Here is a 56468-nt window from a genome sequence, read left to right as displayed (position 1 = left end):
GGGTCACGGTCTCGAGCGGATCTCGCTCGAGCCGACCCCGGACTACTCGGCCGCGTTCCGGGTGATCTGGCAGGCGGGGGCGTCGCTGATCCCCGCCGCGACCGACGAGGAGCTCGATCTCCTCGAGCCGCTCACGCGCTGGCTGGTGCTCCGCGGTCGCGAGCTCCCGGCGAGCTCGCTGGTGTGGGCGATCGCGAGCCTGTCCGACTTCGAGGCCGCCCTCATCCGCCAGTTCTCCGCCTTCGACGCCGTGCTCACGCCGACGCTCGCCATGACCCCGAGGCCGATCGGCTGGTACGACCAGGAGGACGGCGAGCGCAACTTCGCCCAGCAGGTGCAGTACACGCCGTTCACCTCGTTCGTGAACGCGAGCGGCCTGCCCGCGCTCACCCTGCCGGTGCACTGGACGGACGACGGGCTGCCGATGGGAGCGCAGCTCATCGGGCGGCCCGGGGGAGAGGCCACGCTGCTGGCGCTGGGGCGTCAGCTGGAGCGACGGCTGGACTGGACGGCGCGTCGGCCTCCGGTCTGGTGATCCGCCGATCCTCCGCCCTGAGGTGTGGCAACCCTAAGTTAGGTATGCCTATACTGATCGGGCCATGTACGTGATCTCCACCGACGCCTTCGAGCTCGCCACCCTCGGCGGCCGCGTCCTCCTCGCCGGCACCGAGGCCACCCTCGACGAGCTGCGCGGCACGCTGGCGCTCCTGCCGGAGAAGGCCCGCGGGCAGGTGTTCGTCGAGGTGCCGAGCGCCGCCGACATCCTCCCTCTCGCCGCGCCGAGCCGCATGGTCGTGACCTGGCTCACCCGCGACACCCGTAGCGGCGAGCCCGGGACGTGCCTGCCCTGCGAGCGCGGGCAGGCCCTCCGCCGCGCGGTCCGGGCGTGGGTCGGCGAGATGAGCACCGACTCCGAGCACGACGACGGCGACGCCGTCCGCGTCTGGTTCGCCGGTGACACCTACCGCGAGGTCAGCGCCGTCTGACGTAGCCGCCGTCCTCGAGACCGGCCTCGATCTCGAAGTGGTTGTGCAGCGGATCCTGCCCGGCGAGGGCGTACATCAGCGGGAACATCATCCCGTACGCCTGCCACTGCCTGCGGTGCACCCCCTCGTGCCTCAGCACGGCGACGGAGTCGTTGTGGTCGGTGAGGTACACGCCGCCCACGCACGTCCCGCCGCGACGGAACGCCCACGACGGCAGTCCGGTGCACACGAAGAGCCCGTCGACGCGTCGCACCCTGCCGGTGCTGAGGAGTGCGCCCCAGGTCAGGGCGACCGCCGTGGCGTAGAGGTACCCGGCCCGCACCACGAGGGGAGCGAAGAGGATCGTGCGAACCCGATCCATCAGGCCGAGTCCCGGCCGTAGGTCTCGAGCAGCCTCAGCCACACCTCGCTGATCGTCGGGTAGGAGGGGACGGCGTGCCAGAGCCGCTTGACGGGTACCTCGCCGACGACGGCGATCGTGGCCGAGTGAAGCAGGTCGGCGACGTCCGCGCCGACGAACGTGGCGCCCACGATCACGCCGCGATCCTCGTCGACGACCATCCGGGCGGTGCCCTTGTAGCCGTCGAGGTGGACCGAGGCGCCCGCCACGTTCCCGATCTCGTAGTCGACGACGCGGACACGGAGGCCGGCCTTCTCCGCCGCCGCGGCGGTGAGGCCGACCGAGGCCACCTCCGGATCGCTGAAGGTGACCTGCGGGACGCTCGCGTGGTCCGCGGTCGCCACGTGGCGACCCCACGGGGCGTCGTCGACGGGGAGGCCCTTGGCGCGAGCGGCGATCGCGTCGCCGGCCGCGCGTGCCTGGTACTTGCCCTGGTGCGTCAGCAGGGCGCGGTGGTTGACGTCGCCGGTGGCGTAGAGCCACTCGCCCTCGAGCGCGTGCCCGTCCGGCCCCTGCACCAGCATGGTGTCGTCCACGTCCAACCAGGCGCCCGGTTCGAGGCCGAGGGTCTCGAGCCCGAGGTCGCCCGTGCGCGGGGTGCGGCCGATGGCGACGAGCACCTCGTCCGCCTCCACGATCTCGCCGCCGGGGAGCGTCGCGCGCACCACTCCGTCGTCGCCTCGCTCGATGCGCTCGGCGGAGACCCCGAGGCGCACGTCGACACCCAGCTCGCGGAGCGACTCCGTGACGAGGTCGCCCGCGAAGGGCTCCTGGTTCGCCAGCAACGGGCCCCGGGAGAGCAGGGTGACGGCGGTGCCGAAGCCGGCGTACGCGGTGGCCATCTCGACCCCGACGGTCCCGCCCCCCACGACGAGCAGCCGCTTCGGGGCCTGCTTCGCGCTGGTCGCGTCGCGGCTGGTCCAGGGACGGGCCGCGGACAGACCGGGGATGTCGGGCAGCAGCGCCGCCGACCCGGTCGAGACCGCGATCGCGTGACGCGCTCGCACCGGCGTCCGCGTGCCGTCAGGGGCCGTGACGAGGAGCTCCTTCACGCCGGTGAACACCGCGTGCCCGCGGATCAGGTCGATGCCCGCACCCACGACCCACTCCACCTGCCCCGCGTCGTCCCAGTCGCTGGTGAAGGAGTTGCGGCGGGCGAAGACCGCCGGCACGTCGAGCTCGCCGGTCACGGCCTGAGCCGCTCCCGGGAGCCGCTGCGCCTCGCGGAGGACCGTCGCGCTCCGAAGGAGCGCCTTCGAGGGCATGCACGCCCAGTAGGAGCACTCACCGCCCACCAGCTCGGCCTCGACCAGGGCGACGGAGAGCCCGCCCTGCGCGGCGCGATCGGCGACGTTCTCGCCCACCGCGCCGGCGCCGATCACCACGACGTCGAACTCCTGCACCCTGTCCTCCTGTCACGCCGTCGACCCCGCGGCCCACGGCATCCTCAGCGTATTCCTCAGCGCACCAGTGCCGACACGATCCGGAGGATGGCGGGCAGATCCTCGACGGCCTCCGACGGGTCGGCCGGTGCGAACTCCGTGATCCCCGCACCGACCAGCTGCGCGGCGTCGCGGACGCCCCTGATCGCCTCGGTCAGCTCGGCGACGCTCACACCGAACGGCTCCGGGAACTGCACACCGTGGATCTGGGCGGGATCGAGCACGTCGAGGTCGACGTGGACGTACACCCGCGTCGCACCCGTGGCCCGCACCGCGTCGACGACCGCGTCGGCGAAGCCCTGCTGCGGGGCGACCACGCGGATGCCGGCGGCGTCGACGTAGTCGGCCTCCGCATCGTCGAGCGCTCTGGTCCCCGCCAGGACGAGCAGGTCGGGTGTCAGCGCGGGTCCGGTGACGAGCCGGTCGGGTCCGTCACCGAGGAGCGCCCGCACGACCATGCCGTGGAAGGCGCCGCTCGGGCTCGACTCGGGGGTGTTCGCGTCGGCATGGGCGTCGAACCAGACGAGCGCGGTCGGCTCGTCGGACGCGGCGGCCGCCCGTCGCACGGCGGCGAGCTCGATGCCGCAGTCCCCGCCGATCACGATCGGCACGCCCGGGGCGCCGGCGAGCGCCTCATCCAGGCGCTCCGCGACCGTCGCGATGCTCGTCAGGCGATGCACCCCCGACTCGAGGCTCTCGCCCGCGCCGGGGGGTACGTTCACGTCGATCGTCGCCGAGGAGGGCAGGTCGCCCCGGATCGCCTGCGCGCCGTCGATGAGACGCATGGCGCGCGCCGATCCGGAGCCCTGCCACTGGGGGACGATGACGAACGAGGCGGCCACGGCCTACTCGCCGCTCGTCACCGCTCTGGACGCGCTCTTGGCCTTGAGCTCGGCGAGCCGGGCGTCGACCTCGGTGAGCTCGCCGAGGTCCTCGAGGCTCTCGAACTGGGCGTCGAGGCTGGAGGCGTTCAGCTCCTCCTGGCCGCGCACGCGAGCCTCCTCGCGGCGGATGCGGTCCTCGAAGCGGGAGAGGTCGCTCGTCGGGTCGAGCACGTTGATGTTCTTCAGTGCGTCCTGGACCTTGCCCTGGGCCTCGGCGGTCTTGGCGCGGGCCACGAGGCTGTCGCGCTTGGCGACGAGCTGGTTCAGCTTCTCCTTCATCGCGTTCAGGCCCGACTTGAGCTTCTCGACCGACTCGGTCTGCTGCGCGATGCTCGGCTCGGCGGACTTCGCCTCGTTCTCGCTCTGCAGCTGGCGCTGGAGCGCGACCTTGGCGAGGGCGTCGAACTTGTCGGCGTCGACGGTGTTGCCCGCGGCGCGGAACTCGTCGGCCTTGTTGCTCGCGGCCAGGGCCTTCCTGCCCCAGTCCTCGGCAGCGGCGACGTCCTCGCGGTGGTCCTCCTCGAGCAGTCGCAGGTTGCCGATGGTCTGGGCGATGGCGCTCTCCGCGTCCGCGATGTTCGACGTGTAGTCGCGCACCAGCTGGTCGAGCATGAGCTGAGGATCCTCGGCCTGATCGATGAGCGCGTTGATGTTCGCCTTCGCGAGCTGGGCGATCCGCCCGAAGATGGACTGCTTGGCCATGGTGTGTGTTCCCTTCACTCAGGTCTGGACGTCTGGTCCGGTGGTCTGATGGTCGATCCCGCGGCGGTCGTCCTGCGCCTCATGGTGGCACGGATGCCCGGTCTCCGGCAGAGCATGTCAGAAGCGCCCGCCGCCGCCACGGCGTCCGCCCCGCGAGCCCCCGCCGGAGCGACCGCCGAAGCTCCCGCCGCCGCCACGGCGCCCGCCGCCGAACGAGCTGCGTCCGCTCGAGCCACCGAATCCGCCGAAGCTCCCGCCGAACCCGCCGAACCCGCCGCGCGAGCGTCCGGAGGACCAGCCGGTGCGGTAGGAGGACCCGCCGCCACCCCCGAACATGCTCCCGAGGAGTCCGCCCAGGAAGGCGCCGCCGAAGTCGTCGCCGCCGCCGGAGACGGGTGCGTTCTGGTAGTAGGCCTGCTGCGCGGCCGCCAGGTCCTGCTGCGCCGAGCGCGTCGCGAGGTTCGCCAGCTGCGACGCCGTGGTGGCCTCTCGGAGTGACTCCGCAGGATCGGTCGAGGACAGCGCGATCGCCTGGTCGAGGTGGCGCTGGGCCTCGGAGAGCCGGGTTCGGGCATCCGTGCCGACGGCGCCACGCCTGGTCTGCAGGAAGCTCGACGCGGACGCGACGTCGCTCTGGGCCGAGGCGATCGCCCGATCGCGCTGCGCGAGCGTGCGCGCCACCTGCTCCTCGGCATCGCGGGCGGACGCGAGCGCCGCATCGAGAGCGGCGCCGGCGAGGCCGAGCGCCTGGCGCGCGGCGACCGGGTTGCGGGGACCGAGGCCGCGTGCGCGCTCGATCTCGACGCTGAGGGCGGAGGCCAGCGACCGCAGCTGGTCGGGCGAGGTCGTCGTGGGCGCGGTGGCCAGCCTCTCTGCCTCGCGGACGTCGCCCTCGGCCTCGGCGATGGTGCCGGTGAGCTCCGCCCCCGCCCGATCGAGCTCGGCCCGGAGGCCCTCGACGCCCTGGGCGAGCTGCCCGATCTGCGTGATCGCCTGCTGGGCGGACCGGATGGCCAGAGCCTTTCCCGCGGCCCCGGACGAGATCGCGGCCCGGGCGACGGCGAGCTGCTTCTCGGCGTAGTCCCGCAGGCTCTGCGCCTGCTGCACGCTCCCCGCGACCGTGGTGAGCGCGGCGGCGTCGTACCGACCGCTCAGCTCGGCGACGGAGGCCGCCACGGAGGCGGTGCCGGCGGACAGGGCGGTGAGCTGCGTCTCGGCAGCCTGGATGGCGGGCTCCGGATCGTTCTCCAGATCGCGCAGGGCGTCGAAGCTCTCCTCCTGCGCGTCGAGCGTCTCCGACGCCTCGCGGCAGATCGCGAGGATCTGCTCGCTCCACGACCGGCGCTCCTCGTCGGTGTCGGGGACGGCGTCATCCAGACGCTGCTTGATCTCGAACGCCTGACGGAGCTGGTCCTTGACCTGGGCGAGGGCCGCCGAGAAGGGGGCGGCCGCCTGCTCGCCGAACTGGGCGACGGCGAATCCGAGCTCCTCGTCGCTCGAGGAGACCGCGTCGTCGAGGTCGATGAGCGCCGCTCCGACGGCGGACTCGAGCTCGGCGAGGGTGGGGCCCGAGGGCGCCTGGGCGGCGACGCGCCGGTCCAGACCCCGTCGGCGCAGCACGAGCACCACGACGAGCACGGCGATCCCGACGAGGATGATCACGATCGCGATCGTCCAGGCGAGCCAGGCGGGGAACCCGGTGCCGGGGGAGGAGTCGCTCGGCTGGACGGGCTGCGGATCCACCGATCCGCCGGCGAGCACCTGTCCGATGCCGGTCGCGGCGCCGATGGCGGCGCCCGCCCAGTCCTCGTCGCGGAGGAACGGCTCGATCGCCTCCGTCTCCACCTCCTCGAGCTGGGAGTCGGTGAGCTCGAAGTCGGGATCGACGGAGAGCTGGTACAGGCGGTCCTTCGTGGCGACCGCCAGGACGACGTCGTCGACGCCGAGCTGGTTCTGCACCGCGACCTCGTCGGCCCAGGCCTCCCGGTCGGCAGCGCCCGTGAAGCGGTCGGTGTAGACGACGATGAGGTCGACCCCGTGCTGCGAGGCGAGGTCGTCGAGGGCGGACTGCACCTCGGGCTCGCGCGATCCGAGGGCGTCGACGTCGTCGACGATGGACCGACCCGCCAGCTCGGGAGGGTCGGACGCCCAGGCCGCCGACGGCAGCGCTGCGGTGGCGAGTCCGGCGAGGGCGGCGAGGCTCAGGGCGGCGAGGGCCAGGGCGAGGCCGCGAGGCCCTCGGCGGCCCCGACGGCGCGGTCGGGCGGGGGCGATCGTGACGGTCGCTGAGTGTCGCATCGCCTTCGATACTAGGGAGGGTGGCTCCGGGGCGTCCATGCTGACGCTCCGAATCCGCCCATCGGGGCGCCGGGTCGGCACGCCCATGTTGCGGACTGTGACGGCCCGGCTTCGGTCGCGGCCCCCGGTGCCGGACGATGGAGGCATGCTCGCAGGTCGTCGCATCGCCGTGGTGTCGGTGACCTCTGCCCGTCCGCACGCCCGTCGCTACCACGAGTACAGCGAGCTCCTCGCGGGACGCGTGATCGAGGCGATCACCCGGGGTGGCGGATCCGCGGAGCGCGTCTTCGCGGCCGAGGGTGCCGCCGCCGCTCGCGGAGCGCTCTCTCGCGCCTCCGGGGTGGTGCTGCTCGGCGGTGAGGACATCGCGCCCGAGTTCTACGGCGGCGAGCGCGGCTACGAACGCGAGGGCCGTCATGTGGAGCTCGCCGACGAGGTGCAGCTGGGCGTCGCCGCGCGTGCGGTCCGCGACGGCCTGCCCCTTCTCGGCATCTGCCGGGGGCTCCAGATCCTGGACGTCGCGCTCGGGGGGAGCCTCGTGCAGCACCTGCCCGACGGCGGGGGGCACCGGACCGAGTCGGCCGAGCCGGAGCGGATGTTCTCCGGTCACGACGTCGAGGTCGTCGCGGGGTCGCGGCTCCACTCGCTGCTGGGTGCGACGACCGCGTCGACCGCGAGCGCTCACCACCAGGCGGTCGATCGTCTCGGCGAGGGGCTCGTCGTGTCGGCGCGGGCCGACGACGGCACGATCGAGGCGGTCGAGCACGTCTCCGCGCCCGCCCTCGGCGTGCAGTGGCACCCGGAGGCGCCTGTCGCCGCGCAGGGTCAGCTCGATCGTCTCCTCGGATCGTTCGGATCCGTCCTCCTCGCCGCCTGATCCGGCGCTGAGGGCCGGCTCGTCGCGGCCCTTCCTGCCTGCGCCCACGAGCGCGCGTCGCTGCGCGAGCCCCACGGGTGCGCGGATGATACGCGCAGATCCGCTGCGGGCTGGTGAAGGACACGCCGTGTTGCTACTGTGAATTCCGTTGTCATTGTTAGCGGTGTGACTGGAGTGACTCTCCGGTCGCCGACCCGGACCGGAGATCATGACCGACCTGCGCTCGCGCGACCCGCGCCTCGGCCGTCGCGGACCCCGTGTCCTCGCCCTCACCGCCGCGCTCGGTGTCGGCATCCTCTCGACCTCCTTCCTCTTGACCGCGCCCGCTGCGGCGACCGACTACCCCTCGTGGTCGGACGTCCAGGCCGCACGGGCGAGCGCCGACGGCAAGGCCGCGGAGGTGGCGAGCATCCAGTCGCTCATCGCGGGCCTGCAGGGTCAGGTGGCCGCGGCGCAGGCGGCGGCGGACGCGGCGTGGACCGCCGATCAGGCCGCCCAGGCGGCCCTGTCCGAGGGACAGCGGAAGGCCGACGCCCTGGCGGCCCAGGCGACGCAGGCATCGGCGACCGCCGACCAGTCCGCCAAGCGCGCCGCAGCGCTGGCCGCCGACTTCGCGCGCAGCGCGGGCAACGACCTCACCAGCCGCCTCGTCGTCTCCGGCGAGGGGAGCGGTGATCTGCTCTACCAGCTCAGCGCGATGAGCAAGCTCGGCGAGACGAGCCAGGGCATCCTCGAGAAGGCGAAGCAGGACGAGAACACCGCCGCCTCGCTGAGCGCGCAGGCGGAGGTCGCCAAGGGCGAGCTCGCCGACCTGGCCGCCGCCGCGGACGCCTCCGTCAAGGCGGCCGTCGAGGCGCAGCAGGGGGTCCAGGCCGCCCTGATCGAGCAGGAGTCGCACGAGGCCGAGCTGACCGTCCAGCTGGCCGCGCTGCAGTCCGACTCGGCCATGACCGAGCAGGAGTACCAGGCCGGCGTCGAGGCCGAGAAGCAGCGCAAGATCGAGGCGGAGCAGCAGGCCGCCGCCGCCGCCGCCGCGGCCGCCGCACCGGCTCCGTCCGCGGGCGGATCCGGTGGCGGCTCGTCCTCGGGCGGCGGATCGGCACCCGCTCCCGCACCCGTGGTGGTCACCCCGCCCGCGCCCTCGTACAGCGGCGACGCCGTCGTCGCCTTCGCCGAGCAGTTCGTCGGCGTGGTGCCCTACGGCTGGGGCGCGGACCCGAGCGACAGCTTCGGCTGCGACGGGCTCACCCAGTACGTCTTCAAGCAGTTCGGCATCTACCTGCCGCGCACGGTGAGCGCTCAGGCGGCGATGGGGGTCCGGGTCTCGGCGCAGTCCGCTCAGGCCGGGGACCTGGTGGTGTGGCCCGGCGCGCACATCGGGATCTACGACGGTCAGGGCGGCGTGATCCACTCGCCCGACTGGGGTCGGTACGTCACCCACGCGAGCGGGCTCTGGGGCAGCTACTACTTCGTGCGCCTGCTCTGACCGACGGCCCGTCGTGACCGGCCGGACGCCGTGGCGGGGCTGATCAGAGCTCGGAGAACGGGGTGACGTACTCGACCGAGCCGTCCATCCGCTTCACGACGTGGTCGGCCTGTCTGCTCTTGGCCCAGATGCGGCCCTCGGCGATGGCCTGGCTCCGCAGGACGTGGCTCGAGAGGGTCTCCTCCTCGCCCTCCATGCGGTTGTGCCACATGTTGTGGCTCTTGTAGGTCTGTACGGAGCTCAATTCTCTCGGGTCCTTCGACGATGAACGGATGCGAGGGCTGGGTGGCCTCCGCGGGCCACATACTAGGGGGTACGGTCTTGAAAGTGAATGGCTCCTCCCACTCGACCGACGTCCGCGAACGAGCCGCCGAGGTGGCGAGGACGGTGTTCGGCTGGCCCTCGCTCCGGCCCGGACAGGCGGAGGCCGTCGAGGCGGTGGTCGAGGGTCAGGACCTCCTCGCGGTCATGGCGACCGGATACGGCAAGTCCGCCATCTACCAGATCGCTGCGCACCTCCTCGAGGGCCCCGCGGTCGTGGTGTCGCCGCTGATCGCGCTCCAGGCCGACCAGGTCCGTCATCTCGCCGAGCGCACGCACGACGACGAGGAGGCCGTGGCCGTGAACTCCTCGCAGTCCGCCTCGGCGAACCGCGCGGCCTGGGAGAGCGTGGCCTCGGGGGCGGCGGAGTTCGTCTTCCTCGCCCCGGAGCAGCTCGCGAAGGAGGAGGTCCTCGAACGGCTGGAGCAGGCCAGGCCCGGACTCGTGGTGGTGGACGAGGCGCACTGCGTGTCGGCCTGGGGCCACGACTTCCGCCCGGACTACCTGCGGCTCGGTGCCGCCATCGAGCGGCTGGGCCACCCCCGTGTCCTCGCCCTGACCGCCACCGGATCGGCGCCGGTCCGCGACGAGATCGTCGAGCGTCTCGGGATGAGGTCTCCCCGCATCATCGTGGGCGGCTTCGACCGGCCGAACATCCGGTTGGCGGTGCGGCGGCACGAGCACGACCACGAGAAGGAGCAGGCGGTCCTCGAGCAGGTCGTGGGTCTCGAGCAGCCGGGGCTGCTCTACGTCGCGACCCGCGGCGACACGGAGCGGCTCGCCGACGTGCTGTCGGAGCGCGGGCTCCGCGCGGCCGCGTACCACGGCGGCCTCAAGGCGGGGGAGCGGCGCGAGGTGCACCGGCGCTTCTCCGACGGGGAGCTGGACGTGGCCGTGGCCACCAGCGCCTTCGGCATGGGCATCGACAAGGCCGACGTGCGCTACGTCGTGCACGCCGACATCACCGACTCGGTCGACTCCTACTATCAGGAGGTCGGCCGGTGCGGTCGCGATGGGGAGCCGGCGACCGCGACGCTGCACTACCGCCAGGAGGATCTGGGACTGCGCCGCTTCTTCGCCGGTGGGAAGGCCGACCACGCTCGGGTCCGGTCGGTGACCTCGGCGCTCTCGACCGGCAGGCCGACCCCCGCCGGCGACCTCGCGGAGTCGAGCGGGGTGTCGGCCCGCGCGCTCACGGGGGTGCTGAACCTCCTGATCGAGGCGGAGCTGGTGCGCGAGGAGGCGGACGGGTTCACCCTGGTGCGGAAGGTCGCCGACGCGGAGGCGATCCGTGCCGTCGACGAGGTGGTGGACCGGCGCACGCGGATCGACGAGTCGCGGCTGGCGATGGTCCGCGGCTTCGCCGAGACCCTCCGCTGCCGGCGGCAGTACCTGCTGGAGTACTTCGGCGACGCCGGCACGGAGCCCTGCGGCAACTGCGACACCTGCGAGAGCGGATCCGCCTACGAGCACGACGACGAGGACGCCACGAGCGGCTTCCGGGTCGACGAGCGGGTCGAGCACCCTGAGTGGGGCGAGGGCCGCGTGATGAGCGTGGAGGACGACCGGCTGACCGTGTTCTTCGAGTCGGTCGGCTACAAGGTCCTCTCGCGGGAGCTGGTCGAGGAGAAGGGCCTGCTCGCCCCGGAGTGACCCTGAGAGGCGGAAGCGGTCGCCCGCGCGAAGAGAGGGTGCCCCCAGTAGGATTTGAACCTACGGCCTTCTGCTCCGGAGGCAGACGCTCTATCCCCTGAGCTATGGGGGCCAGGGTGAGTCTCCAGGTTAGCAGTCCTCAGGGTCCGTCCGTGCACCACCCGTCGTCCATGGAGGATCCGCATGAAGAGAACCGTGTCCGCCGACCTGGTCGCCTCCGTCGATCGGGCGACCGAGATCGTGATGTCCGTCGCGTGCGCCGAGGGTGTGCCGCTCGAGTCCGAGTCGGCGACCTATCTGATCGACGGCGTGCCCGCCGCGCATGGGACGGTGATCGATCAGCACGGAACCCGTCTGCACGTGTTCGACGTGCCGGAGGGGCGCTTCACGGCGAGCTACCGCGCGGTGATCGACGGCAGGGCCGAGGCGGCCCCGGTCGATCCGGTCGACCTCATCCGCTATCTGCGCCCGAGTCGCTACTGCGAGTCCGACACCCTCCTCCCCACGGCGGTGGCCGAGTTCGGCGGGCTGTCCGGGCGGGATCTCCTCGACGCGGTGTCGTCCTGGGTGGGCACCGAGCTCAGTTACGTGCCCGGCGCCAGCGCGCCGACCGACGGCGCGGTGCAGACGCTGCTGGATCGGCGGGGGGTCTGCCGCGACTACGCCCACCTCGTGGTCGCGCTGCTGCGCGCGCTCGACGTCCCCGCGCGGCTCGCCTCCGTGTACGCGCCCGGACTCGACCCGATGGACTTCCACGCCGTCGCGGAGGCCCACGTCGAGGGGGAGTGGCAGGTCGTCGACGCGACCACGCTCGCCCCGCGCCAGAGCCTCGTGCGCATCGCCACCGGCCGCGACGCGTCCGACACCGCGTTCCTCACCAACCACGGCGGGCTCCTCACGCTCGAGGAGCTGACCGTCACGGCGACGGTCGACGAGCTCCCGGCCGACGACGTGCGGGAGCTGGTGCAGCTGCGCTGACCCGCGCCTCGCGGAGGATGCCTCATGCCCCGGCCGGTAGGATCGTCGGGTGACACCAGAACAGCTCTCCGCCGCCCTCTTCGCCCTCGTCGCGCCGCGTGCCTCGGCCGCCGGCGTCGACCTCGCGCCGGAGGACGTGACGGTCGAGCGTCCGCGCAGCCGCGAGCACGGAGACTGGGCCACGAACGTCGCCATGAAGCTGGCGAAGCCGCTCGGGACGAACCCGCGCGCCCTGGCCGCCGAGATCGCCCCCGAGCTCGAGGCCGTCGAGGGCATCGAGGCGGTCGAGATCGCCGGACCGGGCTTCATCAACGTGCGGCTGGAGGCGGGCGCCGCCGGATCGATCGCGAAGGCGATCGTCGAGGCGGGCGACGCGTTCGGGCGGGGCGACGCGCTGGCGGGCCACCACGTCAACCTCGAGTTCGTGTCGGCGAACCCCACGGGCCCCCTGCACATCGGCCACACCCGCTGGGCCGCTCTCGGCGACTCCATCGCGCGCATCCTCAGGGCGGCCGGCGCCGAGGTCACCAGCGAGTACTACATCAACGACGCCGGTTCGCAGATGGACGTCTTCGGCCGGTCCGTGCTCGCCGCGGCGAAGGGGGAGCCCACGCCCGAGGGCGGCTACCCGGGCGCGTACGTCCAGGAGCTCGCGGCACGCGTGCTCGAGCGGGTGCCGTCGCTCCTCGACCTGCCCGACGACGAGGCCGTGGTGATCGCCCGCGACCTCGCCTACGAGATCCAGCTCGGCGAGATCCGCGCCTCCCTCGACGCGTTCCACGTGCACTTCGACGTGTGGTTCTCCGAGCGCACCCTGCACACCCCCGACCCGGCGACCGGACGCACCGCGATCGACGACGCCGAGGCGAGGCTCCGCGCCCAGGGCCACGTGTACGAGGCCGACGAGGCCGTCTGGGTGCGGACGACCGACTTCGGCGACGACAAGGACCGCGTCCTCACCCGTGGGAACGGCGTCGTGACCTACTTCGCCGCCGACGCCGCCTACTACCTGAGCAAGAAGGACCGCGGCTTCGCCGAGAAGACGTACCTCCTCGGGGCCGATCACCACGGGTACGTCGGGCGTCTGAAGGCCCTCGCCGCGGCGGCGGGCGACGACCCCGACGACCTGACCGTGCTCATCGGCCAGCTGGTCAACCTCAACGGCGCGAAGCTCTCCAAGCGCGCCGGCAACATCATCGAGCTCGACGACCTCCTGCAGTGGCTCGGCGCCGACGCGCTGCGCTACTGGCTCGCTCGCTACCCCGCCGACTCGCCGCTCTCGCTCGACGGCGAGAAGCTGCGCTCGCGCACCAACGACAACCCCGTGTTCTACGTGCAGTACGCCCACGCGCGCACCGCGTCGGTGGCGCGCAACGCGGCCGACGCCGGGGTGACGCGGGAGGTCTTCGCGCCTGAGCTGCTCACGCATCCCACCGAGACCGCGCTCATCGGCGCGCTCCAGGAGTACCCGCGGGTCGTCGCCTACGCGGCGGAGCTGCGCGAGCCGCACCGCGTGGCCCGCTACCTCGAGGACCTCGCCGGCCACTACCACCGTTGGTACGACGCCTGCCGCGTGCTGCCCTTCGGCGACGAGCCGATCTCCGACGTGCACCGCACGCGACTGTGGCTGAACGACGCCGTGGGACAGGTCATCCGCAACGGCCTCGATCTCATCGGGGTCTCCGCGCCCGACCGGATGTGAGGCGACGATGACGACGCAGGACGCTCCGCGCCGACGCAGGCTGACCTGGCTCTGGTGGCTGATCGGCATCGTCGTCGTGCTCGGCGTCCTCGTCGTCGTGGCCGACATCGCCGGCCGTGCCTACGCCGAGGGCCGGGTGGCCGACGAGATCGAGTCGCGCCTCCCCGCCGGGGTCGAGGGCGATGTCGACGTCACGATCGGCGGCGGGAGCTTCCTCGCCCAGCTGGCGAGCGGCCGGATCGACCAGGTCGACCTGGATGCGCCCTCCCTGGTCGCGAACGGCGTGCCCTTCTCGGCGCACGTCACCGCCACGGGCGTCCCCACCGACCTGACGAGGCCCGTCGAGCACGCGACCGGCACCTTCGCCCTCGACCAGGCGGCGGTCGACTCCGTCGTGACGCTGCCCGAGGGCGCCTCGCTCCAGCTCGGCGACGGCACCGTGTCCTACGACCAGACGGGCGAGTTCCTCGGCATCCAGCTCGGCTACACCGTGACCGGCGAGGTGACGGCGCAGGGCACGAGCGTGCGCATCGAGCCCACCGGCGCCGAGCTGACCCAGGGGTCCAACGCCCTCGACGTCAGCGGCCTGCTCGACCGGGTGATCGGGTCGGCGGTGACGGTCTGCGTCGCGCAGTACCTGCCGCAGGGCGTCTCCCTCCAGACCCTCGAGGTGACGCCGGGGCAGGCGTCCGTGGTCGCCACGCTCGACGACTTCGTGCTCGACGAGTCCACCCTCTCCACCCTCGGCACCTGCTGACCGCCCCCTTCGCTAGGATCACGACGTCATGACCGCCTCCCCGCTCGCTCCTGCCTGGCTCGAGCATCCGGCCGACCCGAACCACCTCCCCTCCCGCGTGTGGCCGCGTTCCGCGAGCCGCGACGACCGGGGAGCGCTCGTCGTCGGAGGTGTTCCCGCCGACACGCTCGCCGAACGCTTCGGCACTCCGCTGTACGTGGTCGACGAGGGCGAGGCGCGCGCCCGCGCCCGGCAGGTCCTCGACGCGTTCGGCTCCGCGTTCGAGGCGATCGGCACTCGAGCGAAGGTGTACTACGCGGGCAAGGCGTTCCTCACCGGAACGGTCGCGCGCTGGATGTCCGACGAGGGCCTGGCCATCGACGCCTGCTCCGGCGGGGAGCTCGAGGTCGCGCTGCGGGCGGGGGTCGAGCCGGCGAGGATCGGGCTGCACGGCAACAACAAGTCCCTCGCGGAGATCGATCGAGCGGTGGAGGCCGGCATCGGCGCCATCGTCATCGACAGCGCGATCGAGATCGAGCGGATCGCGGCCGCCGCCGAGCGCCGCGGCCGCGTCCAGCCCGTCCGGCTTCGGGTGAACAGCGGAGTCCACGCGCACACGCACGACTTCCTCGCCACGGCGCACGAGGACCAGAAGTTCGGCGTGAGGCTCGATCAGGCCGCCGAGTTCGTAGCGCGCATCCGGTCGTTCGACTCGCTGTCCTTCCTGGGCTTCCACTGCCACATCGGCTCGCAGATCTTCGACTCCGGCGGGTTCGCGGAGTCGGCGGCGCGGCTCCTCGAGGCCCACGCGGCGGCGCTCGAGGGCGGTCCTGTGCCCGAGCTCAACCTGGGCGGCGGCTTCGGTATCGCCTACACGTCCGCCGACGACCCCGCCCCGATCGACGAGCTGGCGCGCACCATCGCCGACGCGGTGGCCGGCGAGTGCTCGCGCCTGGGCGTCCCCGTGCCGGTCGTCGCCTTCGAGCCCGGACGCTCGATCATCGGCACCGCCGGCGTGACGCTCTACACCGTGGGCACGGTCAAGGACGTCCTGGTGCAGGTGCCGGGGGAGCGCCCCGAGTCGCCGTCCTCCGAGCACGTGCGGCGGTACGTCAGCGTGGACGGCGGGATGAGCGACAACGCCAGACCCGCCCTGTACGGCGCCGAGTACTCGGCGAGGATCGCCTCGCGGGAGTCCGCCGCCGACGCCGCCCTCGTGCGGGTGGCGGGCAAGCACTGCGAGAGCGGCGACATCGTGGTCGACGCCGAGTACCTGCCGGGCGACGTGGGCCCTGGCGACCTCCTCGCCGTGCCGGCCACCGGCGCCTACTGCTGGTCGCTCTCGAGCAACTACAACCATCTCGGCCGCCCGCCGGTGGTGGCGGTGTCCGAGGGCGCCGCGACGATGATCGTCCGCGGCGAGACGATCGACGACCTGCTCGCGCGCGACCTCGCCTTCGCCCCGCAGACCGACCAGAACGACCCGACCGAGGAGACCGACCGATGATCGAGTACCGCAACCTGCGCGTGGCCCTGCTGGGTGCGGGCTCGGTGGGCTCGCAGGTGGCGCGGCTCCTCCTCGAGAACCGCGACGAGCTGGCTCAGCGCATCGGCGCGGGGATCGAGCTGGCCGGCATCGCCGTCCGGAACGTCGACGCGCCCCGCGACGTCGACATCCCCCGGGAGCTGTTCACCACCGATGCCCTGGGCCTCATCGAGTCCGCCGACATCGTGGTCGAGCTGATGGGCGGGATCGAGCCCGCTCGCGAGTACATCCTCGCCGCGATCACCTCCGGCGCCGACGTCGTCACCGGCAACAAGGCGCTGCTGGCCACCCACGGCCCCGAGCTGTTCACGGCGGCCGAGCGGGTCGGAGCCCAGCTCTACTACGAGGCCGCGGCCGGCGGTGCGATCCCGATCATCCGCCCGCTCCGCGAGAGCCTCGCGGGCGATCGGGTGGAGCGCATCCTCGGGATCGTCAACGGCACCACCAACTTCATCCTCGATCGGATGGACACCGACGGCGACACGTTCGAGAACGCTCTCGCCGTCGCCACCGAGCTCGGCTATGCCGAGGCGGACCCGACGGCCGACATCGAGGCGTACGACGCCGCCCAGAAGGCGGCCATCCTCGCCAGCCTCGCGTTCCACACGTCGTTCCCGGTCGAGGCGGTGCACCGCGAGGGCATCACCACGGTCACCGCGGCCCAGGTGGAGTCGGCGCAGAAGGCCGGCTTCGTGGTGAAGCTGCTCGCGATCTGCGAGCGCCACACCGACCCCACGACCGGCGTCGAGGGCGTGACGGCGCGGGTGCATCCGGCGCTCGTCGATCGGCGCCATCCGCTCGCCGCCGTGCACGACGCGAAGAACGCCGTCTTCGTGCAGGCCGAGGCAGCCGGCGACCTCATGTTCTACGGCGCCGGCGCGGGCGGGCTCGAGACGGCCTCGGCCGTCCTCGGCGACCTCGTCTCGGCAGCGCGCCGACACGTGGCAGGGGGGCCGGGTGTCGGGGAGTCGACGCAGGCGAACGTGCCGATCCTCCCGATCGGCACCGTCGTGACCCGGTACCAGATCACGCTCACCGTGGCGGACCGTCCCGGCGTGCTCTCGCAGATCGCCGCGCTCTTCAGCGACCACGGGGTCTCCGTCGAGGCCGTGCAGCAGAGCGTGGCGACCGCCCGTGGCCAGGAGACCGACGCCCGCACCGCTACCCTGGTGATCGTCACCCATGAGGCCCTCGAGTCGGCGCTGGCCGCCACCGTGGAGTCGGTGGCGCGGCACGACGCCGTCGAGCGGGTCGTGTCGGTCCTGAGAGTCGAAGGAGAGACCGCCTAGTGTCCACGAGCAACGAGCGCATCCCGTCCCGCCAGTGGCGAGGGGTGCTGCGCGAGTACGCAGACCGCCTCGACGTCACCGACGCGACGCCGATCGTGACGCTGGGCGAGGGCGGCACGCCCCTCATCCCCGCCCCCGCGCTGTCCGCACGCACCGGTGCGCAGGTCTACGTGAAGTTCGAGGGCATGAACCCGACCGGGTCGTTCAAGGACCGCGGCATGACGATGGCGATCTCCAAGGCGGTCGAGCACGGCGCGAAGGCGGTCATCTGCGCCTCGACCGGCAACACCTCCGCCTCGGCCGCGGCCTACGCGGCGCACGCCGGCATCACCGCCGCGGTGCTCGTGCCCGAGGGCAAGATCGCGATGGGCAAGCTCAGCCAGGCCATCGCCCACAACGGGGCGCTCATCCAGGTGCAGGGCAACTTCGACGACTGCCTCGAGATCGCCCGTGCGCTCTCGGCCGGCTACCCCGTGCACCTCGTGAACTCGGTCAACAACGACCGCATCGAAGGCCAGAAGACGGCCGCGTTCGAGGTGGTGGAGGTCCTGCAGGACGCGCCCGACTTCCACTTCCTCCCCGTCGGCAACGCGGGCAACTACACCGCCTACTCCCGCGGCTACCGCGAGGAGCTCGATCGCGGTGCGACCACGAGGCTGCCCCGGATGTTCGGCTTCCAGGCCTCGGGATCCGCTCCGATCGTGAACGGCGCCCCGGTGCTCCACCCGGAGACCATCGCCAGCGCCATCCGGATCGGCAACCCCGCCTCGTGGGAGCTGGCCCTCGCCGCACGCGAGGCGACCGACGGTTACTTCGGCGCGATCGACGACGACAAGATCCTCGAGGCGCACCGCATCCTCTCCTCCGAGGTGGGGATCTTCGTCGAGCCCGCATCCGCGATCAGCGTGGCCGGCCTGCTCGAGCGCTCCGAGGCGGGAGCGGTGCCGGCCGGCGCCACCGTGGTGCTGACCGTCACGGGCCACGGCCTGAAGGACCCGCAGTGGGCGCTCCGCGGTGCCGACGGGGAGGACGTGAAGCCCACGGTCGTCCCGGTCGACGTGACCGAGGTCGCCGGCGTCCTCGGCCTCGAGAAGAGCGCTTCGTGATCGCGACCGGTCGGACGGTCACCGTCCGGGTCCCCGCCACCACGGCGAACCTCGGTCCCGGCTTCGACACGCTCGGCCTCGCCCTGGCGCTGTACGACGAGCTCACCGTCACGGTGCGGGACCAGCCCGGCGCCTCGGTCGAGGTCCACGGCGTGGGGGAGGGCGAGGTCCCGACCGACGAGACCAACCTCGTCGTCCGCTCGATCGCGCACACCTTCGCCGCGTACGGCCAGGAGATGCCCGGGCTCGACCTGGTGGCGCGCAACGTGATCCCGCACGGACGCGGTCTGGGCTCCTCCGGCGCGGCGATCGCCTCCGGTGTGGTGGCCGCCCAGGCGCTGCTGGAGGGCGTCGTCGAGATCGACGGACTCGGGCTCCTGGCCCGCGCGACCGAGCTCGAGGGCCACCCCGACAACGTCGCTCCCGCCCTCTTCGGCGGCCTCACGATCGCGTGGACCACGCCGGAGGGCCCCCGCTACAAGAAGCTCAACGTGCACCGGGGCGTCTCGCCGCTCGTGCTCGTGCCCGGCCACACCATGTCGACTGCGCTGGCTCGCAGCCTCCAGCCCGAGTCGGTGCCGCACGCCGACGCGATCTTCAACGTCTCGCGGTCCACGCTGCTCATCGCCTCGCTCATCCAGAGCCCGGAGCTGCTGTTCGAGGCGACCGAGGACAAGCTGCACCAGAGCTACCGGGCGAGCGCGATGCCCGAGACGGATGCGCTGATCCGCGCCCTGCGTGCGGCCGGCTACCCGGCCGTGGTCTCGGGCGCCGGCCCCAGCATCCTGGTGCTCTGCAGCGACCCCGCCCAGCGCAAGGGCGCCACGGAGCTGGTCGAGCGGACCGCCGCGACACCCTGGCAGTCGCTCGTCCTCGCCGTGGATATCAAAGGTGCTACAGTGGTCCTGCACCCGGACGACGTGACGCAGCCCTAGCGGCAGCCCGTTCCATCCCGGTCGCATCTCTCAATTCATTCTCCCGCCGCGTGCTGTGACATCGGCCTGTGTTCTACCGTCGATGAATCCGGTACGCGACGTTTCCTGTCCGGCATATCCGACCGGCAGGGGAAGGACGTACTTCCAGTGACAGATCTCACCGAACGCGCCGACCTGTCGACGCTGAAGGTCTCCCAGCTCCAGGCCGTCGCCGCCGAGCTCGGCATCGCCGGCGCGTCGAAGCTCCGCAAGGGCGAGCTGCTCGAGACCATCCGCCGCGTGCAGGCCGAGGGCCTCGAGGCCGCGGACGACCAGGCGGCGGAGCTCCTCGCGGAGGACGCCGCGGTCGCCGCCGATGCGAGCACGGCCGCGAACGCCGCCGAGACCGAGACGCAGAGCACCGACGCCGCCGAGGCGGCCGGTCCGATCGAGGCCGCGGTCGAGGAGGCCGCGCAGCCCGAGGGCGCTCCCGTGGTCGACGGGCCGATCGTCCCCGACGAGCTGCTCCGCAGCGCGCAGCAGACCACCCAGCAGCCCCGCGAGCAGATCGTGATCGACCTGCCCGAGGGCCCCGTGTCGCCGAAGCGGCGCGGTTCGCGTCGCGTCACCAGCGTCGACGGCGGCTACGCGATCGAGCGCTCGACGTCGCGCGTCTCGGCCGGCGGTCACGTCAACGCCGAGACCGGCTCGGGCACCGACCTGGTCCCGCCGGCCGAGACGGCCGAGCGCTCCGACGAGCAGCAGACCGAGGCCGCTGAGCAGCAGCCGGAGAACGGCGAGCAGCAGGAGCGCGGCGAGGGGCGCGGCCGTGGTCGCAACCGCCGCGGGCGCGGTCGCGACAAGGGCGACCGGTCGGCCGATCAGCAGAACGGCAACGGCCAGCAGAACGGCAACGGCCAGCAGAACGGCGGCAACGGGCAGCAGAACGCCGGTCAGCAGGGCGGCGAGCAGCACGAGCGCCAGGAGCAGGGCTCCGAGCCCACCCGCCAGGGCGGCCAGGGCAACCAGGGCAACCAGCAGAAGGACGGCGAGGGCGACCGCTCCGAGCGCAGCCGCAACCGCTACCGCGACCGCAAGCGCCGCGGCGGCCAGGGCGGCGACGACGTCGAGCCCGAGATCGGCGAGGACGACGTCCTCATCCCCGTCGCGGGCATCCTCGACATCCTCGACAACTACGCCTTCGTGCGCACCAGCGGTTACCTGCCGGGCAACAGCGACGTCTACGTCTCGCTCGGCCAGGTGAAGAAGTACAACCTGCGCAAGGGCGACGCCATCGTCGGCTCGATCCGTCAGCCGCGTGAGGGCGACAGCAGCAGCCGCCAGAAGTACAACGCGATCGTGCGCATCGACTCGATCAACGGCCTGCCCGTCGACGAGGCGCAGAACCGCGTCGAGTTCGGCAAGCTCACCCCGCTCTACCCCCAGGAGCGCCTGCGCCTGGAGACCGAGCCCGGCAAGCTGACGCAGCGCATCATCGACCTGGTCGCCCCCATCGGGAAGGGCCAGCGCGGTCTGATCGTGGCGCCGCCCAAGGCGGGCAAGACGATCGTCCTGCAGCAGATCGCGAACGCGATCTCCACGAACAACCCCGAGGTCCACCTCATGGTCGTGCTCGTCGACGAGCGCCCCGAGGAGGTCACCGACATGCAGCGCACGGTCCGCGGCGAGGTCATCGCCTCGACCTTCGACCGTCCCGCCGAGGACCACACGACGGTCGCCGAGCTCGCGATCGAGCGCGCCAAGCGCCTGGTCGAGCTGGGCCACGACGTGGTCGTGCTGCTCGACTCGATCACCCGTCTCGGTCGCGCCTACAACCTCGCGTCGCCGGCGTCCGGTCGCATCCTCTCCGGTGGCGTCGACGCGTCGGCGCTGTACCCGCCGAAGCGCTTCTTCGGTGCGGCGCGCAACATCGAGAACGGCGGATCGCTCACCATCCTCGCCACGGCGCTCGTCGAGACCGGGTCGAAGATGGACGAGGTGATCTTCGAGGAGTTCAAGGGCACCGGCAACAGCGAGCTGCGTCTGTCGCGTCAGCTGGCCGACAAGCGCATCTTCCCGGCGGTCGACGTGAACGCGTCGAGCACCCGCCGCGAGGAGCTGCTCATGGGCGTCGACGAGGTCAAGATCACGTGGAAGCTGCGTCGCGCCCTGGCCGGCGTCGACCCGCAGCAGGCCCTCGAGATCGTGCTCGGCCGTCTCAAGGAGACGTCCTCGAACGTCGAGTTCCTGATGCAGATGCAGAAGTCGATCCCCACGGCGGCCGGCGGCAACCACAACGGTCACGGCCACAAGGACGACTGACCCGTGTTCGACTCGGTCGAAGGGCTGATCGCCGAACACGAGGACCTGCAGCAGCAGCTGGCCGACCCCGAGCTCCACGCCGATGCGGCGCGGGCGAAGAAGGTCAACCGCCGTTACGCGGAGCTCAGTCGCATCGTCGCCGCGCACACCGCGTGGCGGCAGGCGTCCGACGACCTCGAGGCCGCTCAGGAGCTCGCCAGGGACGACTCGGCGTTCGCCGAGGAGATACCGGCCCTGCAGGAGCAGCTGTCGGAGTCCGAGGAGCGCCTGCGCCGTCTGCTGATCCCGCGCGATCCCGACGACGGACGCGACGTCATCATGGAGATCAAGGCCGGTGAGGGCGGCGCGGAGAGCATGCTCTTCGCGGCCGACCTCCTGCGCATGTACCTCCACTACGCCGCGTCGAAGGGCTGGAAGACCGAGCTCCTCGAGCGCACCGAGAGCGATCTGGGCGGCTACAAGGACGTCCAGGTGGCCATCAAGGGGTCCTCGACCGACCCCTCCGAGGGTGTTTGGGCGCACCTGAAGTACGAGGGCGGCGTGCACCGGGTGCAGCGCGTGCCGGCCACCGAGTCGCAGGGTCGCATCCACACCTCCGCCGCCGGAGTCCTCGTCTTCCCCGAGGTCGACGAGCCGGAGGAGGTCGACATCAATCAGAACGACCTCAAGATCGACGTCTTCCGATCGAGCGGCCCCGGTGGTCAGTCGGTCAACACCACCGACTCCGCCGTGCGCATCACGCACCTGCCGAGCGGCATCGTCGTGTCGATGCAGAACGAGAAGAGCCAGCTGCAGAACCGCGAGGCGGCGATGCGCGTGCTCCGCGCCCGGCTCCTCGCCAAGCAGCAGGAGGAGCTCGACGCGGAGGCGTCGGCGGCCCGCAAGAGCCAGATCCGCACGGTCGACCGCTCCGAGCGCATCCGGACATACAACTTCCCGGAGAACCGCATCGCGGATCACCGCACCGGATACAAGGCGTACAACCTGGATGCGGTCATGGACGGTGCTCTCGAGCCGCTGATCCAGTCGGCGATCACCGCCGACGAGGAGAGCCGCCTGGCCGCGGTGGGCACCGAGTCGTGAGCGCTCTCGTCGAGCAGGGCACCGCGGCCGACCGGCCGGTGACCGTACGGACCCTCGTGGAGCGCTCGGCGCGCATCCTCGAGGCCGCGCGGGTACCCGATCCCCGGGTCGACGCGGAGCTCCTGGTCGGCCACGTGCTCGACGCCTCGCGCGGGCGGGTGCAGTCGCTGTCGGTCACGGATGCGCCGGTGTCGGCCGAGGAGGCCGTCGCGATCGCCGAGGTGGTCGAGCGTCGCGCGGCTCGCGAGCCGCTTCAGCACATCCTCGGCGTGGCCTGGTTCCGCACGCTCGAGCTGTCCGTGGGCCCCGGCGTCTTCGTCCCGCGCCCCGAGACCGAGTCCGTGGCGCAGATCGCGATCGACGCGGTGCGCGCGGTCGTCCCGGCCGACCGACCGCCCCTCGCCGTCGACCTCGGGACGGGAAGCGGCGCGCTCGCGCTGTCGATCGCCTCCGAGGTCCCGCACGCCGAGGTGGTCGGGGTAGAGAACTCGCCGCGGGCGTTCGTCTGGGCGAAGGAGAACCTCGCCAGGACCGGCGTGCAGAACGCACGACTGGTCTTCGCCGATCTCGCGGACGCTCTGCCCGACCTCGACGGTCGTGTCGACGTCGTCGTCTCGAACCCGCCGTACGTCCCGATCGGCGCGATCCCGCGCGATCCCGAGGTGCGGCTCTTCGACCCCGAGGCCGCGCTCTACGGCGGACAGGACGGTCTCGACGTGGTCCGTCGCGTCTCGGCCACAGCGCGCAGACTCCTCCGCGAGGGCGGGACGGTCGTGATCGAGCACGGCGAGCTGCAGGGCGAGTCGATCCGCGCGCTCCTCACCGCCGACGGCTTCCGGGCCGCGTCGACACAGCGCGATCTCACCGGACGCGACCGCACCACGACCGCACTGCGCTGACCAGGACCGAGCGCTGACCACGACCGCCCTGTGCTGACCGCATCCGGGGCGAGCCGCCGGATGCCCCCAGGGGGCGTGGATATCATGAGGGACGACATGGCACAGACGTACGACTGCGCGGTTCCCGCCGACCTGCTGACCGGGATGCGCCTCGCGCGAGCCGCGCTCGGGCGAGGCGAGCTCGTCGTCCTCCCCACCGACACCGTCTACGGCGTCGCCGCCGACGCGTTCGACCCGCGCGCGGTCCAGCGCCTGCTCGACGCCAAGGGTCGCACCAGGCAGTCCCCGCCGCCGGTCCTCATCCCGGGCGTCGCCACCCTGGAGGCGCTCGCCACCGGGATCCCCGACGTCGCGCGAGAGCTGGTCGAGCGCTTCTGGCCGGGCGGCCTCACCGTGATCCTCACCGCGACGCCGTCGCTGGCGTGGGATCTGGGGGAGACCCACGGCACGGTCGCCCTCCGCATGCCCGACGACTCGATCGCCCTCGAGCTCCTCGCCGAGACGGGTCCGCTCGCCGTGTCGAGCGCCAACCTCACCGGACGGCCGCCGGCGCCCACCGCGGCCGACGCGGTCGGGATGCTCGGCGACAGCGTCGCCGTCTACCTCGACGGGGGAGTGCGCCCGGATCCCTCACGCGAGCGGGAGGGCGAGGAGCCGTCGTCGACGATCGTCGACCTCACCACGCCTGACGTCGTCCGCATCGTGCGCCAGGGTGCGATCTCCCGGGCGCGGATCGAGGAGGTCGTGGGCGACCGTCTGGCGCCTGGGCCGGCCTGATGCGGTTCTACCTCCTCGTCGCCCTCGTCTCCGCGATCGTCACCTTCGGGCTCGCGTGGCTGATCTACAAGCTGAGCATCCGCTACCGTCTGTACCCCAAGATCCGCGAACGCGACGTGCACACGCGCCCGACGCCGCGCCTGGGCGGCATCGCGATGTTCCTCGGGCTCCTCGGCGGCATCGCCGTAGCGTCGCAGATCAGCTGGTTCCGGTTGGTCTTCGCCGAGCCCGGGCAGCTGTACGCCATCCTCGGTTCGGCGCTGATCATCGTGGTGATCGGCGTCGCCGACGACATCTACGATCTGTCCTGGTTCACCAAGCTCGCCGGCCAGATCCTCGCGGCGGGTCTGCTCGCCTGGCAGGGCGTGCAGATCGTCTCGCTGCCGATCGGCGGCATCACCGTCGGATCGAGCACGATGTCGCTCTTCATCACGATCGTCGCGGTGGTGCTCGTCATGAACGCCGTCAACTTCATCGACGGTCTCGACGGCCTGGTGGCCGGCGTCGCGCTCATCGCCAACGGCGTCTTCTTCCTCTACAGCTACCTGCTGGCGCAGGAGACCTCGCCGACCGACTACTTCAACCTCGCCTCGATGGTGACCGCGGTGCTGATCGGCGCCTGCGCCGGCTTCCTGCCGCTGAACTTCCGGCCGGCCAAGCTCTTCATGGGCGACTCCGGCGCGATGCTCGTCGGCCTCCTCATGGCCACGAGCGCGATCTCGGTCACCGGTCAGATCGATCCTGCGACGATCGGCCGCTCGCAGCTGCTCCCGGCCTTCCTGCCGATCCTCCTGCCCTTCGCGATCCTCGTCATCCCGCTCCTCGACTTCACCCTCGCCGTGGCGAGGCGACTGCGCGCGGGGAAGAGCCCCTTCGCCGCCGATCGCAAGCACCTCCACCACCGCCTGCTCGACATGGGGCACTCCCACCTGCGGGCCGTGCTCATCTTCTACTCGTGGACCGCGGTCATCTCGTTCGGCTGCCTCCTGCTGTTCGTGGTGCAGCCGTACTGGGTCGCCTTCATCTTCCTGGGGCTGGGGCTCGTCGTCTGCGCCGTCGTCACCCTGCTCCCGCTCAGCTCGCGCTACCGTCGACGTGTGGCCGTGAGCCATGCCGGCCAGTCCGGAGCCGTCTCCCTGCCTGAACCGCCGCTGGCGGCGAACCCCGACCCCGAGGAGTCCCCATCGTGACCGAACCGCAGCCACGAGGCAACTACCCGACGCCGTCCTCGAACCCGGTGTTCGCGACGATCCTGCGCTGGAACGCCGTCCTCGCCGCGGCGATCGCGGTCGTCGGGGGAGTCGTCGGCCTCCTCGTCGTGGGATGGCCGGGCGTGTGGAGCGCGCTCCTCGGTGCGGTCATCACCCTGGTCTTCCTCGGCGTGACGGCGGCGAGCATCCTGATCGCCAACCGCTACACGGCCTCGCCGATCTACACGACCCTGTTCTTCGTCATCGTCCTGGGCTCGTGGATGGTGAAGTTCGTGCTGTTCATCGTCCTGGTGCTGATCCTGCGCGCACAGTCCTGGCTCGACCCGACGGTGCTGTTCTTCTGCATCGTGGCGGGGGTCGTCGGGTCGCTCGCCATCGACGTGGTCGTGGTGGCTCGCAGCCGGATGCCCTACGTGTCGGACGCGCGGCCGGATCGGCGCGGTTGAGCTGTATACACCGACTGCACAATTCGTCAGAGCGGCCTATGACTTGATAGGCTGTACTCATCTGTTCCGCCGTCCAGCAGCGCCTGCGCTCGGAGATGGCCCAGTACCCCCACCATTCGTCGCCGCGAGAGCCATCGCTGGTTCCACGCCCCGAAACAGGAGATAGCGCTGATAGCTAACGCTGTGAACCTGCTCGTTCCCATGGAGACCTCCGATGATGGTGGCTTCCACGCTCCGTCGATCGGCGAGTTCTTCCCCCCGGCGATCTTCTTCGAGGGCACCCCCTTCGAGATCACCCGGATCATCCTCATCCGCTTCCTTGCGGCCGCGGTGCTGATCCTGCTCTTCTGGATCGGTACACGGCGGATGCGCGTCGTTCCCGGCCGCTTCCAGAGCGTGATCGAGATGGGCCTCGACTTCGCCCGGGTGAACATCGCGGAGGACCTCCTCGGCAAGAAGGACGGTCGGCGCTTCCTGCCGCTGATCACCACCATGTTCTTCACGGTGCTGTTCTTCAACATCACCGGGATCATCCCGTTCCTGAACATCTCGGCGAACGCCACGATCGCCATGCCGATGGTGTTGGCCATCGTGGCCTGGCTCGCCTTCATGTACGCCGGCATCAAGAAGCACCCGGGGGCGTTCTTCAAGAACGCGCTGTTCCCGCCGGGCGTGCCCTGGCCGCTCTACATCATCGTCACGCCGATCGAGTTCGTGTCGACGTTCATCCTCCGCCCGGTCACGCTGACCCTGCGACTCCTGATGAACATGGTCGTCGGCCACCTCCTGCTGGTGCTCTTCTTCTCCGCGACCTGGTTCTTCTTCTTCAACGCGGGTGGCCTGTGGTCGCTGTTCGGCGTCGGCACGCTGGCATTCGGCTTCGTCTTCACCCTGTTCGAGATCCTGGTCGCGGTGCTCCAGGCCTACGTCTTCGCTCTTCTCACCACGGTCTACATCCAGCTCGCGCTGGCTGACGAACACTAGAACGGCTCGGGCACCCGCTCGATCCGCCATCACGGAAGGAAACACACAACGTGGATGCAACCCTCCTCGCAGAGGTCAACGGCAACCTCGCCACCGTCGGCTACGGCCTCGCGGCCATCGGTCCCGCCATCGGCGTGGGCATCGTCGTCGGCAAGACCATCGAGGGCGTCGCCCGTCAGCCCGAGCTGGCCGGCCGCCTCCAGGTCCTGATGTACATCGGTATCGCGTTCACCGAGGCCCTGGCCTTCATCGGTATCGCCACCGGCTTCATCTTCACCTGATCCTGTCTTCTCTTCACTCCCGGAAGGAGGCATGATGCTCCACGCAGTCATCGCTGCGGGGGAGGCGGAAGTTCAGAATCCGCTGATCCCCCAGGTGTACGACATCGTCTGGTCGCTGGTGTGCTTCATCGTCATCCTGGTGTTCTTCTGGTGGAAGGTCCTTCCCCGCATGAAGAAGCTCCTCGACGAGCGAGGCGCGGCGATCGAGGGCAACATCGCGAAGGCCGACGAGGCCCAGCGCGAGGCCGAGGCCGCGCTCGAGCAGTACACCGCTCAGCTGGCCGAGGCGCGCGTCGAGGCGTCGCGCATCCGCGAGCAGGCACGCACCGACGCCCAGCGCATCGGCTCGGAGATCACCGCGAACGCGCAGGCCGAGGCCGAGCGCGTGAAGGCGAACGCCCAGGTCGCGATCGAGGCCGAGCGCCAGGCGGCGTTCACCTCGCTGCGCACCGAGGTGGGCACCCTGGCGATCGACCTCGCGTCGAACGTCGTTGGGGAGACCCTCACCGACGACCAGAAGGCCACCGCCCTCGTCGACCGCTTCCTGGCCGACCTCGAGGCATCCGAGTCCGGCAAGGCAGGGAAGAACTAGCACATGGGAAGCGCGACCAGAGTTGCCCTCGAGGAGGCTGAGGCCCGCCTGGCGAGCCTCGCCTCGGGGGTCGATCTGGCCACGGGAGAAGAGCTCTTCGCCGCTGGCCGGGTCATCGGCGATTCCGCACAGCTCCGAGGAGCCCTCTCCGACCCCGCCATCGACGGCTCTGCGAAGACCGCGCTGGTGAGGCGGCTGTTCGGCGGGTTCGGTTCGAGCTCGCTCGAGCTGCTCTCGACGATCGTCTCCAGCAGGTGGTCCACGCAGAGCGAGTTCCTCGGCGGCATCGAGGAGATCGGCATCCGTGCCGTCGCCGCGTCCGCGCCGTCGTCCGCGGCCATCGACGCCGAGCTCTTCGAGTTCGGCCGCGCGGTCGCGAGCGACGCGGGGCTCGAGCTGGCGCTCGGCAGCAAGCTCGGCGCCACCGATCAGAAGCTCGCGCTCGTCGATCGACTGCTCCGGGGCAAGGCCTCCGAGCAGACCGTCGCCATCGTGCGTCAGCTCATCGGATCGCCCCGCGGTCGACGGGTGGGGGAGTTGCTCCGCTACGCCTCGACCGTCGTCGCCGACCAGGCCGGTTCGCTGGTGGCCACGGTCAGCAGCGCGGTCCCGTTGTCGGAGGCCCAGCTCTCGCGCCTCGAAGGCGTCCTCGCGAGCCAGTACGGCCGCCCCGTCCGGAGCAACGCCGTCGTCGACCCCAGGGTCATCGGGGGAATCCGCATCCGGATCGGCGATGATGTCATCGACGGCAGCGTCGCCACGCGGCTCAACGATCTCAGACTCCAGCTCGCCGGCTAGGCGCGCACACGAACGCATTGGGGCTCACGGCCCCGCAGAAAAGGGATAACGATGGCTGAACTCACAATCCGCCCCGATGAGATCCGCGACGCCCTCAAGGACTTCGTCGCGGCCTACGAGCCCAGCAAGGCCTCGACCACCGAGGTCGGCTACGTGATCGACGCCGCCGACGGCATCGCTCACGTCGAGGGCCTGCCCGGCGTCATGGCCAACGAGCTGATCCGGTTCTCCGACGGCACCCTGGGCCTGGCCCAGAACCTCGACGAGGACGAGATCGGCGTCATCGTGCTGGGCGAGTTCTCCGGCATCGAGGAGGGCCAGGAGGTCACCCGCACGGGCGAGGTGCTCTCCGTGCCCGTGGGCGACGGCTACCTCGGCCGCGTGGTCGACCCGCTGGGCAACCCGATCGACGGCCTCGGCGAGATCGCCACGGAGGGTCGCCGTGAGCTCGAGCTCCAGGCGCCCGGCGTCATGCAGCGCAAGTCGGTGCACGAGCCGCTGCAGACCGGCATCAAGGCGATCGACGCGATGATCCCGGTCGGCCGCGGTCAGCGCCAGCTGATCATCGGCGACCGCCAGACCGGCAAGACCGCGATCGCGATCGACACGATCATCAACCAGAAGGCGAACTGGGAGTCCGGCGACGTCGACAAGCAGGTGCGCTGCATCTACGTCGCGATCGGCCAGAAGGGCTCGACCATCGCCTCGGTGAAGGGCGCGCTCGAGGACGCCGGTGCGATGGAGTACACCACCATCGTCGCCTCCCCGGCCTCCGACCCCGCGGGCTTCAAGTACCTCGCCCCCTACACCGGCTCGGCCATCGGCCAGCACTGGATGTACGGCGGCAAGCACGTCCTGATCATCTTCGACGACCTGTCGAAGCAGGCCGAGGCCTACCGCGCCGTGTCGCTCCTCCTCCGTCGTCCGCCGGGACGCGAGGCGTACCCCGGCGACGTCTTCTACCTGCACTCGCGTCTGCTCGAGCGCTGCGCGAAGCTGTCCGACGAGCTCGGACACGGCTCGATGACCGGTCTCCCGATCATCGAGACCAAGGCGAATGACGTCTCGGCGTACATCCCGACCAACGTGATCTCGATCACCGACGGCCAGATCTTCCTGCAGTCCGACCTCTTCAACGCCAACCAGCGTCCCGCGGTCGACGTCGGCATCTCGGTGTCCCGCGTCGGTGGTGACGCCCAGGTGAAGTCGATCAAGAAGGTCTCCGGCACGCTCAAGCTCGAGCTCGCCCAGTACCGCTCGCTCGAGGCGTTCGCGATGTTCGCCTCCGACCTCGACGCCGCGTCGCGTCGTCAGCTCGCCCGAGGCGCCCGCCTCACCGAGCTGCTGAAGCAGCCGCAGTACTCGCCGTTCCCGGTGGAGCAGCAGGTCGTCTCGATCTGGGCGGGCACCAACGGCAAGCTCGACGAGGTCCCGGTGGAGGACATCCTCCGCTTCGAGGCCGAGCTGCTCGACTACCTCGGTCGCAACACCGAGATCCTCACCACCCTCCGCGACACCAACGTGCTCGACGACGACACCGTCGCCGCGCTCGAGAAGGCGGTCGACGACTTCAAGCTCGAGTTCCAGACGGGCGAGGGCAAGCCGCTCGCCTCGGTGGGCAAGGAGCAGTTCGAGGCGACCGATCCGGAGGACGTCAACCAGGAGAAGATCGTGAAGGGGCGCCGCTAACCGATGGGAGCGCAGCTTCGGGTCTACCGGCAGAGGATTCGCTCTGCCCAGACGACCAAGAAGATCACGAAGGCGATGGAGCTCATCGCCGCCTCGCGCATCCAGAAGGCCCAGGCTCGCGTGGCGGCGTCGTCCCCGTACTCCCGTGCGGTGACGCGCGCCGTCTCGGCGGTCGCCACCTACTCCAACGTCGAGCACGTGCTCACCACGGAGCCGGAGCGGATCGAGCGCTCGGCCATCCTCATCCTCTCGAGCGACCGCGGTCTCGCGGGTGCGTTCAACTCGCAGGTGCTGCGTGAGGCGGAGGAGCTGGCCGAGCTGCTGCGGAGCCAGGGCAAGGAGGTGGTGTACTACCTCGTCGGGCGCAAGGCCGCCGGGTACTTCACCTTCCGTCGCCGTGCGTCGGAGCAGCAGTGGGTCGGTGAGACCGACGTGCCGGAGTTCGACCTCGCGAAGTCGATCGGCGACCGTCTGCTCGAGGACTTCCTCAAGCCGGCCTCCGAGGGCGGCGTCGACGAGATCCACATCGTCTACAACCGCTTCGTCAGCATGCTGACGCAGACCCCTGAGGTCGTGCGTCTCCTGCCGCTCGAGGTCGTCGAGGGCGCGGAGGAGCCGACGGCTCAGGTGCTGCCGCTCTACGAGTTCGAGCCGGATGTCGGCACCGTCCTCGACGCGCTGCTCCCGGTCTACATCGAGAGCCGGATCTTCAACGCGCTCCTGCAGTCCGCGGCCGCCAAGCAGGCCGCGACGCAGAAGGCGATGAAGGCGGCGAGCGACAACGCCGACACGCTCATCCTCAACTACACCCGGCTGGCGAACAACGCCCGCCAGTCCGAGATCACGCAGCAGATCTCCGAGATCGTCGGTGGGGCAGACGCCTTGTCCCACACCAAGAAGTAACGAGAAAGAGAAGGCACATGACTGACACCGCCATCGCGCCGGCAGCCACCGCCGGCTCCGGCGGGGCCGCCGGGCGCATCGCGCGCGTGACGGGCCCCGTCGTCGACATCGAGTTCCCCCACGACTCGATCCCCGAGGTCTACAACGCCTTGAAGACCACGATCACCATCGGTGAGAACAGCACCGAGATCACGCTCGAGGTCGCTCAGCACCTCGGCGACGACCTCGTCCGTGCCATCGCGCTGAAGCCCACCGACGGTCTCGTGCGCGGCCAGGAGGTCCGCGACACCGGTGCGCCGATCTCGGTGCCCGTGGGCGACGTCACCAAGGGCAAGGTCTTCAACGTCACCGGTGAGATCCTCAACGCCGAGCCCGGCGAGACCGTGGAGATCACCGAGCGCTGGCCGATCCACCGCAAGCCCCCGGCGTTCGACCAGCTCGAGTCGAAGACCCAGCTGTTCGAGACCGGCATCAAGGTCATCGACCTGCTGACCCCGTACGTGCAGGGTGGCAAGATCGGCCTCTTCGGTGGTGCGGGCGTCGGCAAGACGGTCCTCATCCAGGAGATGATCCAGCGCGTCGCCCAGGACCACGGTGGTGTGTCGGTGTTCGCCGGTGTCGGCGAGCGCACCCGTGAGGGCAACGACCTCATCCACGAGATGGAGGAGGCGGGCGTCTTCGACAAGACCGCGCTCGTCTTCGGCCAGATGGACGAGCCGCCGGGAACGCGTCTCCGCGTCGCCCTCTCGGCGCTGACCATGGCGGAGTACTTCCGCGATGTGCAGAACCAGGACGTGCTGCTCTTCATCGACAACATCTTCCGCTTCACGCAGGCGGGCTCCGAGGTGTCGACGCTGCTCGGCCGCATGCCCTCCGCGGTGGGCTACCAGCCGAACCTCGCCGACGAGATGGGTCTCCTCCAGGAGCGCATCACCTCGACGCGTGGTCACTCGATCACCTCGCTGCAGGCGATCTACGTGCCCGCCGACGACTACACCGACCCGGCGCCGGCGACCACGTTCGCGCACCTCGACGCCACGACCGAGCTCTCGCGTGAGATCGCGTCGAAGGGTCTGTACCCGGCGGTCGACCCGCTGACCTCGACCAGCCGCATCCTCGACCCCCGCTACCTGGGTGCCGACCACTACCGTGTGGCGACCGCGGTCAAGCAGATCCTTCAGAAGAACAAGGAGCTGCAGGAGATCATCGCGATCCTCGGTGTCGACGAGCTCTCCGAAGAGGACAAGATCACGGTGGCACGCGCCCGCCGCATCCAGCAGTTCCTCTCGCAGAACACCTACATGGCGAAGAAGTTCACGGGCGTCGAGGGCTCGACCGTCCCGCTGAAGGACACCATCGAGTCGTTCGACGCGATCGTCCGCGGTGACTTCGACAACGTGGCCGAGCAGGCGTTCTTCAACGTCGGCCCGATCACCGACGTCGAGGAGAAGTGGGCGAAGATCCAGAAGGAGAACGGCTGAGCATGGCGAACCCGCTTGCCGTCACCGTCGTCGCCGCCGATCGCGAGATCTGGAAGGGCGAGGCCTCGATGGTCGTCGCGAAGACCGTCGAGGGCGAGATCGGCATCCTCGCCGGTCACGAGCCGATGCTCGCGATCCTGGCCTCGGGTGAGGTGCGCGTGAACGCCTCGAGCGGCGAGCGCATCGTGGCCCGAGCGGATGACGGGTTCCTGTCGGTCGAGAACGACACGGTCACCGTGGTCGCCCGCGACGCGGAGCTCATCCGCTAGCTCGTCCCATCGCCGCACGATCGCCGCTCCGCCCTCGGGTGGGGCGGCGATCGTCGTCTGGAGGTCCTCTCATGCTGATCGTGCTCCCACCGTCGGAGACCAAGGTGGACGGGGGAGAGGGGGCGCCCCTCGACCTCGCCCTGCTCTCGTTCCCGCGTCTGACCCGGCCGCGACGGTCGCTGGTCGCAGCGGTGCGGCGCCTTGCCCGCCGACCGGAGGAGATGGCGGCCGCCCTGAAGCTGGGCCCTCGTCTCGCGTTCGAGATCGACCGCAATCGGGCGCTGGCGACCTCCCCGACGATGCCCGCGCTCGGGCGCTACACCGGGGTCCTCTACGACGCTCTCGACGCGGCGTCGCTGCCGAGCGCGGCGCTCGACTTCGCAGCCGGGCACCTCGCGATCCACTCGGCGCTCTTCGGTCTGGTCGGTGCGGCCGATCCGATCCCCGCCTACCGGCTCTCGCATGACTCGAAGCTGGAGCCGACCATCAAGTCGGTCTGGGGTTCGACGATCGCTCGCGAGCTCGGCGAGCGACCCGGGCTCGTCCTCGATCTGCGGTCGGAGGGGTACGTCGCGCTGGGGACCGCGAGCGGCAACGCCGACGCGCACTACCTCCACGTGGTGAGCGAGGGGCCGGACGGCGTCAAGCGCGCCCTCAATCACTTCAACAAGAAGGGCAAGGGGGAGTTCGCACGCGCGCTCCTCACCCAGGGCGAGGACTTCGCCTCGATCCCCGCCCTCCTCGACTGGGCCACGGCCACCGGCTTCCGCCTGACCTCCCGCCCGGACGGCTCCCTGGAGCTCGTCGTCTGAGCGACTGTGCGGCGTGAGGCCCAGGTGCATCGCCGTGTGCGCTCGATCAGCACACCCCTTCTGACCGCATCGCGCGCGAGGTGAGGGCTCCTGCTCTCACGGGCGACCGAGTGCTCACAAGGCGCGCCATCTCAGAGCACATGACGCGCGAAGTGAGCACTCGGTGGCCGCCCGAGGCTTCCCCGGCGGGCGACTGCTCAGCATGTGCGCTTTCCCTGAAGCAGTTCGCGCGAAGAGTGAGCACTCGATGGTCGGCCGTGTCTTCGCCTGCGGGCGGGTGAGTGCGCAGAATGTGCGCGTCTTCGGAGGCACTTCGCGCGAAGAGTGAGCACTCGATGCACTCCGAGGGCGACACCGGCGCGGGTTCGGAGGGGTTACAGGCTGACGGGGGCGGGGCGGCGGCGCGTCGGGGGCCAGCGGAAGGCGATGCCCTCGCCGTCCAGGAGCCACGCCTTCGTGACGTCGCCGTCGCCCTGGGAGTAGCCCGTCAGGCTCCCCGTCGACGACAGCACCCGATGGCACGGCACGAGGAGGGGGACCGGGTTCTGCCCGATCGCCCTCCCGACCGCTCGGCACGCGGCCGGTCGGCCGATGGCCTCGGCGAGAGCGCCGTACGTCGTGTGCCGTCCCCACTCGACGTCGGCGAGCGCGTCGAGCACGGAACGCTGGAAGTCGCTCACGGCCGGGCGCACGGGGAGCTCGAACCGACGCCGGGTGCCCGCGAAGTACGCCTCGATCTGCGCGACGGCCTCGTCGATCAGATCGGACCGGGAGACCGGATGGCCGTCGTGCGGGAGTCGCCCCGCCGTCTCGATGGCGACGCCGGTGATGGCCCGACCGTTGCTCACCACCTCCACCCGCCCGAGCGGCGACTCGAGGACTCCGCGATGCCGCACCTCGGGTGCGCGGGGCGGCCGCGTCCGGGCGGCGCCGGACGCCACCCGGCCGAGGTCTGCCGACGGGAACTCGGGGAACGGGGGCAGCTCGGCGGTCGACATGGCCCGCTCACGCGGCCACGCGGACGAACCCGGCGGCCTCCGCTCCGATCAGCCGTCCCTCGTGCACGACGTGGCCCTCGAGACGCAGCAGCGCGGTCTTCCACACGATCGCGTCCGCATCGACGCCGGTGAGACGCCCGTCGCTCGCCACGACGCGGTGCGTGCCCAGGACGAGCGGCGCGGGATGCGCGGCCACGGCCTGACCGACGGCGCGCGCCGACCCGGGACGCCCGATGAGCTCGGCGAGAGCGGCGTAGGTCGTGAGCTCACCCCATCCGATCTCGGTGACCGCGCTCCACACCGAGCACTGGAACGGCGTGCCCGTGGCCTCGCACGGGAGGGCGAGCGTGCGGGCGTCGCCGGAGAGGTAGGCGTCGAGGACGTCGTGGATCGGCCGGTTGCTCCCGTCGTCGTCGGCCGCGTCGCCGACCCGCCACGGCCTCAGGGCGTGGACGACTCCGTCGTGCGCCCGGACGAGGAGAGGACCGAAGGGTGTGTCGAAGCGACTGGTGCGGGGTGGGATCTGTCGTGTCTGCATGCGGACACCGTAGGGAGGCGGTGATCGGCGGCGGGTCCGCATCCGACATCTGTGGACGGGGAGCCGACGGATGCGATCCTGTGCAGGAATCGTGCCTCGCTAGACTCGAGGTCGTGTCCACACGCCTCTCCAGCTACTTCCTCCGTACGCTCCGCGAAGACCCCTCCGACGCCGAGGTCGCCAGCCACCGCCTCCTGGTGCGCGCCGGCTACATCCGCCGTCAGGCACCGGGGATCTTCGCCTGGCTGCCGCTGGGTCTGCGGGTGAAGGCCCGCATCGAGGCGATCATCCGCGAGGAGATGGCCGCCGCCGGGGCCTTCGAGGTGCACTTCCCGGCGCTCCTGCCGAAGGAGCCCTACGAGGTGACCGGACGATACGAGGAGTACGGCCCGGGGATGTTCCGGTTGAGCGACCGGAAGGACGCCGGATACGTCCTGGCGCCCACCCACGAGGAGGTCTTCACGCTCCTCGTCAAGGACCTCTACTCCAGCTACAAGGACCTCCCGCTCACGATCTTCCAGATCCAGGACAAGTACCGCGACGAGGCGCGTCCGCGCGCGGGCCTCCTGCGCGGCCGCGAGTTCACGATGAAGGACGCCTACTCGTTCGACTCCTCCGACGAGGGTCTCGACGCGTCCTACCAGGCGCAGCGCGACGCGTACGAGCGCATCTTCACGCGGCTCGGCCTGGAGTACGTCATCGTGCAGGCCGACGCCGGTGCGATGGGAGGGTCCAAGAGCGAGGAGTTCCTGCACCCGACCCCCGTGGGCGAGGACACCTTCGTGCGCTCGCCCGGAGGCTACGCCGCGAACGTCGAGGCGTTCACGACGGTGGCGCCCGAGCCCCGGTCGTTCGAGCACCTGACCCCGGCCGAGGTGCTCGACACCCCCGACACCCCCACCATCCAGACGCTGGTCGACCGGGCGAACGAGGCTCACCCGCGGCCCGACGGCAGGGCCTGGACCGCGGCCGACACGCTGAAGAACGTCGTCCTGGCCCTGGTGCACCTCGACGGACGTCGCGAGCTCGTCGTCGTCGGGCTGCCCGGTGACCGCGAGGTCGACATGAAGCGGGCCGAGGTGGCGTTCGCGCCCGCCGAGGTCGAGCCCGCCACCGAGGAGGACTTCGCGAAGCACCCCGGTCTGGTCAAGGGGTACATCGGACCCTGGTCCGCCGCCGGCCCCGTGCTCGGCGAGGAGTCGAGCACCGGCATCCGGTACCTCACCGATCCTCGTGTCGTGTCCGGGTCCGGCTGGATCACCGGCGCGAACGAGCACGGCAGGCACGTGTTCGGCCTCGTGGCGGGCCGTGACTTCACCTCCGACGGCACCGTCGAGGTGGCGGAGGTCAAGGCGGGCGACCCCGCTCCCGACGGCTCCGGCCCGGTGGAGCTCGCTCGCGGCATGGAGATCGGGCACGTCTTCCAGCTCGGCCGCAAGTACGCCGACGCCCTCGGGCTCAAGGTGCTCGACGAGAACGGGAAGCTCGTGACCGTGACCATGGGGTCGTACGGGATCGGCGTCACCCGCATCCTGGCGATCATCGCGGAGCTGAACAACGACGACAAGGGCCTGATCTGGCCCAAGACCGTCGCGCCCTTCGACGTGCACGTCATCGCGACGGGCAAGGAGGAGTCGATCTGGACCGCGGCGGAGGACGTCGTGGCGCAGCTCGAGGCGGCCGGTCTCGACGTGCTCTTCGACGACCGCCCGAAGGTCTCTCCCGGCGTGAAGTTCGGCGACGCCGAGCTGATCGGCGTGCCGACCATCGTGATCGTCGGCCGCGGTGTGGCCGACGGCGTGGTCGAGCTGTGGGATCGGGCCACGGGCGAGCGGACGAGCATCCCGCTCGATCAGGTCGCCGCCGCCATCGGGTAGGCCGGGGCGTCGGATCTCGGGTAGTCTGTCTGTTCGACCGCGGGCATCATCGGCGGTCATCAGATCTGAACAGAGGAGGCCGGGAATGGACATCGACCTCAGCGTCCTGCGGTTGCTGGAGCGCGAGCGCGAGATCCCCTTCGAGGAGCTCGTGTCGATCATCGAACAGGCCATCCTCACGGCGTACCTGAAGCACACGGATCGTCCCACGACCGTGAACGGCGTCGCCGCGGGCCGTGTGCACCTCGACCGCAAGACCGGGCACATCAGCATCTTCGTGCCCGAGTTCGACGAGGACGAGGTGCTGATCGGCGAGGCCGAGGAGAACCCGAGCGACTTCGGTCGCATCGCGGCGTTCGCCGCCAAGCAGGTGATCAACCAGCGGCTCCGCGACATCGCCGACGACCACGTGCTGGGCGAGTTCAAGGGTCGCGAGGGCGACATCGTCGCCGGGATCGTGCAGCAGGGCCCGAACCCGCGCATGGTGCACGTCGACCTCGGCTCGATCGAGGCGATCCTGCCGCCGGAGGAGCAGGTGCCCGGTGAGGAGTACGCGCACGGCTCCCGACTCCGCGTCTACGTGACCAGCGTGACGCGGGGGACCAAGGGGCCGTCCATCACGGTCTCCCGCACGCATCCGTCGCTGGTCCGCAAGCTCTTCGCGCTCGAGGTCCCCGAGATCGCCAGCGGCGTGGTCGAGATCGTGTCGCTGGCCCGCGAGGCGGGTCATCGCACGAAGATGGCCGTACGCGCCAAGGAGCCGGGAGTCAACGCCAAGGGCGCCTGCATCGGCGAGCTCGGTCAGCGCGTCCGCGCGGTGACCGCCGAGCTCGGCAACGAGAAGATCGACATCGTCGACTACTCCGACGACCTCGCCACCTTCGTGGCGAACGCGCTCTCTCCGGCCAAGGTCTCGAGCTCGTTCGTCATCGACGCGTCGACCAAGGCCGTCCGGGCCCTCGTGCCGGACTACCAGCTCTCGCTGGCCATCGGCAAGGAGGGCCAGAACGCCCGGCTCGCCGCCAAGCTGACCGGCGCGAAGATCGACATCCAGCCCGACTCCATCCTCGACGGCGACTGATCCCGGCCGGCCCGATCCGCCGTCGGCGTATCGTCGCTCCCGGCGGGGGCAGGAACATGGAGTAGTATGGAAGCCGTCAGAACGTGCGTCGGATGTCGCGCACGCGCTCCGCGGTCCTCTCTCGTGAGGTTCGTGGCCCGGGATCTGGTGCTCATCCTCGATGAGACGGCCACCCTTCCGGGTCGGGGCGCATGGCTTCATCCCTCACTCGACTGCTTCCACACCGCGATCCAGAGACGAGCCTTCGGGCGCGCGCTCCGCGTGCAGGGCCAGCTCGAGAGCACGAACGCAGAAACCAAGCTGAACGGCAGAGTGTCCACCATGAGTGACGACTGATGAGCGGCTCGAGATGAGTTCCGTCCGTTAACACCGGCTTGCCCTGTCTCGGGTGAGCCTGAGACAGGAGAGAAGTGGCTGCAAAACCACGCGTACATGAAGTCGCCGCCGAGCTCGGCGTCGACAGCAAGGTCGCCCTCGCGACCTTGAAGGAGATGGGTCAGTTCGTCAAGGGCCCGTCCTCGAGCATCGAGCCGCCGGTCGCCCGGCGACTTCGGGAGGCGCTGATCGCCTCCGGTGCCGGAGCCCAAAGCTCCGGTTCCTCGACCGCCGCGCCGGCGAAGCCCGGCGCGCGTCCGGGCGCTCCCACGCCCGGCCCCAAGGCGCCGACGCCCGGTCCGCAGCAGGCCCGCCCGCAGGGCGGCGCCCGTCCGGGCCCCGCCGCGCCCGCCTCGCAGCAGGCCGCCCCGGCGCCCGCCCCGCGTTCGGAGGCGCCTCGCGCCGAGGCTCCCCGTGCCGAGGCGCCGCAGTCCGAGGCCCCGCGCCAGGATGCGCCTCGCCGTGACGGCGATGCCCCGCGTCCGTCGGGTGCGGCGAAGCCGTCGTCCGACGCCCCGCGTCCCGGTGGCCCTCGCCCCGGTGCGCCGCGTCCGGGCAACAACCCGTTCGCGAGCCAGCAGGGCATGCAGCGTCCCGGCGCTCCGCGTCCCGGCAACAACCCGTTCTCCAGCCAGCAGGGCATGCCCCGTCCTGGCGGCGGCGGCGGTGCCGGCGGTGCGATCCCGCGTCCGCCGCGTCCGGGTGCTCCCCGTCCGGGTGCGCCTCGTCCCGGTGCTCCCCGTCCGGGTGCGCCTCGTCCCGGTGCCCCCCGTCCCGGTGGGTTCCAGGGCCGTCCCGGCGGTGCCGGCGGCGGTCGCCCCGGTGGTCCCGGTGCGGGTGCCGGTGCCGGTGGCTTCCAGCGTCCGGCTGGCGGCTTCGCCGGTCGTCCCGGTGGCGGCGGTCGCGGTCGTGGTCCCGGTGGTGGAACCGCCGGTGCGTTCGGTCGCGGTGGCGGCAAGAGCAAGGCACGCAAGTCGAAGCGGACGAAGAGGGCCGAGTTCGAGCTGAGGGCCGCCCCCTCGCTCGGCGGCGTCAGCGTCCCGCGCGGCGACGGCTCGACGGTCATCCGTCTGCGTCGCGGTGCCTCGATCACCGACTTCGCCGACAAGATCGACGCCAGCCCCGGCAACCTGGTGACCGTGCTGTTCCACCTCGGTGAGATGGCCACGGCGACCGAGTCGCTCGACGAGGCCACCTTCGAGGTGCTCGGCGAGGAGCTCGGCTACAAGATCCAGATGGTCTCCCCGGAGGACGAGGACCGCGAGCTGCTCGAGGGCTTCGACATCGATCTCGACCAGGAGCTCGAGGACGAGACCGACGAGGACCTCGAGATCCGTCCGCCGGTCGTCACCGTCATGGGTCACGTCGACCACGGTAAGACGCGCCTGCTCGACGCCATCCGCAACGCGAACGTGGTGGCGGGCGAGGCCGGCGGCATCACCCAGCACATCGGTGCGTACCAGGTGGCCGTCGAGCACGATTCCGTCGAGCGCAAGATCACCTTCATCGACACCCCGGGTCACGAGGCGTTCACCGCCATGCGTGCCCGTGGTGCCCAGGTGACCGACATCGCGATCCTCGTGGTCGCGGCCGACGACGGCATCATGCCGCAGACCATCGAGGCGCTGAACCACGCGCAGGCCGCAGGCCTGCCGATCGTGGTCGCGGTGAACAAGGTCGACAAGCCGGATGCGAACCCCGCGAAGGTCCGTCAGCAGCTCACCGAGTACAACCTGGTGGCCGAGGAGTACGGCGGCGACACCATGTTCGTCGACGTGTCGGCGCGCGAGAACATCGGCATCCAGGACCTCCTGGACGCCGTGCTCCTCACGGCCGACGCAGGGCTCGACCTGCGCGCGAACCCGAACAAGGATGCGCGAGGCGTCGCCATCGAGGCGAAGCTCGACAAGGGCCGCGGCTCGGTCGCGACCGTCCTCATCCAGTCCGGGACGCTGCACGTCGGAGATGCGATCGTCGCCGGCACGGCGTACGGCCGTGTGCGTGCGATGGTCGACGAGAACGGCGAGCCCGTGGCGGAGGCGACCCCGTCGCGTCCGGTGCAGGTGCAGGGTCTGTCGAGCGTCCCGCGCGCCGGTGACACCTTCATCGTCACCGACGAGGACCGCACCGCCCGCCAGATCGCCGAGAAGCGTGAGGCTGCGGAGCGCAACGCGTCGCTGGCCAAGGCCCGCAAGCGGATCTCGCTCGAGGACTTCACCCGTGCTCTCGAGGAGGGCAAGGTCGAGGCGCTCAACCTCATCATCAAGGGCGACGTGTCCGGTGCCGTCGAGGCGCTGGAGGAGTCGCTGCTCAAGATCGAGGTCGACGAGTCGGTCCAGCTGCGGATCATCCACCGCGGTGTGGGTGCCGTCACCGAGTCCGACGTCAACCTGGCGACGGTCGACAACGCGATCATCATCGGGTTCAACGTCCGCCCCGACACGAAGGCGCGCGAGCGCGCCGCCCGTGAGGGTGTCGACATCCGCTTCTACTCGGTCATCTACAACGCGCTCGAGGACATCGAGAACTCGCTCAAGGGCATGCTCAAGCCCGAGTTCGAAGAGGTCCAGTCGGGTGTCGCGGAGATCCGCGAGGTGTTCCGCTCGTCGAAGTGGGGCAACATCGCGGGTGCGATCGTCCGCTCCGGCACGATCACCCGCAACGCCAAGGCTCGCGTCATCCGCGACGGCGTCGTGCTGGCCGACGGACTCGCGATCGAGTCGCTGCGTCGGTTCAAGGACGACGTCACCGAGGTCCGCACGGACTTCGAGTGCGGTATCGGCCTCGGCAAGTACAACGACATCCAGATCGGCGACGAGATCGAGACGATCGAGCTTCGCGAGAAGCCGCGCGTCTAGAGCACGCTCATGAGACGGGCGGTCCCAGCGATGGGGCCGCCCGTTTCGGGTACACGCAAGGAGGCACAGGACATGGTGGACCAGGCACGAGCCAGGAAGATGGCCGACCGCATCAAGGAGATCGTCGCGAAGCGGCTCGACAGGGGGCTGCGTGATCCGCGCCTCGGGTTCGTCACCATCACGGATGTGCGGGTGACCGGCGACCTGCAGCACGCCTCGATCTTCTACACGGTGTACGGCACCGATCAGGAGCGGGCCGACTCGGCCGCCGCCCTCAAGGCGGCGACGGGCATGCTCCGCACCGAGGTCGGTCGCAACATCACCGCGAGGCTGACGCCGTCGCTCGAGTTCATCGCCGATGCGATCCCCGAGAACGCGCAGCACATCGAGGGCCTGCTGGCCGAGGCGCACGCTCGGGACGCCGAGGTGGAGTCGCTCGCGAAGTCGGCGAGCTACGCCGGCGAAGAGGACCCGTACGTGAAGCCGCGTCAGGCCGACGAGGACGACGACGAGGACTGAGCGAGTCCGGGCAGCTGGAACCGTCCGTCGGGGGCCTGCTCGAGCAGGCCGTCGGTGAGGAGTCCATCCAGGGCTCGTCCGAACCGGGCCACGTCGGGGAGGGCGAGCCTGAGCGCCGCCTCCCCGACCGGCGCGTCCGCATCGCGGACCGCGGCGAGCAGGATCCCGCGGGCCTGCCTGTCGGAGCCCTCGTAGCGCTTCTGCACGGGTCGGCGCGCGACCTCGTCCTCGGGGTAACCTCGCCGTCTCCAGGCGCAGACCGTCGCCACCGGACAGGTCTCGCACCGCGGTGAGCGGGCGGTGCAGGTCAGAGCCCCGAGCTCCATCATCCCCGCGTTGAACCGGGTCGAGTCGACGACGTCGGCGGGGAGGAGTGCGTCCATCGCCGCGAGGTCGCGTCGGGCGCTCGGGGCGGCGGCGTCCGGGGCTCCCTCGACCGCGCGGGCGATCACGCGCCGCACGTTCGTGTCGACCACGGGGGCGCGTCGCCCGTAGGCGAACACCGCCACGGCGCGCGCGGTGTAGTCGCCGATGCCGGGGAGCGACAGCAGGTCCTCGACGTCGTCGGGCACGCGCCCGTCGAAGCGCTCGACGATCGCCACCGCGCAGGCGTGCAACCGGAGCGCTCGGCGCGGATAGCCGAGGGACCGCCACATCCGGACGGCCTCGCCGGGTGCATCCGCGGCCAGGTCGCGAGGCTCGGGCCAGCGCTCGAGCCACTCCGCCAGACGGGGGACGACCCGGACCACGGGCGTCTGCTGCAGCATGATCTCCGAGACCAGGGTGCCCCACGGGCTGAAGCCGGGTCGTCGCCAGGGGAGATCGCGGGCCTCGAGGGCGAACCACTCGATCACCGCATCCTGGAGGTCGGTTCGGGCGCTCGGCACCCGACCACTGTACGCATCGCCGCTCGTACACTGGATCCATGGAGCTCGAGACCACTCCCGCCTCGCTGCTGGCCGACGGGCTCGCCGCCGAGATCACCCACAACTACGGTCGCGGACGCATCGCTGTCGCGGTCGACGGGATCGCGGGCACCCGGCCGATCGCCGACGAGCTGGCCCATGCCTTCCGGCGCGACGGGCGCCAGGTGGTCCGCGCGAGCCTCGACGACTTCCGGATGCCCGCCGAGCGCGTGCCGGCCACGGCCGCGGGGGAGTACTTCGATCGCTACGACGTCCCGACGCTTCAGCGGGTGCTGCTCGCGCCCTTCAAGCTGGGGGGCAGCACCGGCTTCCAGCTCCGGGCGTTCGACGCCGAGCGCGACACCGTCGCGGAGTCGGCCTGGACCACCGCCGGCCCCGACGCCTACCTGGTGCTCGATGGGCCGTTCCTGCAGCGTCCCGGCCTGCGCGGGCGGTTCAACGCGACCGTCTACGTCGAGACGCGCTGGGCGGACGTGCCCGAGGTGCTCCGGGGCGCGGACGAGCTCTACCAGGCGGAGGCGGGACCGCGCTTCGGCGCCACGGCGATCGTCGACGCGGCCGATCCGGCGCATCCGCGTCGTGTCTTCGCCGACAGCTGCTGACGGCGGGTGCTCCGCCCACGGGCGCGGACGATGCTCGGCCGTCAGCTGTTAGCGTTGCTCGGGTGATCGCACCCCCGGCGCCGCAGAGCGGCATCCTGCTCGTCGACAAGCCCCAGGGGATCACCAGCCACGATGTCGTCGCTCGCGCCCGGCGTGCCCTCGGAACGCGCAAGGTGGGCCACGCCGGGACGCTCGACCCCATGGCGACGGGGCTCCTCGTCTTGGGCGTCGGCGCGTCGACGCGGCTCCTCACGTACGTCGTAGGGCTCGGCAAGGAGTACCGGGCGACCGTCCGGCTCGGCGCCTCCACGGTGAGCGACGACGCCGACGGCGAGGTCGTCGCCTGGGCGCCGAGCCGGACGGTGTCCGATGCCGCGATCGACGCGGCCTTCGCCGGTCAGGTCGGCGACGTCCAGCAGGTGCCGAGCGCCGTGAGCGCGATCAAGGTCGACGGCCGGCGGGCGTACGCGCGCGTGCGGGCGGGGGAGGACGTGGAGCTCGCGCCGCGCTCGGTGACCATCGAGTCGATCACGCGGACCGCCGAGCCCCGGCGTCTCGTCGTCGACGGACACGACGTGATCGACGTCGACATCGTGGTGCGCTGCTCCTCCGGGACGTACATCCGTGCGATCGCGCGCGACGCGGGGACGTCCCTGGGGGTCGGCGGCCACCTCACGGCGCTCCGGCGGACGGCCATCGGCCCGTTCGCGGTCACGGAGGCGGTCGACGGCGCGAGCCTGCCGGACGAGAGGCCGGAGCTGCTCGGCGCCGCCGCGACCGCGGAACGGCTCTTCCCGGTGGTGCGTCTCGACGCCGTCGGTGCCGTGGCGTTGAGCCAGGGCAAACGGATCCCGGTGGAGCACTCCGACACAGCCGGGCCGGTGGCCGCGATCGCCGAGGACGGGCGTCTCATCGGTCTCGTCCGGGTCGACCGGGGCATCGCGCGCACGCTCGTCAACTTCCCGACCGACGGGGCGGAGGGCTGACGTGGTCGTCTGGTTCAGCATCGCGCAGGTCCTGATCGCCGTGGCAGCGGGCATCCTCTGCGTCGTCCTCGGCCTCCTGCGACGCGTGCCGAGCGACCTCACGATGGGCGCCCTGGCGCTGGTGGAGCTGCTGCTGATCGTGCAGCTCGTCGTGACATTCATCGCGCCCGCGGTCGGCAACCCGCCGAGCGGGGACCCCCTCGAGTTCTACGTGTACCTGGTGTCGGCCATCCTGCTGCCGATCGCCGGCGGCTTCTGGGCGCTCGTCGAGCGGAGTCGGTGGAGCACGGTGGTCATCGGCGCCGTGTGCCTGGCCATCGCGGTCATGGTCTGGCGCATGAACCAGATCTGGCTCGTCCAGGGCGTCTGACCGGCCTCGGCGCACAGGGCGCGGGCCGCCGAGCGGAACGGGCGATGGCCTAGACTCGTATCCGCCATGGCGACCCAGAACCCCGCAGCTCCCGTCGAGAGCACTCCGAAGCAGCGTCGTCCTCGCGCCAGGGGCATCGGCCTGGTGCTCGTCGTCGTGTACGGCATCCTCGCCCTCGCCGCGACCGGGCGCTCGTTCGTCCAGATCGTGCGGGAGTTCGACGACGCGCCCGTCGCGTACTCGCTCTCGGCCCTGGCGGCCGTCGTCTACATCGTGGCCACCATCGCCCTGATCGCGCCCGGACGGGTCTGGTACCGGGTGGCGTGGATCACCATCTCCTTCGAGCTGGTGGGCGTGCTCACGGTCGGCACTCTGAGCCTCACGCATCCCGAGCTCTTCGCCCACGCGTCCGTGTGGTCCTGGTTCGGGATGGGCTACCTGTTCGTGCCCCTGGTGCTGCCCGTGCTCGGGATGCTCTGGCTCTACCGCACGAGGCGGTCGCAGGCATGAAGGTCTTCCGGTCGCTCGAGGAGGTCCCGAGCGGGTTCGGACCGAGCGCCGTCACGATCGGCAAGTTCGACGGCCTCCACCGCGGACATCGAGCCGTCATCGACGAGCTCGTGGGCGTCGCCCGCCGACGCGGTCTGACGAGCGTCGTGGTGACGTTCGACCGCCATCCCCTCGCGCACCTCGATCCCGCCGCCCGTCCGGCGCCCCTGGTGAGCAACGCCCAGCGGCTCGACCTCATCGCCGAGGCCGGGGTCGAGGCGACGCTCCTGCTGCCCTTCGACGCCACGCTCGCCGCGATGAGCCCGGAGGAGTTCGCCGCCCGGGTCCTCCGCGACGTCTGCGGAGCCCAGTTCGTCATGGTCGGCGAGGACTTCCGCTTCGGGGCGAAGGGCGCGGGGTCCATCGACACGCTGCGGAGCCTGGCCCCGGCACTCGGCTTCGAGGTCGACGTCGTCGCCGACGTGCGGCCGGAGGGCGACCGAAAGGTGTCGTCGACCTGGATCCGCGAGCTGCTCGCCGAGGGCGACGTGGAGGGCGCGACGGAGCTGCTCGGGCGGGCCCCCTCGGTGCGCGGCGTGGTCGTGCACGGGGCCGCCCGCGGACGCGAGCTCGGCTACCCGACGGCGAACCTCTCCCCGGACTGCGAGGGGCTGATCCCCGACGACGGCGTCTACGCCGGCACGCTCACCGACGGCGACCGGGTGTACCCGGCCGCGATCTCCGTGGGCAGCAACCCGACCTTCGAGGGCGTGCCTCCCAAGCAGGTGGAGGCCTACGTGCTCGACCGCGAGCTCGACCTGTACGACCATCTCGTCGAGGTCGCCTTCCTGCACCGCGTGCGCGGTCAGGTGCGCTTCACGGGGGTCGAGCCGCTCATCGCGCAGATGGACGACGACGTCCGGCGCATCCGCGAGATGCTCTCGTGACGCCCGCCGCGTGAGCGAGACGGCTCGCCGCCGGGCCGGCGGGGTGCTGGCGCTCGTCGGCATCGTGGTCCTCGCGTTGAACCTCCGCACCTCGGTGGCCGCCCTGTCGCCGGTCGTCGACGAGGTGGGCGCCGACATCCCGCTCAGCGCGGCCGGCCTCGGCATCCTGGGGATGCTGCCGCCGCTCTGCTTCGCCGCGTTCGGTCTGCTGACCCCGCCGCTCCAGCGACGCTTGGGCATCGAGGCGCTGCTCGTCGTGGCCCTGGCCGCCATAGGCCTGGGCGACGTCGTCCGGGGACTCGCGACGTCGTACCCCGTGCTCCTGCTGGGCAGCGTGATCACGTTCGCCGGGATGGGGGTCGCCAACGTCCTGCTACCGCCGCTGACCAAGAAGTACTTCCCGGAGCGCATCGGGCTGATGACGAGCGTCTACGCCACCGCCCTCGCGATCGGGGCGACGGTGCCGCCGCTCGTCGCCGTGCCGGTGGCGGATGCCGCGGGCTGGCGGTTCGAGTTGAGCATCTGGGGCGTGCTCGCCGTCGCGACGATGATCCCCTGGATCCTCCTGCTCGTCCGCGAGGGCCGGCGGGCGCGCGCGACGGATCCGGAGGCGGACGTCCCCGAGCGCGCCTGGAACGGACGGGTCCACCGATCGGTCGTGGCGTGGTCGCTGCTGGCGATGTTCGCGGCCACCGGCTTCAACGCGTACGCGATGTTCGCGTGGATGCCCGAGGTGCTGACGGACGTCGCCGGTGTCACCGACCAGCAGGCGGGCGCTCTGCTGTCGCTCTTCGCCGTGATGGGACTGCCCGCGGCGCTGCTGGTCCCCGTCCTGGCGGCGCGGATGCGCTCCGTGCTCCCTCTCATCCTGACGGGGTCCGGGTTCTACGTCGCCGGATACCTGGGGCTGCTGCTCGCCCCGTCCTCCGCCATCTGGCTGTGGGTCGCGCTCATCGGCCTCGGTCCGCTGCTCTTCCCGCTGTCGCTCGCGCTCATCTCGCTGCGGACGAGGACCCACGAGGGCGCCGTCGCGTTGAGCGCGTTCGTGCAGGGAGGCGGGTACGCGCTGAGCGCGCTCGGCCCCCTGCTGGTCGGCGTGCTCCACGAGGCCACGGGCGCGTGGACCGTCCCCCTCGTCGTGCTGGGTGCGGTCGGGGCGTCCTCGGCGATCGTCGGCGTCGTGGTCTCGCGCCCGGTCCTCCTGGAGGACGAGCGACGACGCTGAGGCGAGCGGGTCCGGGCGGTCGGGGCTAGCGTGTGAGGGACATGACGACTCGACGCGCGCTGGTGACCGGCGCATCCGGATACGTGGGCGGCAGGCTCGTGCCTCGACTGCTCGAGGCGGGGTTCACCGTGCGGGTGCTGGTGCGGAACCCCCAGAAGCTCCGAGACGTGCCGTGGGCCGATGAGGTCGAGGTGGCCGTCGGCGACCTCGGGGATCGCGACGCCGTCGCGCAGGCCGTCGCCGACGTCGACGTGCTCTACTACCTGGTGCACTCGATGGGCTCGGGCGGCGACTTCGAGCAGGCCGAGGAGGACGCGGCCCGTGGCGTCGCCGAGGCCGCGGAGTCCGCGGGCGTGGGCCGCATCGTGTACCTGGGCGGCCTGCACCCGGACGGCGAGGAGCTGAGCCCGCACCTGCGCTCCCGGACCCGGGTGGGTGAGGTGCTCCTCGCCTCCGGCGTCCCGACGGCGGCGCTCCAGGCCGGGGTCATCATCGGATCCGGGTCGACGTCGTTCGAGATGATCCGCCACCTCACCGAGGTTCTCCCGTACATGCCCGCGCCCCGCTGGGTGCGCAACCGCATCCAGCCCATCGCGATCCGCGACGTGCTCTACTACCTCGTGGCGGCGGCGGACCTGCCGCCGGAGGTGAACCGCACCTTCGACATCGGCGGCCCGGATGTGCTGCGGTACGGCCAGATGATGAACGGGTACGCGCTCGAAGCGGGACTCCACCAGCGTCCGATCGCTTCGCTCCCCGTCTTCACGCCCTGGCTCGCCTCGCAGTGGGTTAACCTCGTCACGCCCATCCCGCGGTCGCTCGCGGTGCCCATCATCGCCAGCCTGCAGTACGAGTGCGTCGCCCGGGAGCACGACATCGCCCGCTGGATCCCGGATCCGGAAGAGGGACTCTCGCCGTACCGCCTGGCCGTGCGCCGAGCGCTGCAGAAGACCCGCGACGGCGAGGTCGAGACGAGCTGGCAGGACTCCGACGTGCAGGGCGCGCCGGCCGATCCGCTGCCGAGCGATCCCGACTGGGCCGGCCACACGGTCTACACCGACGTGAAGGACCGGACGACCGACGCCTCCCCGGAGGCCGTCTGGACCGTCGTGGAGGGCATCGGTGGTGAGAACGGCTGGTACTCCTTCCCGCTGGCCTGGGCGCTGCGGGGCTGGATGGACAAGGTCGTGGGCGGTGTCGGGCTCCGGCGCGGCCGACGGGATCCGCGCAGGCTCGCCATCGGCGACGCCCTCGACTTCTGGCGCGTCGAGGAGATCGACCGGCCCCGGTCGCTGCGGCTCCGCGCCGAGATGCGTGTGCCGGGCCGGGCCTGGCTCGAGATGAGCGTCGAGCCGACGGGCACGGGATCGCGATACCACCAGCGCGCCGTCTTCTTCCCGAAGGGACTCGGCGGTCGCCTGTACTGGTTCGCGATCCTGCCCTTCCACGGCATCATCTTCAACGGCATGGCCAACCGCATCACGGAGTCCGCCCTGGCCGCGGATCGCGAGACGGCCGCTTTGCATCGGGGCGACGAGCCCGAGAGGATGGAGAGCACCCCCACCGGACCCGCCCGAAGAGGAGGCACCCGATGACCGAGAAGCCCACCATCGTCTTCGCCGGAGACAGCCTCACGGAGGGTGGTCGCTGGCAGGAGTGGTTCCCCGACGTCGAGGCGGTGAACCTCGGCCGGGGCGGCGACACCACGGAGGGGCTCATCGAGCGCCTCGACGAGGTCACCGCGCTCGACCCCGACACGGTCGTGCTCCTCATCGGCACCAACGACGTGGCCAACCGGCGCGCCGTCGAGCAGGTGGTGCGGAACATCGAGACGATCCTCGTGATGCTCCGTCAGGCCCTTCCGGATGCGCGCATCCTGGTGCAGTCGGTCCTCCCGCGCGGCGCGGAGTACGCCGAGTTCCTCCGCGAGATCAACCGCCACGTCTGGCAGTTCGCCGCCACCGTGAAGGCGCACTACCTCGACCTCTGGCCCGTGATGGCCCTCGAGGACGGCAGCCTGAACGACGCCTACACCGACGACGGGCTGCACCTCAACGAGGCGGGGTACGAGGCGTGGCTCACCGAGCTCGTCCCGGGCGTCGAACGGGTCCGCGACCTCCCGCCGTCGAGCCGGCCCATCCGGCTGCCGGAGCTCGGCGAGCTCTCCTAGCCCCCTGGCGTCTCAGAGGCGCGCGATCAGCCTCTCGAAGAACGCGATGCCCGTCAGGTAGGCGCCGACGTGGATGCGCTCGTCCTTCGCGTGGAGGGCGGCTCGCTCCTCGGCGGTCATGTGGAAGGGGCTGAACCGGTACACGGTGGGGGAGAGGTGCGAGAACTGCCTCGAGTCGGTGGCGCCGGTCTGCACGTACGGCACCACCACCGCGTCGGGGTAGACCGCGGTGATGGTCTCGGCGACCAGGTCCCATCCCGGTCCGTCCATCGCGGAGACCGCCGAGGGGCGGGCGGCCTGGAGCACCCTGATCGTCACCCCGTCGTCGGCGATGACCCGCTTCAGCCTGCGGACGGTGCGTGCAGTGTCGGAGTCGATGGCCACGCGCGCGTTCACCACCGCGGTCGCCGACTCGGCGAGCGCGTTCTGTGCGTGGCCCGCGGAGAGCATCGTCGCGACGGCCGTGGTGCGCAGGAGGGCGCTCGTCTCGACGCCGATCCTCGTCAGCAGCTGGAGCAGCAGGGGACGGAAGAGCCTCGGGCGGGAGAGCACGAACCGGACGATCCCCCGAGCGTGGGGCGCGATCGTTCGCAGCATCCGCTCGATCGGCGGATTGAGCGTCGCGGGGAACGGATGCGCGTTCATCCGCACGATCGCCCGCGCGAGTCGCGACGTCGCCGTCTCGCGCGGCGGCGTGGAGGCGTGGCCACCCTGCTGCTCCACACGCAGCTCGATCATCGTGGTGGTCTTCTCGCTGACCCCCACGACCGCGAGGGGACGGTCGACCGTCGGGAAGACCCCGTCGACCACGGCGCCGCCCTCGTCGAGGACGAGCCCGATGCGCACCCCTCGTGCCTCGAGGAGCCGAGCGGCCTCGCGGGCGCCGGTCCCGTTCGTCTCCTCGTCGTGTCCGAACAGGAGGTAGACGTCGTGCGCGGGGACGAAGCCCGTCTCGGCGAGCGCCTCGGCGCCCTCGAGGATTGCGGCCACGGAGTCCTTGTCGTCGAGCGCGCCCCGACCCCACAGCTCCTGCTGGGCGCCGTCGCCCACGAGCTCGGCGGCGAACGGCGGATGCGTCCACCCCTCGTCGGGCGCGGCGACCACGTCGTAGTGGGCCATGAGCACGGTCGCGGGGCCCTCGGCGGCTCCCGGCCAGCGGTAGAGCAGCGTGTGCTCGAGGACGAGCTCCCGCTCCGCCGCGGCGTGGAGCGCGGGGTAGAGCGCCTGGACGGTGGACCGGAACGAGGCGAACGCGTCGGTGTCGAGATCGGACACGTCCGGTCTCGAGACGGTGGGGATGCGGAGGAGCTCGCGGAGTCGCCCGACCGCGTCGTCGGGTGCGGTCACCCGAGGCGCCGAGGAGAAGGCGACAGGGTCACTTGAGGCGGGCCTTGAGCGCGGCGACCGGGTCGCTCGCGCCGAGCACGCCCGGTCCGAAGCGGAGCATCGTGATGGTCTGGGCGACCGGTCCGCTGCCCGCGCTCAGCCGGGTGGCGACCGTGGCGCGCTCCCACAGCAGGATGCACTCCTGCGCGAGCTGGACCGTCAGCCCCAGGGGCTGCGTGTTGCCCGAACGGACGTCGGGCAGCGAGTAGCCGCCCAGCGACGCGAGGATGGCGTACACGTCGGAGATGTCGCGCTGGGGGAGCGGAACGGCCCCCTGGCCGGCGAACACGGTGACGAACAGGCGGGCCGCAAGCTCTTCCGGGTCTGCCGTCCAGAGGCCTTGCGGCCCGGCATACGGAGAGGTGCCGGGGACCGAGGGGATGCTCATGCCATCACCATATCGAGGGGCACGTAGGATTGGCGAGAGATGAGCACCAGGCAGACCACCCCCGCCTTCACCCGGCCCGCGTTGGCCCCGGGACTCCTCGGCGCGGTCGTGCTGATGGCCTTCGTCGCCGTAGTCGACTCCGACTGGTTCACGCTGGGCCGCTACCTCGTGAGCATCCTCGCGCTCATCATGTGCGTCTTCGCCCTCCAGGCCCGCCAGTGGTGGTGGCTGCTCGGGCTCGTGCCGATCGCCGTGGTGTGGAACCCCGTGCTCCCGATCGACCTCGACACGCTCGTCTTCCAGGCGCTGCACATCGCGGCCGCGGCCGTGTTCGTGGCCAGCGGGATCCTCATCAAGGTGCCACGGCCCGCCGAGAGGCGCTGAGCGTCCGACTGCCGTAGAATCGACTCCGACGGATCCAGTCGATCTTTCGCGCCGACCACGTCTCGTGCTCGCTCGGCCCCGGCTCCCGTCACTCAGCGGCCGATCGTACGACCCTCGCGATCCGGCAGCTCTCCCGTCCCCGTGTCGATCGGGGACGACGCCACACCTCCACAGGAGAACGATGTCAAGGTCCGGCGGACGCCGTACGAAGAGCCCAGACAACACGGGCCTCATCCCGATCCTCGCGCGCCGCGTGCGCGAGGTCGAGGCGGCGGCCGGCCGCGGGAAGGTCTCGCCGTCCAACCGCACGAAGTTCCTCGTGGTGGCCCTGCTCATGCGCGAGGAGCGGGCCTCGATCAAGTCCGACGAGACGCTGAGCGAGGCCGATCGCGCCGAGCAGCTCAAGCGCCTCGACGGGATCGCCTCGATCCTCGCGCGCACCGCCGCCCGCGACACCTCCCTCATCGCACTGCTCGAGAACGACGCCGCGGTCTCGCCCGCCGCGCGGAGCCTCCGGCGCGAGTACCTCCTCGACGCCGGTCACGACGTGCCCGAGGAGGAGCCCGCGCCCCAGCTCACCGAGGCGGCGACCGTGGTCCCGCCGGAGCTGGCCGAGCGTCAGGTCGTCCCGTCCTCCGTCAAGGCCCGGCGCCTGGCGAACCCGTTCCTCGCGCCGGACCTCACCCCGGCTCGCCCGCATGCCGTCGGGCGTCTCGCCAACTGGGAGCTGCTCGGCCCGCTCTACCGCGCGTTCGAGTACGGCGCCGGCGGCCAGGCCGCGAGCATGGAGCTGCCCGAGGCGCCGCGCATCGACCGGCTCTCGCCGAACGGCCACGAGCTCATGAAGCATCAGGCCCGCTTCCTCATGAGCGTGCAGGAGGGGCACCGGACGTTCCTGCTCGCCGACGAGCCCGGCCTGGGGAAGACCGCGCAGTCGCTCCTCGCCGCCTCCGTCGCGGATGCATACCCGCTGCTGGCCGTGGTGCCGAACGTCGTGAAGATGAACTGGGCACGCGAGGTCGAGATCTGGACGCCGCAGCGCCGCGCCACCGTCGTCCACGGCGACGGGGAGAACCTCGACGCGTTCGCCGACGTCGTCGTCGTCAACTACGAGGTGCTCGACCGGCACCTGTCGTGGCTCGGCTCCCTCGGCTTCAAGGGCATGGTGATCGACGAGGCCCACTTCATCAAGAACCTCAACTCGCTGCGGTCCCGCAACGTGCTGGCCCTGGCCGACCGCATCCGCCGCACGGCCCCCGGCGGCGACCCGCTGATGGTGGCCCTGACCGGGACCCCGCTCATCAACGACGTCGACGACTTCCGGGCGATCTGGCAGTTCCTCGGCTGGATCGAGGGCGACAAGCCCGCCGCTCCGCTCATGGACCGGCTCGAGGAGACCGGTCTCACGCCCGCCGACCACGGCTTCTTCCCGGCCGCGCGCGAGGCCGTGATCGACCTCGGCATCGTCCGCCGGCGGAAGATCGACGTCGCCGCCGACCTCCCGTCGAAGCGGATCGTCGACCTGCCGGTCGAGCTCGACGACGACTTCGGCCGCTCCATCCGGGAGGCCGAGCGCGAGCTGGCGGCCCGACTGGTCGTGCGCTACCGCCGGCTCGTGTCGGCGCGGGCCGCGTCGCGCGACGAGGAGATCGGGGAGGCGCCCGACGACGACCTCATGCGTCTCGTCGCCCGCCAGGAGCTGGAGGACACCTCCGGCACAGAGACCGGCCTCAACGTCTTCACGATGGTCCGCCAGATCGGTACCGCGAAGGCGCCGCTGGCCGCGGACTACGCCGCACAGCTGGCCCGCTCCGTGGGCAAGGTGGTGTTCTTCGCCAAGCACATCGACGTGATGGACGCGGCGGAGGAGATCTTCGCCAAGCGCGACCTGAAGACCGTGTCGATCCGAGGCGACCAGAGCGCGGCCCTGCGGCAGCGCGAGATCGACGCGTTCAACGAGGACCCGGAGGTGTCGGTGGCGGTCTGCTCGCTCACCGCTGCGGGCGTGGGCCTCAACCTGCAGGCGGCGTCGAACGTCGTCCTCGCCGAGCTGTCCTGGACGGCGGCCGAGCAGACCCAGGCGATCGACCGGGTGCACCGCATCGGCCAGGAGGAGCCCGTCACCGCGTGGCGCATCGTCGCCGCCCAGACGATCGACACCCGCATCGCGGAGCTCATCGACAGCAAGCAGGGGCTCGCCGCCCGTGCCCTCGACGGCTCCGACGTCGCCGTCTCCTCCGGCGACTCCGTCCAGCTCGACGCCCTCGTCTCCCTCCTCCGCGACGCCCTCGGCTGAGGGGCGCGCCCGTTCGTGCGCCGCCGCCCCTGCGGCGCACGGCCGGGACCTGTCTAGGCGCCCGAGCTTCGCCCCGGAGACGCGGAAGCGACGTCCACGCCGCCGCTTCCGCTTGCCGTGCATGAGGCACCGCACATCCTCCGCTCGCGGATGTGACACTCGTGGTGGGCTCGCGGCGCGTCAGGTCGCCAGGAGTGTCAGATCGGCAGCGGTGGGGTGCGTGTCCGGTCCGGCCGCCCGAGCGACAAGTCCGCTGTTTCGGGGAGCATGTTCCGCGAGCCGTTCGCGCGTGGGCGCGGGTTGCGCCCGCTCAGCGTTGCGTCGGGACCTCCGGCGCCTTCAGGACGCGCGGCGCGGGCGGAACCCGCGCCGCCAGTCGCTCCCTGCGAAGCTCGGCCCGGAGCGCGGGCCCCTGCGCGTCGGATCTGACACTCGTGGTGGGCTCGCGCCGCCTGAGGCCGCCACGAGTGTCAGATCCGCGATCGCGGGAAGAGTGTCTGGGAGCCGCCAGCGCGTGGTTGCGGGTTGCGCCCGCTCAGCGTTGCGTCGGGGCCTCAGGCGCCTTCAGGACGCGCGGCGCGGGCGCAACCCGCACCGTCGGTCCCTCCCCGCGCGGTTCCGGGCCCCTGCGCGTCGGATCTGACACCCGTGGGGGTTCGCGGCGCGCGTGAGGTCGCCACGAGTGTCAGATCAGCGATCGCGGGAAGAGCGTCCGGGGAGCCGCCAGCGCGTGGGTGCGGGTTGCGCCCGCGCAGCGTCGTGTCGAGGCCCACGAGAGCCTTCAGGACGCGCGGTGCAGGCGCAACCCGCACCCGTCGGTCGCTCCCCGCGAAGTTCGGCCCGGAGCGCGGGCGCCTGCGCGTCGGATCTGACACTCGTGGGGGGCTCGCGCCGGCTCAGGCCGCCACGAGTGTCAGATCCGCGCGCCGGTGGGCTCAGGCCGAGGGCAGGACGACGTCGAGCATCCAGGCGTACTCGAAGGCGACCTCGCGCCAGCGCTCGTAGCGGCCGCTGACGCCGCCGTGGCCGGCGGACATCTCCGTCTTCAGCAGCACCGGGGCACCCACCGTGCGCAGCCGCGCGGTCCACTTGGCCGGCTCGACGTAGAGCACGCGGGTGTCGTTGAGGCTCGTCGTGGCGAGGATGCGCGGATAGGGCAGATCGGCGACGTTCTCGTACGGCGTGTACGACTTCATGTACGCGTAGACCTCGGGGTCGTGCAGCGGATCGCCCCACTCATCCCACTCGATCACCGTGAGAGGCAGCGACGGGTCGAGGATCGAGGTGAGCGCGTCGACGAACGGCACCTGAGCGAGGATGCCCGCGAACAGCTCGGGCGCGAGGTTGGCGACGGCTCCCATGAGCAGACCGCCCGCGCTGCCGCCCTGCGCGACCAGCCGATCGGATGCGGTCACGCCGACGTCGACGAGGTGCTCCGCCACCGAGACGAAGTCGGTGAACGTGGTGCGCTTGGTGAGCGTCTTGCCGTGCTCGTACCACTCGCGCCCCATCTCCCCGCCGCCGCGGACATGTGCGATCGCGAAGGCGACGCCGCGATCGAGGAGCGAGAGCCGGGCGACCGAGAAGGAGGGGTCGATGCTGGCCTCGTACGACCCGTATCCGTAGAGCACGAGCGGCGCAGGACCCGCGCCGAGCACGCCCTTGCGCGCCACGACCGACACGGGGACCGAGACGCCGTCGGCGGCGGTGGCCCACATCCGGCTCTGCTCGTAGGCCTGCGGGTCGAAGTCGCCCAGCACGGGCTGCTGCTTGAGGAGGGTCGACACCCCGGTGGTGACGTCGTAGTCGAAGACCGACGGCGGCGTGACGAACGACGTGTAGCCGTAGCGCACCGTCGGCTGCTCCCACTCCGGGTTGCTCGAGGTGCCGACGGAGAAGAGCTCCTCGTCGAACGTCAGCTCGAGGAGCGCCCCCGAGTCGATCGACTCGGCGAGCGCGGGGAGGGGCAGCACGGCGATCCGGGTGAGCCCCTCCCGCCGGTAGTCGACCGTGAGGAAGCGGGCGAACGCGGAGACCTCCTCGAGCCGGCGGCCCGGCTGATGGGCCAGGACGACGCGCTGGTGCGCGGGATCGGCAGGGCGCTCGGGGTCGACCTCGAGCAGCTCGAAGTCGACGGCCCCGCGGTTGTGCAGCACGAGGAGGCGGTCGTGGCCACCGACGACGGC

Annotated in this window: 54 protein-coding genes and 1 tRNA gene (2 of these 55 cut by a window edge); 42 read left to right on the top strand and 13 right to left on the bottom strand. The window is 71.2% G+C overall.

Annotated elements, in window-relative coordinates; all coding sequences use genetic code 11:
• Positions 1–535, top strand: the 3' end of a protein-coding gene (locus IEX69_RS03545) for an amidase (protein ID WP_085019745.1). Its footprint begins 896 nt before the window's first position; only the last 535 of its 1431 coding nucleotides appear in the window; its start codon lies off the left edge, out of view; its stop codon occupies positions 533–535.
• A 64-nt stretch (positions 536–599) separates the two neighbouring features.
• Positions 600–986, top strand: a complete 387-nt coding sequence (locus IEX69_RS03540; RefSeq protein ID WP_085019744.1) for an SIP domain-containing protein — start codon at positions 600–602, stop codon at positions 984–986.
• Here the strand turns inward: IEX69_RS03540 and IEX69_RS03535 are convergent.
• The 5 genes from IEX69_RS03535 to IEX69_RS21050 all read right to left on the bottom strand — a co-directional run bounded on the left by IEX69_RS03535 (position 973) and on the right by IEX69_RS21050 (position 6712).
• Entirely contained in the window at positions 973–1347 is a 375-nt protein-coding gene (locus IEX69_RS03535; protein WP_085019743.1) for a Fe-S oxidoreductase, read from the bottom strand. The two genes, IEX69_RS03540 and IEX69_RS03535, sit on opposite strands and share 14 nt — an antisense overlap.
• Positions 1347–2789 (bottom strand): dihydrolipoyl dehydrogenase family protein, encoded by a 1443-nt coding sequence (locus tag IEX69_RS03530; RefSeq protein ID WP_085019742.1) that lies wholly within the window; start codon positions 2787–2789, stop codon positions 1347–1349. Before IEX69_RS03530 ends, IEX69_RS03535 begins: the two co-directional genes overlap by 1 nt.
• 56 nt (positions 2790–2845) lie before the next feature.
• Positions 2846–3670: an arginase family protein gene (locus IEX69_RS03525; protein ID WP_229756220.1), complete on the bottom strand. Its 825-nt coding sequence runs from the start codon at positions 3668–3670 to the stop codon at positions 2846–2848.
• A 3-nt stretch (positions 3671–3673) separates the two neighbouring features.
• Positions 3674–4414: a PspA/IM30 family protein gene (locus tag IEX69_RS03520; protein ID WP_085019741.1), complete on the bottom strand. Its 741-nt coding sequence runs from the start codon at positions 4412–4414 to the stop codon at positions 3674–3676.
• A gap of 117 nt (positions 4415–4531) precedes the next feature.
• A complete protein-coding gene (locus tag IEX69_RS21050; protein WP_174604445.1) occupies positions 4532–6712 on the bottom strand; it encodes a TPM domain-containing protein in 2181 nt (726 codons plus the stop codon).
• Between the two features lie 145 nt (positions 6713–6857).
• Between IEX69_RS21050 and IEX69_RS03510 the strand changes: the two genes are divergently transcribed.
• The gene (locus IEX69_RS03510; protein WP_085021452.1) at positions 6858–7589 is read left to right on the top strand and encodes a gamma-glutamyl-gamma-aminobutyrate hydrolase family protein; all 732 of its coding nucleotides are present in this window, start codon (positions 6858–6860) and stop codon (positions 7587–7589) included.
• Positions 7590–7797: 208 nt separating this feature from the next.
• Positions 7798–9075, top strand: coding sequence for a C40 family peptidase (locus IEX69_RS03505; protein ID WP_085019739.1), 1278 nt, complete (start codon positions 7798–7800; stop codon positions 9073–9075).
• Positions 9076–9118: 43 nt separating this feature from the next.
• Here IEX69_RS03505 and IEX69_RS03500 read toward each other — a convergent pair whose 3' ends face one another.
• Entirely contained in the window at positions 9119–9319 is a 201-nt protein-coding gene (locus tag IEX69_RS03500) for a DUF2188 domain-containing protein (RefSeq protein WP_157127177.1), read from the bottom strand.
• An 83-nt stretch (positions 9320–9402) separates the two neighbouring features.
• Between IEX69_RS03500 and IEX69_RS03495 the strand changes: the two genes are divergently transcribed.
• Positions 9403–11049: a RecQ family ATP-dependent DNA helicase gene (locus IEX69_RS03495; RefSeq protein WP_229756219.1), complete on the top strand. Its 1647-nt coding sequence runs from the start codon at positions 9403–9405 to the stop codon at positions 11047–11049.
• Between the two features lie 39 nt (positions 11050–11088).
• Here the strand turns inward: IEX69_RS03495 and IEX69_RS03490 are convergent.
• Positions 11089–11161: transfer RNA gene (locus tag IEX69_RS03490), tRNA-Arg, on the bottom strand.
• A gap of 71 nt (positions 11162–11232) precedes the next feature.
• On the opposite strand from IEX69_RS03490, the gene IEX69_RS03485 reads away from it, so the two are divergent.
• The 22 genes from IEX69_RS03485 to IEX69_RS03380 all read left to right on the top strand — a co-directional run bounded on the left by IEX69_RS03485 (position 11233) and on the right by IEX69_RS03380 (position 33867).
• Positions 11233–12027 (top strand): transglutaminase-like domain-containing protein, encoded by a 795-nt coding sequence (locus IEX69_RS03485; protein WP_085019736.1) that lies wholly within the window; start codon positions 11233–11235, stop codon positions 12025–12027.
• A 49-nt stretch (positions 12028–12076) separates the two neighbouring features.
• On the top strand, positions 12077–13729 hold the full coding sequence (gene argS / locus IEX69_RS03480; RefSeq protein ID WP_085019735.1) for an arginine--tRNA ligase: 1653 nt from the start codon (positions 12077–12079) through the stop codon (positions 13727–13729).
• Between the two features lie 7 nt (positions 13730–13736).
• On the top strand, positions 13737–14486 hold the full coding sequence (locus IEX69_RS03475; protein WP_085019734.1) for an LmeA family phospholipid-binding protein: 750 nt from the start codon (positions 13737–13739) through the stop codon (positions 14484–14486).
• Positions 14487–14514: 28 nt separating this feature from the next.
• Positions 14515–15972 carry a diaminopimelate decarboxylase gene (lysA, locus tag IEX69_RS03470; protein WP_085019733.1) on the top strand — a complete coding sequence of 486 codons (1458 nt, stop codon included), beginning with the start codon at positions 14515–14517 and terminating at the stop codon, positions 15970–15972.
• Positions 15969–17300 carry a homoserine dehydrogenase gene (locus IEX69_RS03465; protein WP_085019732.1) on the top strand — a complete coding sequence of 444 codons (1332 nt, stop codon included), beginning with the start codon at positions 15969–15971 and terminating at the stop codon, positions 17298–17300. The genes lysA and IEX69_RS03465 overlap by 4 nt, the downstream gene beginning before the upstream one ends.
• Positions 17300–18406, top strand: coding sequence for a threonine synthase (thrC, locus tag IEX69_RS03460; RefSeq protein ID WP_229756218.1), 1107 nt, complete (start codon positions 17300–17302; stop codon positions 18404–18406). The genes IEX69_RS03465 and thrC overlap by 1 nt, the downstream gene beginning before the upstream one ends.
• On the top strand, positions 18403–19341 hold the full coding sequence (gene thrB / locus IEX69_RS03455) for a homoserine kinase (protein ID WP_085019731.1): 939 nt from the start codon (positions 18403–18405) through the stop codon (positions 19339–19341). The genes thrC and thrB overlap by 4 nt, the downstream gene beginning before the upstream one ends.
• 147 nt (positions 19342–19488) lie before the next feature.
• Positions 19489–21642: a transcription termination factor Rho gene (rho, locus tag IEX69_RS03450; protein ID WP_085019730.1), complete on the top strand. Its 2154-nt coding sequence runs from the start codon at positions 19489–19491 to the stop codon at positions 21640–21642.
• A 3-nt stretch (positions 21643–21645) separates the two neighbouring features.
• Complete coding sequence (gene prfA / locus IEX69_RS03445; protein WP_085019729.1) at positions 21646–22725, top strand: peptide chain release factor 1; 1080 nt, start codon at positions 21646–21648, stop codon at positions 22723–22725.
• The gene (gene prmC / locus IEX69_RS03440; protein WP_085019728.1) at positions 22722–23624 is read left to right on the top strand and encodes a peptide chain release factor N(5)-glutamine methyltransferase; all 903 of its coding nucleotides are present in this window, start codon (positions 22722–22724) and stop codon (positions 23622–23624) included. The genes prfA and prmC overlap by 4 nt, the downstream gene beginning before the upstream one ends.
• A 96-nt stretch (positions 23625–23720) precedes the next feature.
• Positions 23721–24401, top strand: coding sequence for an L-threonylcarbamoyladenylate synthase (locus IEX69_RS03435; RefSeq protein ID WP_085021450.1), 681 nt, complete (start codon positions 23721–23723; stop codon positions 24399–24401).
• The gene (locus IEX69_RS03430) at positions 24401–25591 is read left to right on the top strand and encodes an MraY family glycosyltransferase (protein ID WP_085019727.1); all 1191 of its coding nucleotides are present in this window, start codon (positions 24401–24403) and stop codon (positions 25589–25591) included. The genes IEX69_RS03435 and IEX69_RS03430 overlap by 1 nt, the downstream gene beginning before the upstream one ends.
• The gene (locus IEX69_RS03425; RefSeq protein ID WP_229756217.1) at positions 25588–26058 is read left to right on the top strand and encodes a Cg1360 family ATP-synthase-associated protein; all 471 of its coding nucleotides are present in this window, start codon (positions 25588–25590) and stop codon (positions 26056–26058) included. Before IEX69_RS03430 ends, IEX69_RS03425 begins: the two co-directional genes overlap by 4 nt.
• A gap of 201 nt (positions 26059–26259) precedes the next feature.
• Complete coding sequence (gene atpB / locus IEX69_RS03420) at positions 26260–27042, top strand: F0F1 ATP synthase subunit A (protein ID WP_174604444.1); 783 nt, start codon at positions 26260–26262, stop codon at positions 27040–27042.
• A 50-nt stretch (positions 27043–27092) separates the two neighbouring features.
• Positions 27093–27323 (top strand): ATP synthase F0 subunit C, encoded by a 231-nt coding sequence (gene atpE / locus IEX69_RS03415; protein WP_085019724.1) that lies wholly within the window; start codon positions 27093–27095, stop codon positions 27321–27323.
• Between the two features lie 34 nt (positions 27324–27357).
• On the top strand, positions 27358–27915 hold the full coding sequence (locus IEX69_RS03410) for a F0F1 ATP synthase subunit B (protein WP_085021449.1): 558 nt from the start codon (positions 27358–27360) through the stop codon (positions 27913–27915).
• A 3-nt stretch (positions 27916–27918) separates the two neighbouring features.
• Positions 27919–28713, top strand: a complete 795-nt coding sequence (locus tag IEX69_RS03405) for a F0F1 ATP synthase subunit delta (RefSeq protein WP_085019723.1) — start codon at positions 27919–27921, stop codon at positions 28711–28713.
• Between the two features lie 51 nt (positions 28714–28764).
• A complete protein-coding gene (gene atpA, locus IEX69_RS03400; protein WP_085019722.1) occupies positions 28765–30402 on the top strand; it encodes a F0F1 ATP synthase subunit alpha in 1638 nt (545 codons plus the stop codon).
• Positions 30403–30405: 3 nt separating this feature from the next.
• Positions 30406–31305 carry a F0F1 ATP synthase subunit gamma gene (locus tag IEX69_RS03395; RefSeq protein WP_085019721.1) on the top strand — a complete coding sequence of 300 codons (900 nt, stop codon included), beginning with the start codon at positions 30406–30408 and terminating at the stop codon, positions 31303–31305.
• A 17-nt stretch (positions 31306–31322) separates the two neighbouring features.
• On the top strand, positions 31323–32786 hold the full coding sequence (gene atpD, locus IEX69_RS03390) for a F0F1 ATP synthase subunit beta (RefSeq protein WP_085019720.1): 1464 nt from the start codon (positions 31323–31325) through the stop codon (positions 32784–32786).
• 2 nt (positions 32787–32788) lie between these two features.
• Positions 32789–33055, top strand: coding sequence for a F0F1 ATP synthase subunit epsilon (locus IEX69_RS03385; protein WP_085019719.1), 267 nt, complete (start codon positions 32789–32791; stop codon positions 33053–33055).
• Positions 33056–33126: 71 nt separating this feature from the next.
• On the top strand, positions 33127–33867 hold the full coding sequence (locus IEX69_RS03380; protein ID WP_085019718.1) for a YaaA family protein: 741 nt from the start codon (positions 33127–33129) through the stop codon (positions 33865–33867).
• A gap of 374 nt (positions 33868–34241) precedes the next feature.
• Here IEX69_RS03380 and IEX69_RS03375 read toward each other — a convergent pair whose 3' ends face one another.
• A complete protein-coding gene (locus IEX69_RS03375) occupies positions 34242–34865 on the bottom strand; it encodes a methylated-DNA--[protein]-cysteine S-methyltransferase (protein ID WP_085019717.1) in 624 nt (207 codons plus the stop codon).
• A gap of 7 nt (positions 34866–34872) precedes the next feature.
• Positions 34873–35403 carry a methylated-DNA--[protein]-cysteine S-methyltransferase gene (locus IEX69_RS03370; RefSeq protein WP_174604443.1) on the bottom strand — a complete coding sequence of 177 codons (531 nt, stop codon included), beginning with the start codon at positions 35401–35403 and terminating at the stop codon, positions 34873–34875.
• A gap of 113 nt (positions 35404–35516) precedes the next feature.
• Between IEX69_RS03370 and IEX69_RS03365 the strand changes: the two genes are divergently transcribed.
• The 5 genes from IEX69_RS03365 (at position 35517) to rbfA (ending at position 42113) form a co-directional block, all read left to right on the top strand.
• The gene (locus tag IEX69_RS03365; RefSeq protein WP_085019715.1) at positions 35517–37280 is read left to right on the top strand and encodes a proline--tRNA ligase; all 1764 of its coding nucleotides are present in this window, start codon (positions 35517–35519) and stop codon (positions 37278–37280) included.
• A gap of 85 nt (positions 37281–37365) precedes the next feature.
• Positions 37366–38361 (top strand): transcription termination factor NusA, encoded by a 996-nt coding sequence (gene nusA / locus IEX69_RS03360; protein ID WP_085019714.1) that lies wholly within the window; start codon positions 37366–37368, stop codon positions 38359–38361.
• 66 nt (positions 38362–38427) lie between these two features.
• On the top strand, positions 38428–38697 hold the full coding sequence (locus tag IEX69_RS03355; protein ID WP_085019713.1) for a YlxR family protein: 270 nt from the start codon (positions 38428–38430) through the stop codon (positions 38695–38697).
• Positions 38698–38771: 74 nt separating this feature from the next.
• Positions 38772–41594, top strand: coding sequence for a translation initiation factor IF-2 (gene infB / locus IEX69_RS03350; protein ID WP_085019712.1), 2823 nt, complete (start codon positions 38772–38774; stop codon positions 41592–41594).
• Between the two features lie 72 nt (positions 41595–41666).
• On the top strand, positions 41667–42113 hold the full coding sequence (gene rbfA / locus IEX69_RS03345) for a 30S ribosome-binding factor RbfA (protein ID WP_085019711.1): 447 nt from the start codon (positions 41667–41669) through the stop codon (positions 42111–42113).
• Here rbfA and IEX69_RS03340 read toward each other — a convergent pair.
• Positions 42083–43000, bottom strand: coding sequence for an iron-sulfur binding domain-containing protein (locus IEX69_RS03340; protein ID WP_229756216.1), 918 nt, complete (start codon positions 42998–43000; stop codon positions 42083–42085). The two genes, rbfA and IEX69_RS03340, sit on opposite strands and share 31 nt — an antisense overlap.
• A 38-nt stretch (positions 43001–43038) precedes the next feature.
• Here IEX69_RS03340 and IEX69_RS20790 point away from each other — a divergent pair, with 38 nt between their 5' ends.
• The 8 genes from IEX69_RS20790 to IEX69_RS03305 all read left to right on the top strand — a co-directional run bounded on the left by IEX69_RS20790 (position 43039) and on the right by IEX69_RS03305 (position 49828).
• Complete coding sequence (locus IEX69_RS20790) at positions 43039–43641, top strand: nucleoside/nucleotide kinase family protein (protein ID WP_085019710.1); 603 nt, start codon at positions 43039–43041, stop codon at positions 43639–43641.
• A 65-nt stretch (positions 43642–43706) separates the two neighbouring features.
• The gene (truB, locus tag IEX69_RS20785) at positions 43707–44627 is read left to right on the top strand and encodes a tRNA pseudouridine(55) synthase TruB (RefSeq protein ID WP_085021447.1); all 921 of its coding nucleotides are present in this window, start codon (positions 43707–43709) and stop codon (positions 44625–44627) included.
• Between the two features lies 1 nt (position 44628).
• Positions 44629–44997 (top strand): hypothetical protein, encoded by a 369-nt coding sequence (locus tag IEX69_RS03330; RefSeq protein ID WP_085019709.1) that lies wholly within the window; start codon positions 44629–44631, stop codon positions 44995–44997.
• Positions 44998–45063: 66 nt separating this feature from the next.
• Entirely contained in the window at positions 45064–45507 is a 444-nt protein-coding gene (locus tag IEX69_RS03325) for a hypothetical protein (protein ID WP_085019708.1), read from the top strand.
• Positions 45504–46433, top strand: a complete 930-nt coding sequence (locus IEX69_RS03320) for a bifunctional riboflavin kinase/FAD synthetase (protein WP_085019707.1) — start codon at positions 45504–45506, stop codon at positions 46431–46433. The genes IEX69_RS03325 and IEX69_RS03320 overlap by 4 nt, the downstream gene beginning before the upstream one ends.
• 10 nt (positions 46434–46443) lie before the next feature.
• Positions 46444–47658: an MFS transporter gene (locus tag IEX69_RS03315; RefSeq protein WP_085019706.1), complete on the top strand. Its 1215-nt coding sequence runs from the start codon at positions 46444–46446 to the stop codon at positions 47656–47658.
• Between the two features lie 41 nt (positions 47659–47699).
• On the top strand, positions 47700–49253 hold the full coding sequence (locus IEX69_RS03310) for an SDR family oxidoreductase (protein WP_085019705.1): 1554 nt from the start codon (positions 47700–47702) through the stop codon (positions 49251–49253).
• Positions 49250–49828 carry an SGNH/GDSL hydrolase family protein gene (locus IEX69_RS03305; protein WP_085019704.1) on the top strand — a complete coding sequence of 193 codons (579 nt, stop codon included), beginning with the start codon at positions 49250–49252 and terminating at the stop codon, positions 49826–49828. The genes IEX69_RS03310 and IEX69_RS03305 overlap by 4 nt, the downstream gene beginning before the upstream one ends.
• A 12-nt stretch (positions 49829–49840) precedes the next feature.
• On the opposite strand, the gene IEX69_RS03300 is transcribed toward IEX69_RS03305, so the two are convergent.
• Entirely contained in the window at positions 49841–51175 is a 1335-nt protein-coding gene (locus IEX69_RS03300; protein WP_085019703.1) for a M20/M25/M40 family metallo-hydrolase, read from the bottom strand.
• Between the two features lie 28 nt (positions 51176–51203).
• Complete coding sequence (locus IEX69_RS03295) at positions 51204–51602, bottom strand: hypothetical protein (protein WP_085019702.1); 399 nt, start codon at positions 51600–51602, stop codon at positions 51204–51206.
• Between the two features lie 39 nt (positions 51603–51641).
• Here IEX69_RS03295 and IEX69_RS03290 point away from each other — a divergent pair, with 39 nt between their 5' ends.
• Positions 51642–51986: a DUF6804 family protein gene (locus tag IEX69_RS03290; RefSeq protein ID WP_085019701.1), complete on the top strand. Its 345-nt coding sequence runs from the start codon at positions 51642–51644 to the stop codon at positions 51984–51986.
• 181 nt (positions 51987–52167) lie between these two features.
• Positions 52168–54282 (top strand): DEAD/DEAH box helicase, encoded by a 2115-nt coding sequence (locus IEX69_RS03285; protein WP_085019700.1) that lies wholly within the window; start codon positions 52168–52170, stop codon positions 54280–54282.
• Positions 54283–55217: 935 nt separating this feature from the next.
• Here IEX69_RS03285 and IEX69_RS03280 read toward each other — a convergent pair.
• Positions 55218–56468 carry the 3' portion of a S9 family peptidase gene (locus IEX69_RS03280; RefSeq protein ID WP_085019699.1) on the bottom strand. It continues 867 nt past the right edge of the window, so only the last 1251 of its 2118 coding nucleotides appear in the window; its start codon lies off the right edge, out of view; it ends in the stop codon at positions 55218–55220.

Origin of the sequence: Cnuibacter physcomitrellae (genome assembly GCF_014640535.1) — a bacterium.
Taxonomy (GTDB): Bacteria; Actinomycetota; Actinomycetes; order Actinomycetales; family Microbacteriaceae; genus Cnuibacter; species Cnuibacter physcomitrellae.
The sequence above is the reverse complement of the archived record's forward strand: the minus strand, read 5'-3'. Positions and strand labels throughout refer to the sequence as shown.

What these genes read in the sequence shown, in the direction of transcription:
- IEX69_RS03540 (WP_085019744.1), top strand. Translation starts at nt 600, where the DNA reads ATGTACGTGATCTCCACCGACGCCTTCGAGCTCGCCACCCTCGGCGGC.
- IEX69_RS03535 (WP_085019743.1), bottom strand. Translation starts at nt 1,347, where the DNA reads ATGGATCGGGTTCGCACGATCCTCTTCGCTCCCCTCGTGGTGCGGGCC.
- IEX69_RS03520 (WP_085019741.1), bottom strand. Translation starts at nt 4,414, where the DNA reads ATGGCCAAGCAGTCCATCTTCGGGCGGATCGCCCAGCTCGCGAAGGCG.
- IEX69_RS21050 (WP_174604445.1), bottom strand. Translation starts at nt 6,712, where the DNA reads ATGCGACACTCAGCGACCGTCACGATCGCCCCCGCCCGACCGCGCCGT.
- IEX69_RS03510 (WP_085021452.1), top strand. Translation starts at nt 6,858, where the DNA reads ATGCTCGCAGGTCGTCGCATCGCCGTGGTGTCGGTGACCTCTGCCCGT.
- IEX69_RS03505 (WP_085019739.1), top strand. Translation starts at nt 7,798, where the DNA reads ATGACCGACCTGCGCTCGCGCGACCCGCGCCTCGGCCGTCGCGGACCC.
- IEX69_RS03485 (WP_085019736.1), top strand. Translation starts at nt 11,233, where the DNA reads ATGAAGAGAACCGTGTCCGCCGACCTGGTCGCCTCCGTCGATCGGGCG.
- IEX69_RS03475 (WP_085019734.1), top strand. Translation starts at nt 13,737, where the DNA reads ATGACGACGCAGGACGCTCCGCGCCGACGCAGGCTGACCTGGCTCTGG.
- lysA (WP_085019733.1), top strand. Translation starts at nt 14,515, where the DNA reads ATGACCGCCTCCCCGCTCGCTCCTGCCTGGCTCGAGCATCCGGCCGAC.
- IEX69_RS03465 (WP_085019732.1), top strand. Translation starts at nt 15,969, where the DNA reads ATGATCGAGTACCGCAACCTGCGCGTGGCCCTGCTGGGTGCGGGCTCG.
- IEX69_RS03435 (WP_085021450.1), top strand. Translation starts at nt 23,721, where the DNA reads ATGGCACAGACGTACGACTGCGCGGTTCCCGCCGACCTGCTGACCGGG.
- IEX69_RS03430 (WP_085019727.1), top strand. Translation starts at nt 24,401, where the DNA reads ATGCGGTTCTACCTCCTCGTCGCCCTCGTCTCCGCGATCGTCACCTTC.
- atpB (WP_174604444.1), top strand. Translation starts at nt 26,260, where the DNA reads ATGGAGACCTCCGATGATGGTGGCTTCCACGCTCCGTCGATCGGCGAG.
- IEX69_RS03410 (WP_085021449.1), top strand. Translation starts at nt 27,358, where the DNA reads ATGCTCCACGCAGTCATCGCTGCGGGGGAGGCGGAAGTTCAGAATCCG.
- IEX69_RS03405 (WP_085019723.1), top strand. Translation starts at nt 27,919, where the DNA reads ATGGGAAGCGCGACCAGAGTTGCCCTCGAGGAGGCTGAGGCCCGCCTG.
- atpA (WP_085019722.1), top strand. Translation starts at nt 28,765, where the DNA reads ATGGCTGAACTCACAATCCGCCCCGATGAGATCCGCGACGCCCTCAAG.
- IEX69_RS03395 (WP_085019721.1), top strand. Translation starts at nt 30,406, where the DNA reads ATGGGAGCGCAGCTTCGGGTCTACCGGCAGAGGATTCGCTCTGCCCAG.
- atpD (WP_085019720.1), top strand. Translation starts at nt 31,323, where the DNA reads ATGACTGACACCGCCATCGCGCCGGCAGCCACCGCCGGCTCCGGCGGG.
- IEX69_RS03385 (WP_085019719.1), top strand. Translation starts at nt 32,789, where the DNA reads ATGGCGAACCCGCTTGCCGTCACCGTCGTCGCCGCCGATCGCGAGATC.
- IEX69_RS03380 (WP_085019718.1), top strand. Translation starts at nt 33,127, where the DNA reads ATGCTGATCGTGCTCCCACCGTCGGAGACCAAGGTGGACGGGGGAGAG.
- IEX69_RS03375 (WP_085019717.1), bottom strand. Translation starts at nt 34,865, where the DNA reads ATGTCGACCGCCGAGCTGCCCCCGTTCCCCGAGTTCCCGTCGGCAGAC.
- IEX69_RS03370 (WP_174604443.1), bottom strand. Translation starts at nt 35,403, where the DNA reads ATGCAGACACGACAGATCCCACCCCGCACCAGTCGCTTCGACACACCC.
- nusA (WP_085019714.1), top strand. Translation starts at nt 37,366, where the DNA reads ATGGACATCGACCTCAGCGTCCTGCGGTTGCTGGAGCGCGAGCGCGAG.
- IEX69_RS03355 (WP_085019713.1), top strand. Translation starts at nt 38,428, where the DNA reads ATGGAAGCCGTCAGAACGTGCGTCGGATGTCGCGCACGCGCTCCGCGG.
- rbfA (WP_085019711.1), top strand. Translation starts at nt 41,667, where the DNA reads ATGGTGGACCAGGCACGAGCCAGGAAGATGGCCGACCGCATCAAGGAG.
- IEX69_RS20790 (WP_085019710.1), top strand. Translation starts at nt 43,039, where the DNA reads ATGGAGCTCGAGACCACTCCCGCCTCGCTGCTGGCCGACGGGCTCGCC.
- IEX69_RS03325 (WP_085019708.1), top strand. Translation starts at nt 45,064, where the DNA reads ATGGCGACCCAGAACCCCGCAGCTCCCGTCGAGAGCACTCCGAAGCAG.
- IEX69_RS03320 (WP_085019707.1), top strand. Translation starts at nt 45,504, where the DNA reads ATGAAGGTCTTCCGGTCGCTCGAGGAGGTCCCGAGCGGGTTCGGACCG.
- IEX69_RS03310 (WP_085019705.1), top strand. Translation starts at nt 47,700, where the DNA reads ATGACGACTCGACGCGCGCTGGTGACCGGCGCATCCGGATACGTGGGC.
- IEX69_RS03305 (WP_085019704.1), top strand. Translation starts at nt 49,250, where the DNA reads ATGACCGAGAAGCCCACCATCGTCTTCGCCGGAGACAGCCTCACGGAG.
- IEX69_RS03295 (WP_085019702.1), bottom strand. Translation starts at nt 51,602, where the DNA reads ATGAGCATCCCCTCGGTCCCCGGCACCTCTCCGTATGCCGGGCCGCAA.
- IEX69_RS03290 (WP_085019701.1), top strand. Translation starts at nt 51,642, where the DNA reads ATGAGCACCAGGCAGACCACCCCCGCCTTCACCCGGCCCGCGTTGGCC.
- IEX69_RS03285 (WP_085019700.1), top strand. Translation starts at nt 52,168, where the DNA reads ATGTCAAGGTCCGGCGGACGCCGTACGAAGAGCCCAGACAACACGGGC.